Source organism: Bacillus sp. REN3, assembly GCF_017912555.1.
GTDB lineage: Bacteria > Bacillota > Bacilli > Bacillales > Cytobacillaceae > Mesobacillus.
The window spans coordinates 130,681-188,207 of the sequence record NZ_JAERSD010000006.1; the positions used below are offsets into that span (position 1 = coordinate 130,681).

A 57,527-nucleotide genomic window follows, 5' to 3' on the forward strand; every position below is an offset into this window, starting at 1 on the left:
TCAGCTCATGCGTTACCTTTTGCTGCTCATTGAGCCCCCAAAGGGAGTGCATCCCGCTTTTGCGTTACCTTTCACTGCTCACTGTGCCCCAAAAGGGAGTGCATTTCGCTCTTGCGTTACCTTTCACTGCTCCCCGCGCCTCCAAAGGGAGTGCATTTCGCTCTTGCGTTACCTTTCACTGCTCCCCGCGCCTCCAAAGGGAGTGCATCCTGCTCTAGCGTTACCTTTTGCTGCTCCCCGCGCCTCCAAAGGGAGTGCATTCCGCTCTAGCGTTACCTTTCACTGCTCACTGTGCCCCGAAAAGGGAGTGTCCTTAGGCCGTTCAAGGGAGGGAAGAACGAGGAATCGTGAAGAAAGGCTGGAATTATCAGATATATTTAAAATTTAAAAACATTGTTATAGAATGTCGAGATATATTTTGAAAACCGTGCTAATTGTTACAGTGTGACAGCGTATTTATTGTATATACTTTATTTAAACTGAGACCTAAAAATCTGGAAGACTATAATGATCCATAAAAGAAAAATAGAAAAGATTCAGCCAAAAGGAAGATGAACGGGATGAAAATGTACGAAGAGATTCTCGATATTCTGGAAGAGAAGGGCACGGCCACGATTCCTCTTATTTGCCGGGAAATCAATATGCGATCTTCAAACACGCTAAAAAATCTGCATGCAATCGAATATTCTTATATAAAGTCATTAATCACAAGTAAAAATGAAATATTCCTAATGAAAGATGGTCTAGTGTCGATCAGGCCGGAAAAAGAACCGGTAAAGCTGACTGTCGTCCTCCACGGATATCCTGGGCCTGAACTAAGGGTCTACATAGATTTTGTGAAAAAACGTTTCACATATTTTGAATGGCACCTTGATTCACCAGCTCTCCGCCCAATCTTACTCGATCACCTCCCTGGGAGTGTAGAAAACTTTAAAAAGAAGCTCTATGCTTTGAATATTTGGGACTGGAAAGAAGATTATCAGGGTGAAGGAATTATTGTTGACGGCACAAGCTGGTTTGTGAAGCTGGAGACGAAAGGGGAAATATATGAACGTGGGGGTCTGGATACCTTTCCTAAGGAATGGGGGAAGTTTTTGCGCTCAATCAGTTCTTTGATTGGAAAAAACATTTCATGATTGACTGGAGTCAATATCTTCAGTCATTTTTTATTTCTCCAATTTTATGATAGGATAGGAAGGATAAAGGTCAAGATTAGTGAATATCCATTCTTTTTTCGTTAAAATATTTAGAAAGAAGAGTCAATACACTGACCATGGAGGTCAATCAGGAAAATGAAGGACATATCAATCCAGGAACTTATTAACTCCAACAACCATTATATACCCGTTGATGTACGGGCCCCAATCGAGCATAAAGAAGCTGCTATTCCCGGGTCGGTCAATATCCCTTTGTTCACAGATGATGAACGGAAAGAAATTGGAATTATTTACAAGGAATCCGGAGAAGAAGCAGCGAAGTGGAGGGCGATGGAAATTGTCTCCCCAAAGCTTCCAAAAATGTTAAGCGAAATAAGAGATTTGAAGAAAAGCGGATCAGAACCAGTCATCCATTGCTGGAGAGGCGGGATGAGGAGCAAATCCGTTGCCTCCTTCCTGGACTACTCCGGCATCGCTGTATACAGGCTTGAAGGCGGCTATCGAGCATACAGGGAGTATATCCTTGAAAGGATTCCCAGGCTGCTTCCTGAAAAAGCAGTCGTCCTGCATGGCATGACTGGAACCGGCAAGACAGATATTTTAAAGAGATTGCAGGATAAAGGCTACCCTGTTTTGGACCTTGAAAAGATGGCCAATCATCGAGGTTCCATCTTTGGCATGATTGGGATGGGAGAGGGCCATAACCAAAAAACGTTCGATGCATTGCTATTTGATCGCCTGAAGGAAATCGAGGGTTCTCCTTATTTCCTTATGGAGGCGGAAAGTAAACGGATTGGACGGGCTGCCCAGCCTGAAGAACTCCTTGAGAAAAAAGTCAACGGTGTCCACTTTCTCATAACAAGCTCAATCCCGAAAAGAGTCGAGCGGATATTTAATGAATACGTTGCCCCTTATTCAGCTGAAAACTGGTTCAAAGAAGAAGTTCGAGATAAAGTATCCAAGCTGCTAAAAAGAATCAAGAATCAGGATGCTGCGGAGATACTAGGGAATGCACTTGATAAAGAGGATTATGAAAAGGTTATCGAGTTATTGCTGGTCCATTACTATGATCCCCGCTACAAACATTCACTGCAAGATTACCAGGGCAATTTAATACATCTCGATGGCGATCACCCTGATGTGGGAACCAATCTGGAAAAGGAATTAAAAAAGGTTTTTTCAGACCTGCCCTCGGTTTAACTCATTTGAAAAACAGGTAATGTAAAAGGGAAGGCATATTACATGCTTCCCTTTTTGCTATGAATAAAAATGTCTAAAATTAGACACAGAAAATTCCGAATATTTAACTTATAATGAGAAAAAGGATGTTATTTGAAACAGGAGGAGGAAGTATGCGCAATTCAAAAAGTTGTCATCACCGTTTCTCGGCCCATGAAGAAAATGTCGGTTTCCCAACAAACGATGGGATTGATGTTTTTGTTTCAGGCGCGAGATTCCAAAAGCATATCACATGTGACCATATTGATCTGCCTGTTGAACCGGCCGAGCTGATTGAAACGAGCCAAATTGAGAAAAGAAACAATCAGTTCGCACCTAAGAATCTGTATGAAACATTAATGAACCTTTAAAGATTTCCAAGCCGGGTCCCCCCGGCTTTTTTGCTGAATGGAAAGTTCTGCACCTAGGCATATGCTGCATTTGTTCAATGAGCCAGCGCCGTTTGAAATCCTTTCGCATTCTTCCATTCCATCGAATCAGCGGAATAATAAGGGGTTTTTTCCCTCTTTCAGGTCTTAACTTCTAAAATGGTTTATTTTTTTAAATAATGGGAATGGAAGTTGCATTAAGGTATTCTAAGTCCTCTGCAAAGCGGCCTGCCTCGTGAAAAGCGATGCATGTCAGTTTTTTTATTTTTTTGCATGTTATTGGATACTTTATTAATATAAGAAATCCTCTCGGTTAAGTTAACACTATCACGACAGTCAAAACCTTTGGTTAACAAGAAATAAAATGTTAAACTAAAGACTGAAAATGGTTTTAAACTGAAAAATATTATTATTCTTTAATCGGGTTGGAAATGTTCCTTTTCAGGAGCAGATGATCATGTAAGGAGGTTTATAAATGAACAAGCCATCAGACGGAAATTTTTCCGTATGGCCGGATTTCCATGGCCCAAACCAGGGCTATATTGAAGAACAGTATGAAAAGTATCTGGAAAATCCAGAATCGGTGGAACAAGATCTTAGGGAATATTTTGGGCAGAGGGAAAATCAGGCAGGACTTCAGACTGCTGTGTCCCAGGACAAACTGCAATCAAAAGGAGGAGGTTTAGCTCCTGAGAAACTTGCCTCTGCGTTGAAGCTCGCAGACTTCATCCGTTCTTATGGCCATCAGCATGCCAAAATCTATCCGATTAACTTTAAAACCCAGGTAGATGTCATTGGTTCTTATGATGAATGGGGACTGACAGATGAAGATTTAAAAGCCATTCCGGCCAGACTCCTCTGTCCTGATGCACCATCATCGGTCACTGACGGGAAAGAAGCAGTGGACTATTTGAAAAGTGTATATTCCGACACGATGACTTATGAATTCCATCATGTCAGCGAAGCAGCTGAGAAAGATTGGCTGATTGAACAGGTGGAATCAGGGAAGCTGATACCAAAGCTGGAAAAGAAAAAGAAAATTGCTCTTTTTGAACGCCTGTCAGAAGTAGAGGACTTTGAGAAATTCCTTCACAGGACTTTTGTGGGGCAGAAACGTTTTTCAATCGAAGGGCTTGATGCCATGGTACCTCTATTGGACAAGGTCGTTTCGGATGCGGTAAAAGTCGGGGTTGAAACCATAAATATCGGTATGGCTCACAGAGGAAGGCTTAATGTTCTTGCCCATGTTCTAGGAAAGCCATATGAAATGATCTTCGCTGAATTTCAGCATGCGCCTAATAAAGAACTTGTCCCATCGGAAGGTTCTATCGGGATCAATTTTGGGTGGACCGGAGATGTGAAGTACCATCTTGGACTGGACCGGAAGATTAAGTCTGAAAGTACAGCGAACGCAAGGCTGACGCTTGCGAATAACCCAAGTCACCTTGAATTTGCTGGGGCTGTTGTCGAGGGCTTTACCCGTGCTGCTCAGGATGACCGTAGTGAGCCAGGTTACGCGAAACAGGATGTGGTAAAGGCTCTTTCTATCCTGATCCATGGCGATGCGGCTTTCCCTGGGCAGGGAATAGTTGCTGAAACATTGAATCTTAGCAGGCTGAAAGGATACAGGACTGGCGGAACAATCCATGTAATTGCCAATAATACAATTGGCTTTACAACAGAATCTGCTGATTCCCGTTCCACCCGGTATGCGAGCGACCTGGCCAAGGGATATGAAATTCCGATTGTCCGAGTGAATGCTGATGACCCGGAAGCATGCCTGATGGCGGCGAAACTGGCGTTTGAATACCGTGAGAAATTCGACAAGGACTTTTTGATCGATTTAGTCGGGTACCGCCGATATGGGCATAATGAGATGGATGAACCGATGACGACCAACCCTAAGATGTATAAGCTCGTCAATCACCATCCTACGATTAAAACAATTTACGGAGAAAAACTTCTTAAGGAAGGATTTTTGACGGAAGAGGAAAAGAAAGAAATTGAAAAGAAAATCAATAGAAAATTGACAGAAGCATATGAAATGGTTCCGAAGGCGGAAAAGGAAGTTAGAGCGGAACCGGAAATTCCTGAAGAAGTAGAGATGGGAATTCCAGTCATTGAAACAGGAGTCCCATTACAAAGCCTGAAGAAAATCAACGAGGACTTGTTGAAGTGGCCTGAGGGGTTCAATGTATTTGGCAAGCTTGCGAAAATTTTGCAGCGCCGGAAGGAAGCTTTCAATGAAAATGGAAAAATTGATTGGGGACTTGCGGAAACACTGGCATTTGCCTCGATCATTAAGGATGGCACCCCAATCCGCCTGACCGGGCAGGATTCAGAACGCGGTACCTTCGCTCAAAGAAATCTTGTGCTTCATGACAGCGAGAATGGTGACCAATATTCGCCGCTTCATGCCTTACCGGATGCCAAGGCTTCCTTTTCCATTCACAACAGCCCTCTTTCAGAAGCTGCTGTTGTAGGATTCGAGTACGGTTATAATGTTTTTGCCCCTGAAACCCTTGTCCTTTGGGAGGCGCAATATGGAGATTTTGCAAACGCAGCCCAGGTATTATTCGACCAGTTTGTAGCGGCGGGAAGGGCCAAATGGGGCCAAAAATCTGGTCTTGTCATGTTACTGCCTCACGGATATGAAGGGCAGGGACCTGAACATTCAAGCGGCCGGGTCGAAAGATTCCTGACGCTTGCGGCCGAGAATAACTGGACAGTGGCCAATCTTTCTTCAGCGGCACAATATTTCCACATACTTAGGAGGCAGGCGGCAATCCTGCAGCAGGAGGCAGTGCGACCGCTGGTACTTATGACGCCAAAAAGCCTGTTGAGGAATCCACTTGTAGCCGCTGAGCCAGAACAGCTGGCCAAAGGCAGCTTTAAGTGTATATATGAACAGCCTGGGACAGGACAGGACCCTGAAAAGGTGAAGAGGGTTATTTTGTGTTCAGGAAAAATCGGAATTGATCTTGCAGAAAAAATCGACCCTGACTCACACCAATGGCTCCATATATTGAGAATCGAGGAGATTTATCCATTCCCATTGGAATTATTAAGGGAAAAACTAAGTCGCTATCCAAATTTATCAGAAATCGTCTGGGTTCAGGAAGAACCAAAAAATATGGGAGCATGGACATTTGTCGAACCTAGGATCAATAAAGCTGCTCCAAATGGAATGCAAGTGTCTTATATTGGAAGAAGAAGGAGATCAAGCCCTGCAGAGGGAGACCCGAATACCCATAAAATGGAGCAGGCAAGAATCGTAGCAGATGCTTTGACGAACAGGAACGGAGGAGGAGTCGAAAGTGGCAGACATTAAAGTACCAGAACTGGCTGAATCCATCACGGAGGGGACCATTGCCCAGTGGCTGAAAAAGAAGGGTGATCAAGTACAGAAGGGTGAATATATCGTTGAATTGGAAACGGACAAAGTCAATGTCGAAATCATTTCCGATTACGATGGCACCCTGACCGAGCTCATGGCAGAGGAAGGCGATACTGTTAAAGTAGGTGAAACCATTGCGGTTGTCGGAGATTCTGTAGCCCCGTCACAAGAAGAGCAGGGAGCCCAAGGTGGCCAGCCTGCAAAAACCGGGAAAAATACAGAATCCCCTGACGAAGAGCCTGAGAATAAGGAGGCTGCAGGGCAGGATAAACCAAGCCAGAATGATTCTAATGATACTCCTAGTGAAAATCAGAGTGCTGATTCTGCTGGCGAGAGGGTCATTGCTTCCCCAGCTGCAAGGAAATTGGCGAGGGAAAAAGGAATCGATTTGAGCAAGGTCCCTTCTGGAGATCCGCTGGGCAGGGTCAGGAGACAGGATGTCGAATCATTCAACCCAAACCAGGAATCCGGGAAAAAACCAAATAAAGAGACGGTGACTCCGGCTAAACAGGCGCCAGCAGTGAATGCTGACAGCAGCAAACCGACAGAGCGGATTAAGATGTCAAGAAGACGCCAAACGATCGCAAACAGGCTTGTAGAAGTACAGCAGACAGCTGCGATGCTGACAACCTTCAACGAAGTCGATATGACTGCAGTGATGGAGTTGAGGAAAAAGTGGAAAGATCGTTTTTATGAAGAGAACGATGTACGTCTTGGTTTTATGTCCTTCTTCACTAAAGCTGTTGTTGCGGCATTGAAATCATCGCCATTTCTAAATGCAGAAATCCAGGGGAATGAGATTGTTCTCAAAAAATACTATGACATTGGCATCGCTGTCGCTGCAGATGAAGGTCTGGTCGTACCTGTCATCAGGGATGCAGACAGGAAAAATTTCGCGGAAATCGAAGGCGATATAAATGAACTGGCAGAGAAAGCGCGTACGAACAAGCTGTCATTGAAGGATTTGCAAGGAGGAAGCTTTACAATCACAAACGGAGGGGTATTCGGATCACTGTTATCGACTCCAATTATAAATGGTCCGCAAGTGGGCATTCTTGGCATGCATACCATCCAGATCCGTCCTGTCGCGATCGATAAGGAAAGGATGGAAAACCGTCCAATGATGTACATTGCCCTATCATACGATCACAGGATTGTAGATGGCAAGGAAGCCGTCACTTTCCTGAAAAGAATCAAAGAATTGATCGAAGATCCAGAACAGCTTCTGTTGCAGGGATAAAAAATGAACCGCCGATTTCGGCGGTTCATTTTTTTTACCCAAGAAATAAGAGAATCAATTTTCAGCTACAGCTTCAGCGCCTAACCCTTGAGATCACTTCGGTCCACCACAGGGCCTTCACCTGGTCAGGCCTTTGAAGGGCGTGAGGTTTTCGCGCCGTGTTGCAGCAGGAGCCGGGGCGGCACTCTTGTCATCGATTGGAAGGGCAGTCATAGCGCCTTCGCTATTCTACAGCAGCCATAATCCTTCATTAACGGGTTTTAATTGCTTTCAGTCCTCTTTTGGAGATTTCCGTTTTTAAAATTTTTGCCCATTCTTTGTCTTGTTCCGACTTCAATGCATCACGATACGAGACCACCAACTGTTCATTGCTCATAATTTTCATTTGCATTCCTCCTCGGTAAGAATGGTATGAATTTTCAAACTATAAATATAGTTTAATTCATTGTAAAGGTTAATTGAAGATTTGAAAACCCATAATGACACTTTTTTATTAGAAATTTTTTCATGTCAGTTTGGAGTTGCCGGCCCTTTATCACCATTAATAACATATAAAAGAAAAAAAGCTTGCATTTATTTGATAAACGATTTATTATATACCCATGAGGGTATTCCGGTGAGATGGAATCCCAATCATTTTAATACACTTAGGGAGGAACGTACATGTCAATTCAAGCAATCACAGCAGAAAAATTAAATGAATGGGTTGTGGGTAAGAAGGAATTCTTCATTTTTGATGTAAGAAATGTAAAGGATTTCGAAGACTGGAAGGTAGAGGGAGAAAATATCAGTTATTTGAACATCCCTTATTTCGAATTGATTGATGGCGTTGAGGAAGTGATGGACCAGCTGCCAGAAGATAAAGATATTGTTGTTATCTGTGCGAAAGAAGGATCATCTATGATGGTAGCCGAGATGCTTTCAGATGCAGGACTGGATGTTTCTTATCTGTCAGGTGGAATGAAAGCATGGAGCGAATATTTGTATCCAGTTGAAGTATACAAGGATGAAGAAATAAGGGTATTGCAATTCATCCGCGTCGGCAAGGGATGCCTTTCTTATATGGTACTTTCCGAAAATGAAGCGCTCGTTGTCGACCCTTCAAGATTCGTTGATCAATACCAGAAAGTTGCGGAAAGAGAAAACGTGAAAATAACTCACATCGTGGACTCTCATTTGCATGCTGACCATCTGTCAGGCGGCAAGCAGCTTGCCGAACTTACGGGCGCAAAATATTACTTGATGAAGAGTGAAGGAGCAGTCTTTGACTTTCAAGCTTTGGAAGAGCATGATAAAATTGAATTCGAGAATGTTACTCTTGAAGTTTTGGCAGTCAAAACTCCGGGACATACCCCTGGCAGTGTTTCCTTCTTCGTGAATAATAAGCTTTTATTCTCAGGAGATACTATTTTTGTGAACGGGCTTGGACGTCCAGATCTTGGAGGGAAAGCTGCGGAGTGGGCAAAGGATTTGTATGAAACAGTGTATAGCAAAGTTTCGAAGATCGCGGATGATGTCATTGTATTGCCTGGGCATTATGCAAGCTTTGCTGACGAAGTCAACAGCGAAGGTTACATTGGCAGCCAGCTTGGTACTATCAGAAAGCAAAACGACATGATGGAAGGCAAATCCATCGAGGAATTCGTTGACCATGTTGCCCAATCTGCATCAAGCGAAACACCGCCAAACTTTGAGGACATTGTCGCAATAAACCGTGGTGTCAAGGAAGTCACAATAGAGGAAGCGCTGGAACTGGAAATTGGCCCCAACCGTTGTGCGGTCCACCACACACATTAAATGAAATAAATAGGGGAGAGCGTCGCTTTCCTCTATTTGCTTATGAGGTGAAAAAAATGAATGAGGAACCAAAAAATAAACACTGCGCAGGAGGAACCTGAGGAATCGGACCGAAGCGTACGGATGAGCAGGATAACGGAAAGTCTGCAGGTTTTCCGCCCATATGACCTGCCACGTACATTTGGCTCCTGGCAGGAGTCATTTATCTGATATCAAAGCTCTTTTAAAAGCAGGAGGCTATCGAAATGGTTGATGTTTTGGTGATTGGCGGTGGACTCTCAGGAGGATCTGCTGCAATTTACTCCGCCCAGGGTGGATTAACAACGAATGTAGTTGATGCAGGAAAATCACAAATCAAGCAGGTTTCCAAACTTTATAATTACCCTGGCATTAAGGAGATACCCGGGCCAGTACTTCTGGAAACGATCAAAGAACAGGCAATCGCTTCCGGGAGTGTTTGGATCGAAGGGACAGCAGAAAAGATTAAGCCGTCCCAAGGTGGATTCACAGTCCAGCTTGGGGACGGAAGAGATATCGAAACTAAGTATCTGATTATCGCCACGAATTTGCAGACATCCTTGCTTGAGGACTTAGGCTTCGAGCTTGTTGTGAACGAAAAAGTTCCAAGCGGAAAAATAAAGAAGGTTCTCGGGGTCAGACAAGACGGAGCAACTTCGATACCGAATCTGTATATCACAAGCCTTCTTTCAGGGGTGTCAAGCCAGTCTGTCATCGCAGCAGGACACGGTGCACAGATTGGGATTGCGATTGTTTCAAAAGAAACAGGAACTTCTTATATGTGGCATGATAAGTGATGGAAAGCAGGGAAACCTGCTTTTTTTATTTTGATATAGATGTCGCAGTCCAGCGGGTAGGACAGGAATTTTGCTGCTTGTTCCTAGCTGCGCGGTGCAATGCACGCCAGAATATTCTGTAGATAGCATTTTTTCAGAAAAAAAAGCAGGAATACATTTTAAAAATATTGAATATTCAAACATATGTATTATATCATTTAGGAAGCGCTTGCATTTTAGTAATCAAGGAGGTATTCGATGGATAGTTTGCTGCCGTATACAGTTGGTTCATTATTGGAAGAAAGGGCGAAGGAGTATCCTGAACTGGAAGCCTTGGTGTACCCTGATCGGAATTTAAGGATGAGTTATCGGGAGTTCAATGAGGTTTGCAGGATTGCTGCCAGGGGATTGATGGGACTAGGAATTCAAAAGGGAGAAAATGTCGCTATATGGTCTTCCAATACTCCCGAATGGGTAATAGCCCAATTTGCAACAGGTAAGATGGGAGCTGTACTGGTAACGGTAAATACGAATTATCGGACAACAGAATTGGAGTATTTGCTAAAGCAGTCTGACTCAACGACGATTATCTTGATGGAACAATATAAAGATTCCTCATACATTGATATGCTGTATGAAATCGTCCCTGAACTTCGTAGTGCGGAACCAGGAAAAGTTGAAAGCGACACTCTTCCTTTCCTGAAAAATGTGATTGTCCTTGGGGAAAAGAAATACCCTGGCGCTTATAACTGGCATGATGTTATGGAGATGGCCAAAAAGGTGACAGAAGAGGAATTGGATCGACGAATCTCAATGCTCGAACCAGATGAGGTCATCAATATGCAATATACTTCTGGAACGACAGGGTTTCCAAAAGGCGTTATGCTGACACATAACAATATTGTCAACAATGCTTATAACGTTGCGCTTGCGATGAAATTGAGGAAAGGAGACCGTCTGTGTATTCCTGTGCCATTTTTCCATTGCTTTGGCTGTGTTATGGGTACGCTGGCATGCGCCACAGTCGGCGCGACGATGGTTCCTGTACAGGAATTCAGCCCAAAAGCAGTATTGAAGGCTGTTGAAAAAGAGAAATGCACTGCACTTCACGGTGTCCCGACCATGTTCATCGCTGAGCTTAATGACCCTGACTTCTCCAGCTATGACCTCTCTTCCTTGCGGACCGGCATCATGGCTGGATCGAATTGCCCCATTGAAGTCATGAAGGCAGTAAATGAAAAAATGGGAGCAAAGGAAATCACGATTGCATATGGACAAACTGAATCTTCACCAGTCATAACACAAACAAGGACTGACGACCCTCTCGAACTAAGAGTCGAAACAGTCGGAAAAGCCTTGCCACTTGTTGAGGTGAAAATCGTCGAACCAGGGACAATGGAGGAGGTTCCCCGTGGGGTCCAGGGTGAATTATGCACACGTGGTTATCATGTAATGGAAGGATACTATAAAAATCCCGATGCAACCATGGAAGCGATTGATGAACAAGGCTGGCTCCACACAGGAGACCTGGCTGTTATGGATGAAAATGGTTATTGCAGGGTTACCGGCAGATTGAAGGATATGATCATCCGGGGAGGGGAAAACATTTATCCAAGGGAAATAGAAGAATTCCTTTATACCCACCCAAAGGTGCTTGATGTACAGGTAATCGGCATTCCTGACAAGGTGTACGGCGAAGAAGTCATGGCCTGGATCATATTGAAGGATGGGGAATCCGCTTCTTCAGATGAAATAAGGGAATATTGCAAAGGGAAAATATCCAGGCATAAAATCCCGAAATATATTGAATTCACGGACAGCTATCCCATGACTGCATCAGGGAAAATCCAAAAGTTCAAGCTGAGGGAAAAGGCATTGGAAGCGATCGAAGAGGTTAACAAAACTTGATTATTCTTTTGAAGTATGCATACTTTTGAGTGCATATCCAGCCACAAGCAACAAAAACAAACATAATTTTCTCGCATTTTGAACATTTTGTTACAACTCTCTGGTTACTATATTAATTAACAAGGTATCTCCCTATAATATAGTGTATATATCTGCTTATTCCAAATTAGCAGGATTTCTGGGGGAATGTTCGAATGCGGTGGGTATGGATCTTACTGCTGCTATTTATGGGTATGATGTTCCTTGGAAAAGGAATCGAGCTTTGGTCTGCACTCCAGGATGTGTCCGGAAGCGGAGTGTCCATTCGATTCATTGGAATTCACGTAAGTGACCATGTGTTAAAGGAAAGCCTCCCAGGTTATGTACTGGGATTCATCATGGCATCCTTCATACCGTTCATGGTGGCAATCAATCTGGTGTTGAAGAAAAATACAAGAAAGAATATTGAATAGTGATAAGAGCCGGTTTCGAAAGAGAGACCAGGCTTATTTTTTTCGTTCCAGTTTTGTTATAGCTCTTTATTAATGGGGAAAATAGTATAAATGAAAAGGGAGGGATTTCCAATGTGTGGTCGATTTTCGCTTTTTGAATCGATTGGGACTTTGCGGGCGGAATTCAACTTTGAATATAATAGGGATTACGAACCAAGATATAATATAGCTCCCGGCCAGGATATTTTGGCTGTAGTCAGTAAAGGGAAAAATCGGGAAGGATTCCAAATGAGATGGGGGTTGGTCCCTTTTTGGGCAGATGATGAAAAAATAGGATTCCGAATGATTAACGCTCGCGCAGAAACCATCGATAGGAAATCAAGCTTCAGTAACGCCTTCAGGAAGCGCCACTGTCTCATCCTCGCAGATGGTTTTTATGAGTGGCAAAAAGAAGAGAATCATAAGCGGCCATATCGATTTGAAATGAAAGACAAACAACCATTTGCATTTGCCGGCCTGTGGGAGAATTGGCAGAAGGAAGGGAAGAGGATTACATCATGTACGATTATCACAACTGAAGCAAATAGGCTTATTGAAAGAGTACATGAAAGGATGCCTGTCATTCTCCCTGCAGACAAGCATGATTTCTGGCTGGACGGCACAGTCGATGACGTTGTCGAGTTGAAACGATTACTTCAGCCTATAGAAGCTGAGGAAATGGAAGGATATGAAATATCGACTGCGATCAATTTGGCGACCAACGAAGGAAAAGGATTGATCACACCAATCGACAGTATATAGGCAAACATTCAGGCAAGCATGTTTTTTTCAGGATGTTTAATACAAACCATGTTGGTGGTATAGAATGGAACAGCCAACACCAAGATGAAAACATCCTGGAAAGAAGGAATACAGATGAATGGATTTACAGATGAGCGATTTTATGATTTGGTCTATAAAGGTGAACGCTATTCATATTTGCAGTTTGTACGCAAGGATTTCATTTGTGATGTTTGTTATGTTACTTTTAAAAATGTCATTACTGGTGAAATGCTGACTTTTGATCAAACAGAAGTACTTGGTTTCCGGGCGTCAGGGGATGAACTTAACGCAAGCTAGTGGTTGCGAAGGTGGCTTCCTTTTCTTTATACTATATAGTATCAATTTGATATAAAGGAAGTGCAGAAGATGATCCACACCAAATGGCAGCAGCTTAAAACGATCAAGAAGCTCAAATGCGTGCATACAAATGCCAAAAAATATATTGTGAACAACAAACTGACCGAAGGCAAGATATACGATGTAAAAAATGAAACCGATGAATTTTATTTTATTGTTGATAATTCCGGGAAAATCGGAGGATATTACAAAGAATATTTTGAAGAGATCAACTAAGAGAAAGGCTGCCAGGAAAAATTGGCAGCTTTTTAAAATGAGAGGCACTTTTCTCAAAGGATTGTGTGGTGGTAAGATAGGAGAAGAAAGAGAGAGGGGAAGGGATGGGGAAATTGATACTGGAAGGTTCCGTCGTGTCACTTGTACCAATGGAAATGAATCAGCTGGCGCAGTTATGGGAGGCTGCCGATTCTGCAGATATTTGGGAGTTTACATCTTCTGTCATTGATAAGAAGGACACAATGCAGCTTACAATGGAAAAAGCATTGGAGGAAAGGGAAAAAGGAACCCAGGTCCCATTTTCAGTCCTGGATAAAAGAACAGGCAAATTCATTGGCAGTACAAGATACATGGATATTTCTCCAATACATAGAACGCTTGAGATCGGCTGGACATGGTACCATCCCGATTACTGGCGGACCGCAGTGAATACCGAAGCGAAATATCTTTTGCTTCAGCATGCTTTTGAAAAAATGGGCATGAATCGTGTCCAGTTCTGTACTGATTCGAGGAATATCCGCTCCCAGAAGGCGATTATTCGAATTGGCGCAAAAAAAGAGGGAGTTTTGCGAAAACACCGAGTCATTTCAAATGGGTTTGTCAGGGATACAATGATTTTCAGCATTATAAAAGAGGAATGGCCATCAGTGAAGTCAATGCTGCAGGGAAAGATGAATCGATTTCAGCAAACATAAAGGATGTTTTATTATTGATTTACTTGGGCGTAGGGCTTGGAGGAATGCTTGGCAGTTTGCTCCGCTTTTATCTGGGATATTATACTTTCCATTTACTGAATACCAGTTTTCCATTAGGAACATTTCTAGCCAATCTGACTGGCTCGTTGATTCTTGGATGGTTCACTAGCAGGGTGATCGAGCAGAAAAAGATGAACGAGACCATTGCATCGGGAATTGGAAAGGGCCTGCTCGGTTCTTTTACGACCTTTTCCGCATTCAGCCTTGAAAGCTTTGAATTACTCGAAGCAGGAAGATATGAAACTGCCTTCCTTTATATTCTGCTGAGTTCCGGCGGGGGGCTCTTGCTGGCTGCTGCCGGATACAGCTTTGGAATGAAGAGTTCAAAAGCTGGGGAGGAAGCGGTATGAACACTATATGGATCATCGCTATAGGCGGACTGGCAGGAGCGATTTCGAGATTTTGGGTTTCAAATATGCTGAAAACAAAGCTTGTTCCTGTTTCGACGATTGCAGTGAATCTGTTAGGTGCCTTCCTGCTAGGCTTCCTGACAGGGAAGGGAATTGAAGGGAATGCTTACCTGTTGGCTGGTACGGGCTTTTTGGGAGCCTTTACGACCTTTTCTACATTGAATGTTGATTTGCTCATGCTTTTGAAAAGCAAGGAAGTGAAAGCTGCCTTCTTTTATTTTTTCGTTACATATGGAGGCGGAGGAGTTTGCGCAGTTGCAGGAGTCGCCGCGGGAAGAGCGGTTTAATGCAGAAAAACACCGGAAACGGTGTTTTTCTGATGTGATTGTCATTTTCCAATCAGGGTGTTTTTCCTGATCATCAGCAGGGATAGTTCCTGGTCAACAGCTGTGTATTCAGGGTCATTCCTATCCAGATAGGAAAGTTTTCCGATGAGCGCATTTATTTCATTCTGTACAATCATTAATTCTTTTTCCTTGTCCTGAAAGCTGGCCGTTTCAGTTTTATGGTCATAATATTGGGCTGCGCCGAATTCTTTCCTCGCAATCCTGCGTCCTTCAATAACCAGCAGCTTTTCCGTTACTTTGTTCATGAAATAGACATCATGAGAAACGACAATGATGGAGCCCTGGTAGTCCATCAAAATCGATTCCAGGCTTTCCCTGCTCGCCAGGTCAAGGTGGTTTGTAGGTTCGTCAAGGATAAGCAAATCAATTTCCTGCAGCAGAACGGCAACCAGCTTAAACCTTGTCCGTTCACCAAGGCTTAAATGGGAAATAGGGGCGGTCAGTTTTTCTTCGGTGAAGCCAGCATTCGCAAGAATAGTTCGTGCTCTTCTGATTTCTTCCTGGCTATGAAAGTCAATATAGTCAAGGATTGTCTTCTCAGCGGGAAGGTCTGTTACATCTTGACTGAGATAGCCTATTTCCAGAGATTCGCTCTTCCACAGGAATCCTTCGGTTACTGATTCTAACCCAAGAAGCATCCTTATTAAGGTGGTTTTGCCGCTGCCATTTCCTCCAATCATCCCCATTCTTTCTCCATGGTTCATGAAAAAATGGCTATTCGAGAACAAACAATGATCACCGAACGATTTCCCTAAATTTTTCGCTTCCATGATTTGTTTTCCGCGTTTCTTCCCGCCGGAAAACTGAAAAGAGACTTTATCTTCCTCTTTTGGCTCCGTTACTTCGCTTTTGGCCAGCTCATTCTTCAGCCGCTTTAATTTTGATTTAACCTGGGTGTCCATTTTCTTTGCTTTTACCCGGTAATATTCCTTGTAACCTTCCTGCTTTGTTGATTGTGAATGTGCTTTTTCAGACCAATTTTTCATGGTTGATATTTGTTGTTCGATTTTTGCTTTATATTTTTCCTGTGTTTCATACTTATGTTGCTGTGCCTTAAGAAGTTTTTCCTTCTCCTGACGGAAGTCTGAATAGTTGCCTTTGAATGATCTAGTTTTTCCATCTTCGATTTCAATGATCTCACTTACCGTTTGATCCAGAAAATGCCGGTCGTGGGAAATAATCAGGGCGGCTCCATGGAATTTATCCAGTTCGGTTATCAGCCATTCAAGCCCTTGAACGTCCAGATGGTTGGTAGGCTCATCCAAAATCAATATGTCCGGTCTGCCCGACCATATTTCCGCGAGGGCAAGCTTCAGCCTTTCTCCGCCGCTCAAATGTTGGAATCGATCTGCTTCCCATGCCGTAACTTTTGCCAATCCAAGCCTGCTGGCATGGAGGAAAATACCATCCTGGCCTGCCGGATACTCATCGAGGGATTGGCGAAAGATGAAATCAGTGGATTGCTTCAGGTACCCAATCGTGAGGTCCTTGTTGAATGTTTCGATCGTTCCGGCATCAGGAGTTATGGTTCCATGCAGTAAATTGGCAAGCGTAGTTTTGCCTGCTCCGTTGCTGCCGACCAGTCCGATCCGGCAGTTTTTCTTTATATCCATATCCGCGTGTTTGATCACATTCTTTTCGTTGAAGCTTTTCTGGATGCCTTTTATTTTCATAATGGTCATAATCATTCCCCCTTGAATTTAGTCATAACATTTCAGGTGAATTTTTTGTCCATTAAAAAAACCTCCCTGGGCGTATCCCCGGAGAGGTGCTGTAATTGCTTCCAATGCTATATTTTTTTGATCTAGACAAAATCAGGGAACACAAAAGAGTATACCTGCCTCTTGATCAAAAAAACGATGGTATGGAATGGCAAATGGACAGACTAATCCTATTTTCCGGTTACGCATTTTTCGTATTTGAAAAATCGGGCAGAAAATAAGATTAGTATTTCATTGGCTCTTTACCATTCCTTTCGGATTTATTTATTGAAAGTATATCTTTTCCATCTATCTCCTGTCAACGTGATTTCCATCGACTATGACTTCTTGAAATTGGTCAGTTGGCTGCCTTGTTGCTGTTTGCCGCCCTTTTCAGCTTTTTCTGGCATGAATAGTTTCTTCGCCAGCAATGACTGGAGGATGAGGAAGCTTCCTCCTGCGGCCCAGTAAAGCGGAAGGGCTGCAGGCGCATTCAGCGAAAAAAGAACGATCATGATGGGTGACAAAAGTCCCATCATCCGCATTTGCTTTCGCTGCTCCTCAGGCAAGTTCGCCTGCGTGACCTTAAATTGCAAGTAGTAAACCATACCTGCAACGCCAGTGATCCAAATATCGGAAGCACCAAGGTTGAACCATAAAAATGAATGGCTGGCAATTTCAGTAGAACCACGGATGGCATAATATAACCCCATCAATATTGGCATTTGCACAAGCAGAGGGAGGCAGCCTGCTGATAGAGGATTAACCCCATGCTTTTGGTAAAGGCCAAACATTTCCTGCTGGAGTTTTTTCTGTTCAGCGAGGTCCATTGTCTCTTTAAGCTTTTTTTGCATCGCATCCATTTCCGGTTTAAGGAATTCCATCTTTTCCTTCATTTCCTGCTGGTTCTTATACTGCTTAAGCATTAACGGCATCAAAGCAAAGCGGATTAACAGGGTGATCAGGATGATAGCCATCCCGAAACTTCCGCCGGTAAGATTCGCAAAAGCATGGATCAGCCAGGTGAATGGATTGATGAATGCAGACTGGAAAAAGGAGTCTTCACCAATCAGCGGCTGGCATCCAGCCAGCAATGTTGGAGTGAGCAGCATGACCATCACAAAAAATATTCTTTTCATTTTTCTCCTCCTGTTTCATGAAAATTCTATTACTTGGAGAAAAATGAAAAGGCATCCTCACCTGGATCGATTTTTATTTTAATACGCTTGAGAATCAGGAGCTGAAGCTTCATGCCAAGCTCGCAGTCATTTTTGAATGCATTTTTGACATTCGTTGGCATTGAATTTATTCTCAAACATCTTGAATTGGCAATTGAAGGGACCGGTTTGAGAGCAAGGAGAGCCGAAAAGGCTATACCAAGCAGCAGTGTCGCGTATACTGTATAAACAGCAGTCAGGTCAAATGATTGCAGGAGAAGCTCAAGCAGCATGAGGGCACCCCTTTTTACTAGAATTCACCGAGGGATTCATTATACCAGATACTCGATAAATTATATACGAACGACTGCTAGCAAAGTTCCCTCTTTTTTGATTCCACTATTTGGCGTGGTTTCAGTTTTGAAAAATATGGTTAAGTATAAACAAACAAAGGTTAGCTATTTTTAGATATTCTGAAAGGGGATGCAACCATGAAAACAGTATATGGACTGATGATCAATTCAGGTGATGCCAACGAGATGCTTTGGGATCATGGTGTGTGGGAAACAGAGGAAGCAGCTGCATTATATATCAAAAATGAACTGTCGAATATCAGTGGAATCTGGGTAGGAGATCTTAAGGTCAATGACTCCATACCTGAAGCCGCAGAGGATTATGGGGAAGAAATGGTGGAATGTTCCCTTTGCGGGATTGAATACAATGGGGAAGATGTGAATACCACAGATTATGAAGAGAATGTGTGCATCAACTGTGAACCAGGTTATAAAGAGACGATGGATATTGCCTGAAAAAGAGCCATGGAGCATGCTCCATGGCTCCTATTATGGATTTGTTTTCTGCTCTGCTATGGCTAATTGATTTTTCGGAGGAAGTTATCCATACAGGGCTCCTTGGGACAATGTCTTGCCATGATTGCTCTGGTTTCAATGGATTGGAAAATAATCTCTAAAAAGCCAACGTATGCTTCATGGGGACACATTTCCCTGGCATGTGACCGGAAAGCAAACGTCTGGCCTGGAATCCAGCCTATAAATAAGTGATGGTATCGAGAATGCCAAGAAGTATAAGCACAAAACCCGCAGTTCTTTGTACGGCCAGCCCAAACTTGCGGCCTTTTTTCATCAGAGAGCCGTTAAGGCCCAGATAAGATATCGCAAAGGCAAAACCAAGGACTGGTATAGATGTACCAATAGCGAAAATGGTAGGAAGGATGGCACCATAAGAAGTTCCAAGTACAATCGGCATCAATGTGAAAAAGAACAAAGTGAACATTGTTGGGCAAAAGGCGATCGAAAAGCTGACTCCCATCAAATAAGAACCAAGCTTACCGGTACCTTGCCATAATGGAAGGCGAGAGGTGATCTTGTCGAGCCAGTCCATTGCGATGAATCCAGCCAGTGTCAGACCAATCAGGATAAATAGCGGCCCCATCAGCTTCCTGAACCAGGCAAAGGCGTATGGCAGGGATTCCTGAAAACTTTGTCCGAGAATCCAAACACTCATTCCAAGCAATGAAAATATAGTGATTTTCCCAAGGAGAAAAAAGAAAATTTCTGTCCACTGGCTTGTTTTTTGCAAGCTTCGATTGCCATAGTACGTAATGGCACCAAGGTTACCTGTCAGCTGGCATGGAGCCAAAGCACCGACTAAACCGAGTAAAAAACTTGCTGCTATTGGGACGTGCTCAAGCTGGTTTACCAGCGTAAAAAAGGGGGTGCTTAAAAACCGGCTGATCTCGTTGAATATGTGATACATAAAATTTCCTCCACTCGATCAATTACCCCCATCATACAAGGAAAATATCGAAAATATATGCAGAAAAAACAGCAAAAGAAAGGTTCTTTTGCTGCCATCCGGTTTATTTTGCTGTCGTTTTCGAAGTGAGAATGTTCAGGGCTTTTTCAACTTCTTCATCACTTGGAGGCTCTACTCCATCGAGCGGGTATTCAAGGCCGAGAGCTTCCCATTTATACACGCCAAGCTTATGGTAGGGAAGAACTTCGATTTTTTCTACGTTGTCAAGAGTGCTGATGAATTCTCCGAGTTGTCCAAGGTCAGCAGCCTCGTTTGTCACACCCGGTACAAGGACATGGCGGATCCAAACGGGAACTTCCTGGTCCGAGAGAAATTTTGCAAACTCAAGAATGTGATCATTTGCCATTCCGGTAAGATTGATATGCTTTTTTCGGTCGATGTGCTTCAAATCTAGAAGCACCAAATCCGTATATTCGAGAACCTGTTTCAACTGCTCCTGAAACAAAGGGGCGCTTGAATAGCATCCTCCAGATGAATCAATGGCTGTGTGGACACCAAGCTTTTTGCACTCCTTGAATAATTCAAGAAGAAAAGGGAGCTGCAGTAGAGGCTCACCGCCACTGACCGTGATCCCGCCGCCTGATGCCTGGATGAAAGGGAGATAGGATTTCAAATCATCAATGATTTCAGAAACAGCCATTGATTTTCCTTTTCCGATTTCCCAGGTGTCTGCATTGTGGCAAAACTGGCAGCGCAAGAGGCAGCCTTGAGTGAAAATGACATAGCGGATTCCCGGTCCGTCAACAGTTCCAAAGGTTTCAATAGAATGAATGTTTCCGTTCATGATGATTACCCCTTTCTATTAAAAAGGAGTTCCCTTGATAGGGAAGGGAACTCCATCATCTTTATTATTCCTACAGAGATTCATGGAAGGTCCGGTTGATGACATCCATTTGCTGCTCGCGAGTCAATTTGATGAAGTTGACTGCATATCCGGATACGCGGATTGTCAGCTGTGGATACTCTTCAGGATGCTCCATCGCATGCAGGAGGGTCTCTCTGTTAAATACGTTTACATTCAGATGGTGGCCTGATTTTACTGCATAACCATCAAGGATGGAAACGAGGTTTTGAATTCGGATGTCTTCATCTTTTCCTAGTGCTTTCGGCACAATGGAGAAGGTGTTTGAAATTCCGTCCATTGCATAGCTGTACGGTAGCTTGGCTACGGATGAAAGGGAAGCAAGCGTTCCTTTTGTATCGCGGACATGCATAGGATTTGCGCCTGGTGCAAATGGCTCTCCTGCGCGGCGTCCGTCTGGTGTATTGCCGGTTTTCTTCCCGTATACGACGTTGGAAGTTATAGTCAAGATCGACATCGTATGCAATGAATTACGGTAAGTCGGATGCTTGCGAAGTTTTTTCATAAATGTTTTTACAATCTCGACTGCAATGCTGTCAACACGGTCGTCATTGTTTCCGTACTTAGGGAAATCACCTTCGGTTTCAAAATCGATTGCGATTCCATCTTCATCACGGATGACTCTCACTTTGCCGTATTTGATTGCACTCAAGGAGTCTGCTACGACACTTAATCCAGCGATTCCAGTCGCCATTGTGCGAAGGACTTCGGTATCATGAAGTGCCATTTCAATCCTTTCGTAGCTATATTTATCATGCATGTAGTGAATAACGTTCAATGTGTTGATATAGAGGCCAGCAAGCCATTCCATCATCTGATCGAACTTGGGCATTACCTCTTTGTAATCAAGGAATTCTGATGTGATTGGCTTGAAACCAGGTGCAACCTGAACCTTCAGCTTTTCATCAACTCCGCCATTGATGGCATAGAGCAGTGCTTTCGCAAGGTTGGCCCGTGCTCCAAAGAATTGCATCTGCTTGCCGATTTCCATTGCTGAAACACAGCAGGCGATGCCATAGTCATCTCCGTATTCAGGACGCATAATGTCATCATTTTCATACTGGATTGAGCTGGTTTTTATCGACATTTCAGCACAATACTTCTTGAAATTTTCCGGCAGTGCAGGCGACCATAATACTGTCAGGTTCGGTTCCGGTGCAGGTCCGAGATTGTCAAGAGTGTGCAGGAAGCGGAAGGAGTTCTTTGTTACAAGAGACTTTCCGTTATGGGCCATCCCGCCGAGTGATTCTGTCACCCATGTAGGGTCTCCGCTGAATAGCTCATTATAGTCAGGTGTGCGCGCGAATTTTACGAGGCGCAGCTTCATGACAAAGTGGTCGACCAGCTCTTGTGCTTCCTGTTCTGTAAGTGTTCCGTTTTGCAGGTCACGTTCAATGTAGATGTCCAGGAATGTTGCGACCCGGCCAAGGCTCATCGCGGCTCCATTTTGCTCCTTAATGGCCGCAAGGTAGGCGAAGTACACCCATTGGAATGCTTCCGTTGCATTCATTGCAGGCTTGGAGATGTCATATCCATAGCTCTCTGCCAGCTTCTTCAGTTCGTTCAAAGCACGGTATTGTTCTGAAATCTCCTCCCTGAGCCTGATATTATCTTCTGTCATGACGCTGCTTGTCATTTCATGGTCTTTCTTTTTTTGCTCCATAAGGAAATCAACGCCATATAGTGCCACCCGACGATAGTCGCCGATGATCCGGCCGCGACCATATGCATCAGGCAGGCCAGTGATGATCCCTGCTTTACGGGCCATTAGCATTTCTTTTGTGTAAACGTCGAAAACACCTTGGTTATGGGTCTTCCTGAAGTCAGTAAAAATCTTTTCGATTTCCTTGTCCAGTTGGTAGCCATAAGATTCGCACGCTGCTTTTGCCATCCTGATTCCGCCGAAAGGCTGCATGGAGCGTTTGAAAGGCTTATCAGTCTGGAAGCCAACAACCTTCTCTTTGTTTTTATCCAGGTAGCCGGGACCGTGGGAAGTGATTGTAGACACAACTTTAGTATCCATATCAAGGACACCGCCATGGTCCCGTTCCTGCTTTGTTAACTCCATGACTTGTTCCCATAAAATATTTGTTTCCTCTGTAGCACCAGTAAGAAAGCTGGAATCGCCAATATATTCAGTGTAGTTTTTCAATATGAAATCCCGAACATCGATTCCATCCTGCCATACACCAGATTTAAAACCCCGCCATTGTTCCATTTCATTTCACCTCAAAGTTAAAATAATATAACAGTTATTACACTTACATCATACTACGAATATAACAGATTTGCTGTGACATATTTGTGAAACGTTGAACTTGTGGTTTTTATGGTTAAAACATTGAGGTCTGTTCTATAGTTGTAGGATAGGATTCACTATCTGTTATATAAAAGTATATCTCTATCATACCAAAACAGTTTATCACTGTCTCTATAATGTTTTGGATTTTCTGTGTCTAATTTAAATACAAAGGATAACAAAATTTAAAAGAGGTTCGGAATGGTCTCATACCATTTTGAACCTCTTTTTTCGCCAAAAAATCTGCATTTATATCCTGAGTTCAATCGACGACAATATAAGCAATCATTGGACCACTTTTTTCCGCTGTCGGATGGGTAAGACAAATAAGTCTGTAAACGCCCTCTTCCTTGAATTGAAGCGGAACGGTTGTTTCTTCGCCTTTTTTTATCGTACCCTTAATATCAGTACCTTCAATCATGAAAGGATGTTCTTTTCCGTTCACTCCAAAGATTTTAAGCTGTACTTTCTCATTCTTTTCCACAAATATTGTTCCAGGATCCCACCGATAAGCTTCGATTTCTTTCCCATTTTCAGTCAAGGACTTGAATTCCCCTGTGACCATATGGATTTCGCGCACTTTTTCTCCGTTCTGGCCAATAACTGGGATGGAATCGGGTTTAAAAATCATCCACAGGGCAAGCATGAGGCCGAACAGACTGAGGAAGGCAAAAAGGTATAGCCCTCTTTTTTTTACTACCATGAAATGCATCCAGACACTCCCTTCGATTCATATACTTATTTTTATGCCAGTCCGGTATGGAAACTTGTCTATTATTTTATTTTTCCTTCAATTTTTTTGGATCGATTCAATCATTTTCATGAAGGAAATGGCTTTGCATCTATGCAAGGACCGAACACTCACTGGGGAGGAAAGACAGGTCTTTCAGGAAGCAGCCTGTATTACTGCAGTCCACTGGGAAGGAATTCTTTCAACGCCTTCTCCTTTTAAACGGATCCAGGATGTGGGTTAATGTTTACAACATCTTTTATCTGGAAATAGGAAAGAAGTTCAGATTGTGCCATTGATGATACGGAATTCGCGAAAGGAAGCTTTTTAGGATGAGTCAGTTAAAAGTAGCAGGGCGAACGCGCCTGAAGTAATGCACTCCCATTCAGGCGGTGGTAAGGGAGAGGACCCTTTCCATTCAAGTTTTTTCACTTGCGTCTCCTAAAAAATGGGATCGTTTTGACGATTTGTTTACAAAAAAGTATGACTATTCCACAATTATTAAATTTAATTAACAATACAGAATGTCGGAGATCATTTTGCTAAAATAAAAAGATAGATTAGAATATTGGATGTGTTACAAATGAATAAGATCATAATGGGATTGATCATGTCATTGATTATTGGATTCCATTCATTTGCCGAGCCTGTCAAGGCGGATGAAACGCCTATACAGATTGCTTCGGAAGCAGCCGTATTGATGGATAGTCAGTCAGGGGCAATCCTTTACGGTAAAAATGAAGATGCTAAGATGTATCCGGCAAGCCTCACTAAAATCGCCACTGCGATTTATGCGATTGAAAAAGGGAACCTTGATGAGCAGGTCAACATCAGTGAATATGCAACTAAGATTGACGGCACCAAGGTTTATCTTAATCAAGGGGAGCAGGTTACTTTAAAAAAGCTCATACTGGGGATGATGGTTAATTCGGGGAATGACGCTGCCCTGGCAATCGCGATCCACCTGGATGGCTCCCTCGAGAGCTATTCCAAGCATGTTAACGAATTCCTAAAAAAAGAAGTAGGGGTAAAAAACACTCATTTCACCAATCCTCATGGTTTATTTAATGAAAATCATTACACTACAGCAGAAGATCTAGGACGTATCTTGAACTACGCAATGAAAAATAAGGAGTTCCGTGAAATTTTCGGGACGAAGAAAATCGATTGGCAAGGAGAATCCTGGAGCACTACATTACTGTCGCACCACCGGATACTGAAAGGTGAAATTCCTTATGAAGGAGTTACCGGCGGGAAAACGGGTTTCGTTGATGAGTCTAAACAGACCCTTGCTACAACTGCTGATAATGGCAAAGTAAAGCTGTCCGCTATTTTGCTTAAATCAGAATCCAAAAGAAAGATCTATGATGATACAATCCAATTGTTTGATTTCGGATTTGCGAATTTCAAAACATCCATTATAAAGAAAGGAGAAGAATTCAAAACTGCCAATAAGAAATTTAGAGCAAATCAAGCTGTTTTTGTTACAGAGCCAATTGTGCAAGCTGAAAGGAAGGTCAGCCCCGAAGGTATGCTGACGATTAAGGGTAAAAACGGGAAAGCCATACAAAAACTTCAACTTGACGAAGTCGCCAACAAGCGATCTGAAGTCAAAAAGACTTCCCGGAAGCCGGAACAAAATGGCATTTTGCCAATGAACCCAGTCATCGGAGGCGGAGTTTTCCTGATGGCAGCAGGTTTTTGGGTCCTGAACAGGAAACAAAAGAAAGGGAGAAGATACCGGAGCAGGTGATGATCGCACAGTAAAGCCATGGCTGGATGCCATGGCTTTACTGTTTGATCAGTGTAGTTGAATAAAGCATTAAGAAGGATATGGCTGCCAGGGACAAGGCCCACAACCAGGCGATTTCCATATTTCCGGCTTCAAGTGCAACATAAATTGCCATCGGCGCCGTCTGTGTCCGGCCGGGCAAATTCCCTGCGAACATCAATGTCGCACCGAATTCTCCCAAAGCTCTTGCGAAACTAAGAATCAACCCTGTTATCAAGGATTTCATTGAAAGGGGAAGCGTTACATAAAAAAACACTTTCCATTCATTCGCCCCATCAACCCTTGCAGCTTCTTCGACACCGCCATCCACAGACAGGAAGCCTGTCTTGGCTGACTGGTACATCAGCGGAAAAGCTACCACTGCAGCAGCCAATACAGCGGCCCACCAAGTGAACATGATCGGACTCCCAAAAAATGCTTCTATTGCTTTCCCAATGGGGCTATTGGTGCCAAACAAAACGATTAGCAAAAACCCGACGACCGTGGGCGGCAGGACAAGCGGCAAAGTTAATATAGTCTCTACTGCAGTTTTTCCGAAAAAACGCCGTCTTGAAAAAATCCTTGCTGCCAGTACCCCGAATACCAATACGAAGATCACGGAAACAGTGGCAATTTCAAGTGAAAGCTTTAAAGGTGTCCAAAAATCGTTACACATCAATCATCAATCCAATGCTGCTTCAAAGCCGTATTTTTTGAAAGTTCCCTATTGCCTATTCGCCATTAAGAAAACAAAAATCTTCTTCATTTCAATTCATTTCTGATTCATGCTCGTATCAATTTTGCAAGTTTCTTTAAGTTCCCTTTTCAGGCTTGCTTTTGCAGATAACAATTTCTGTTTCCTTCAACGGTACTGCTCTCAGCCGGACCAGAGATGTCAACAGGAGCACAAATAACATACAATCAAATCGGGGATTTCCGAAAAAGCTCCCCTTTTTTAACATAATCAAATGATATAAATGATTATATAAGATTATCGGGCATGCTACCTTCAAAAATATCACAAGTTGGTGAATATCGCATGGATGGAGGAGTGTATCAAGGGGAAAATAAAAAAATTAGGCTGTTTTCGTAAACTTTGTTGATCTTTAATGAGTGATTGATTTCCGTCCCAGGTTTCTCGCTTTCCGCAGGGAGTGAGTTGAGCATACCTCGGCGAAAAAGCGCCTGTGGAGTCTCAATCCTGCTGATCCCGCTGGACCTCGTTTCAATCAATCTTCTTGAAATATTTGTTTCTCTTAAAATTGTATGGAAAACAACAATCTTTTAGCAAACAGCCAAAAATAAAAACTGCCAGCTGGCAGTTTTCAGTTTATCTATTGGCCCTGGCCTGTTTTCTGGTCGATTTGCCTGCAGACTTCTTCAGCAGACAGGCCGCTTGCTTCAATTACTGAGCCTGCAATCGCTACATCATGCATTCCCATAACATTCGAATCAATCCCACTGACAACACAATAATCGCAGCCTTGTGCATCGGATTCCTGACGGAGTTCCACTACTTCATGTCCTTGTTCCCTCAAAGCTTCTGATACATTTGTCAAAGATTGTTCAACACCAATTCTTGCCATCAAGCACACCTCCTTACTCCCATTAAGTTATCCAGGGAATGAATAAATTATTCGTCTGGCTGGTAATGATAAAAACATCAGCTTAAGGGGGTGCAGACATGACGAAAAGAAAAGAAGACCCTTCAAAAATTGGATTGAACTCTTCAAGTACAGAAGGGCAGGGGACGACAATAAACGAGACTGGAAACAGGGAAGCTTCTTCGTCCCGTAAAAAACAAAAGAAACATTAACGTATTTGGGGATAAGTCGCTATATACTTGGATCTAGAAAAACATGTGATTTAGGCTCCTGGATTGATGGCATTTTCAACTTTCCCTTGTTTACGAAAGGACAAGGACTTGCTTTAGTGTGACCAGAAAAAAACTATGCCCCATTCGCATGCATAAATCATAATCATTATCCATTAAGTCAGCTAAACACTATAGGCGGGGAATAGGGAAGGAAGAATTTCAAGAAGAAATCCTGAAGCGATCAACACACTGGCATGGATGATATGCACTCAAAGATCTAATCAGCCATGTGAAAGGAAAAGGGAACTGTGAACAAAGAAAAAGCCGGACACACTCCAAAAGGTGGAGTAAGTCCGGCTTTTTTCATTCATGTATCCTCCTCAAACCAGAAGATTTTAGGAGGATACAGAGTTGGTTGCTTTTATAATGAATCAAGCGTACATTTCTGCAATTTGTTGTTGAAGTTCCTGGTCTTCGAGATATTCATCATAAGACATCTGTTTGTCTACGATCCCAGCAGGAGTGATTTCGATGATTCTGTTTGCAACAGTCTGTACGAATTGATGGTCATGTGATGCAAAAATCAGTGATCCCTTGAAGTTGATCATTCCATTATTCAGCGCGGTGATCGATTCGAGGTCAAGGTGGTTCGTCGGTTCGTCAAGGAGCAGCACATTTGCTCCTGAAAGCATCATTATTGAAAGCATACAGCGCACCTTTTCCCCTCCGGATAGGACGTTTGCTTTCTTAAGAACCTCTTCGCCTGAAAACAGCATTCTTCCGAGAAAGCCGCGGAGGAAGCTTTCGCTGTCATCTTCTGGCGAGAATTGACGCAGCCAGTCTACCAGTGATAAGTCACATCCTTCGAAAAATGAGGAGTTGTCCTTCGGGAAATATGCCTGGGATGTCGTGACTCCCCATTTGAAAGTTCCGCTGTCCGGCTCGATTTCACTCATCAATATTTTGAACAAAGTAGTGATGGCAAGTTCATTTTTCCCTATAAGGGCGATTTTGTCACCTTTATTCATGATGAAGCTTACTTGATCAAGAATTTTTTCGCCTTCGATAGTTTTCGAGATACCATCGACCGTCAATAGATCATTCCCAATCTCACGGGAAGGGGTGAAGCCGACATAAGGGTATTTCCGCGATGATGGCTTGATGTCCTCTAACTGGATTTTCTCAAGCAGCTTTTTCCGTGAAGTAGCCTGCTTTGACTTGGAAGCATTGGCACTGAACCGAGCAATGAAGTTCTGCAGTTCTTTAATTTTTTCCTCTTTCTTTCGGTTCGTGTCTTGCTGCATCTTTAATGCAAGCTGGCTTGATTCATACCAAAAATCGTAATTTCCGACATAAAGCTGGATTTTGCCAAAATCAAGGTCGGCAATATGAGTGCAGACCTTATTCAGGAAGTGGCGGTCGTGAGATACTACGATAACGGTATTTTCAAAATTGATCAGGAATTCTTCAAGCCATCGGATGGCCTTAATATCAAGATGGTTGGTCGGTTCATCTAGTAAGAGGACATCAGGCTTTCCAAAAAGTGCCTGCGCCAAAAGGACTTTTACTTTTTCTGCGCCGCTGATGTCTGCCATCTTTTTAAGATGAAGCTCTTCCCCGATTCCCAGGCCTTTCAGAAGGATGGCTGCTTCGGATTCTGCTTCCCATCCATTCAGCTCGGCAAATTCAGCTTCCAGCTCTGCTGCCTTCATCCCATCTTCATCCGTGAAGTCTGCCTTCATGTATATGGCATCCTTTTCCTCCATCACTTCGTATAAGCGGGAATGGCCCATAATCACAACTTTTAGAACTTCTACATCTTCATATTCAAAGTGGTTTTGTTTCAATACAGCCAGACGTTCTCCTGGTGTCAATGAAACGCTGCCAGCTTGGGGCTCTATTTCTCCTGAAAGGATTTTTAGGAACGTTGACTTTCCAGCTCCGTTTGCTCCAATCAGGCCATAGCAATTCCCATGTGTGAATTTAATATTGACATCTTCAAAAAGCTTTCGGTCACCATATCTCAAGCCTACGTTTTGAACTGTAATCATTCTATTTAGCAGCCTCCATTTATATAATCCAAAAGATTATATCATGTTTAGCAGAAGGTAGCGAATTGTTTTCATCCTTTCTGATAGAACACTCCCTTATAAGACATAGTTAGGGTGGAAGAATGAATGGCTTTTGCCAATCGCCTAAACTGTCCTCCTATGTTATAATAAGAACGCGTGTTCGCAAATAGGTGATGAAGAACCTTGAGTATCTGTAGTGGAAGCAGGCTGCGGAAAAACTTTCAATAAAGACTGATCAATAATACAACATGATGTTCAAGATTCGACTTTAACTTCTAAGTTGCTATTGGTCCATTGGTGTTTTTGATAAACTGTTGAATGAGTTGGTGGAAAGTTGATACCTCGAAAATACTAACGCATTTTCCTATGTGCGCAGGTAATTTCGCGGATGTCCATTCGATGTCCAGATGGAATGCGCGGCAGGGAAATCAGGAGATGGGCAGGTATCAGACATACCAGCGGAAAAGCGAAGTGGCCGGAGCGGAAATAGACATTCAACATTCATATAGCGAATCTAGATAAGAAAGAAAGTGAGAAAATAGTTTTTTTAGGAAGAAGATAGGGAAAAGTTGAGAGTCGGACCAATATGAGAAGTTTCTACTTTCAATTATAATCATAAAATCTTTGTCAATTTTTTTGCTCGTTTTCACACTTTTTTCATAATTTTCATGTAAAATGAAAGAAGACAAAGAAGGATTAAAGGAGTTTTTGAAATGGCTAAAAAGCAGATGGTTGATTTTGTTAACCGCCTAAAGGAATCAGGGATTAAAGTCAGCTTCACTAAGCCAAAATCAGAATTTTTCTCCCTGCAAAAAACAGAGAAACATCCCACCACAGTAAATTCACACTAAAATAGCAAAAGCGGTGAGTCTCACCGCTTTTTTCGTTTGCCCAATGGCAGTTCACAATTCATCCATGATAGAGTTGAATACTTTTTCTTTATCGAATTCTTCGCCCATAGGAAACTTCTTGATGAATTTATTGTTTTCATCCACAAGGTAGGTGAAGGTACTGTGAACATAGAAACCATTCCCGGGATCTCTATATTGGAACTTGAATGTATCTGCAACTTTTTTGATTTTTTTCTGTTCTTCCATAATATTTGCAGGATCCCCTGTCAGCAGGATCCAGTTTCCGTCGTTTTCAATCCCGAACGTATCCATATAACCCCTTAAAATTTCCGGAGTATCACGGTAGGGATCGATCGTCACGGTGACAAACTGAACCTTATCTCCGAATACACCCTGTTCCACCAAGTCTTTTCTAAGCAAATTCATTTTTTGTGTCGTGGTCGGACAGATATCAGGACAATGAGTATAGATGAATTCTACAAGCTTGATTGACTTGTTTTCTTTGCCAAAGGTATAATTTTTTTCGTCCATTGTCATCAAGGTAATATCATCCGGTATTTTAGCAGTTGCGTCACGTACCAGGAAATAGGAGATACCAGAAGCAATCCCTACCAATACTATGATTGCACTAATCAAATAGATTTTTCTCATACATAAACCTCCCCCTTTATAAGATATTAAATTTATGATAAAAATCATATGGACATTGTGTGAACGATAATAATGTTCTTGCCTATACTGAAAGGGGCGGATTTGGATAGCGGAATTGAGTGAACATTCTTGCAATAGCTTGCAGGATGATTATAATTAAAAGATAAACTCTTTAAAAAGAAGGGAATCTTAATTGTCATTTTTAAGAATTATTAAAATCATATTTCAAATAGCCGGGTTAATTGCAATTAATAAATTCGGGTTTTTTATTGTTGAATACCTTGGTCTTCCCGTTCCGGGGAATGTCGTCGGCCTGCTCATTCTTTTCTTGTTGCTATGGACCAAAGTGATCAAGTTGGAATGGATTGAGGATGCGTCGGATTTCCTCGTTAAACATTTATCTTTCTTTTTTGTGTCGATTTCAGTCGGTTTGATGACGATTGGAAGCTTGCTTGCAAAGAATGGAATCCAGCTGGCAGCAATCCTGATCATTAGTGCCGTCATTGGGATGGCGATTTCCGGGTTTGCTGCACAGGGTCTTGCCAAACGAAAGGAGACTGGTGCTGGAAATGCTTATAACGATTTTTAGTATCCTGCTAACGGTAGCAGCGTATCTTCTATCCAGGAAGGCTTCTACGAAGTACCCTTCGCCATTGACTTCACCAGTCTTTTTAAGTACTGTCATTGTCATTTCCATCCTTTTGCTTCTGGAAATTCCGTATAAGCAATATGAGCCTGCAAGGGCTTTCATGACCTACTTCCTTGGACCGGCGACAGTTGCACTGGCAGTCCCGCTTTACCGGCAAAGAAAAATAATCGCTAACAATTTCTTTCCCGCACTTGCCGGGCTGTTGGCAGGGACAATGTCCACTATCATATCAGCGGTTGTACTTGCAAAAATCATGCATTTATCCAATACAATCCTTGTGTCCCTGACAGTCAAATCAATTACGATACCGGTAGCTTCTGAAGTGTCTTCGATAATAGGGGCGGACTCTCTGCTAGTTGCAGCATTCGTCATGATCACAGGTATGTGCGGCGCAATGCTTGGCCCATGGTTGATGGATTTGTTGAACATCTCGAACCCTTTTCCGCGGGGGCTTGCAATAGGGACGATAGCCCATGGAATCGGGACAGCAGAAGCGGCGAGGGAAGGGGAGCTGCAGGGAGCAGTCTCAGGGGCGGCGATGGGGCTAGCTGCAGTGATAACATCACTAGTCATCCCTGTTGTCCTTCCTTTTCTGTTGAAATGGTAATGAACATCTGCAAATAAGGAAGCCGTGAATTTTTCACGGCTTCCTTTTTAATCAAGGCATTTTAAATGATGTATGTTTTCAGAATCAATTTAAGAGAAACAATTGATTCGAAAAATTTGATTGGAACGGAGTGTACTCCAGCGAAATAAGCGGGAAAGTTGAAATCCCACAGGAGCTTTTGCTCTGAGGGGCCTTAACTCACACCTTGGGGAAGCGAGCACCAAGAGTGGAATTAATCCCAATATAGTATACGAAAATAGCACTAATCAATGTTACAGAATTCAACTGGACAATTTTCGCAGGCGATTTCTCTCTTTAAATAGTCAAGGTCATGGATAATGATCCTCTTCCTGTCGATTGAAATGATTCCTCTATCACGCAATTCACCGATCATCCTGCTGACACTTTCCCGAGCCGTCCCGCAATAATTGGCAAGCTCTTGATTCGTGAGGGTAACATTGATATGCGTTCCATCTTCCTTTAAAACTCCGTAGCTGTTGCTCAGCCGTATCAGTGTAGAATACAGGGCTCCCTTTTTTCCATGGAGCACGAGATCCCGGAATTTTGTTATTGTTCTCCGGATATGATTGTTCATCCATTTCAAAAACTGATAGGCAAGCTCGCTATTATTGAACAACGTCTGTTCCAGATTCTCAATATTTATGGCGGCCACTTCCCCGCCCTCGACAACTTTTGCGTTAAAAAGGTAACGCGGGCCAACAGTGAAAAGTGTCAATTCTCCAACTATGTCGTATTCTTTACACAACCGCAAATTTAGTTCTTTGCCTTCAGCGTTCATTTTTGAAATTTGGACTTTTCCTGAAAGGATGATGTACATCTCCTTCGCTTCCTGTCCTTCCCGGAACAGGTAAGTCCCTTTCTTGGACTTGATGATTTTATCGGAAGCTTTCATGAGCTCACTGATCTCGTGTGTCAGACTCTGTTGATTGGCCATGTCATCCCGCCTTTTGACTTCCTGTGTTACCCTTATTTAAAGGAAATATTTTCAACAGGTCAATAGAGAAAATGTGAACATTTTAGGATTCATTATAAGAATCCTTGGATAAAAGGAAGAGGGTGGTATTTCCAAATAACGGTATTGATTGGTGGATATCGGAGAATCGCAAAACCTGAAAGAAACATTGTAATAGCTAATAAATATGAAAAATCCCGCGGATTCCCGCGGGATTTTTCATTAATACTATGGTAAAGAGCAGGATTGATTTGTGATGGCTTGCTGGTTTGGAGCCGAAGTGGGAGACTCCCGGCGGAGAGTGAGGGGGAGAGGATAGTCCCTAGGCACAGAGCACCAAGGAGGTTCCCAAGCAGGCCAGAGGAAAACGAAGTACCTGGAGCGGGAGGGGACAATCAACAATCAACTTTCAACATCGTTTTCATTTAAAATAATTCATGATCCAATCTCCGGCAAGACCGCCTAAATAGACTCCAACAATGCCGAGGACTCCAGCAAGTACAGGTGGCGCCGGCAGAGGAAGCTTCATGAATTTAAAGACGACGCCTACTATGATTCCAGCCAGTAAACTTAGAGCCAACTCTTTCAATGAAAATCACCGCCTCTTATCGTGCACTTGAGTTATTATACAGGGGAAAAAACTCTCATTGGTAAACCATGAACATTTTAACACGGGCGCGAAAGAAAAGAAAACCCCTTTACAAATATTGAATAATTGGTTATCGGTTCCAAAATGTGTATCGGGATTAGGGCAGGCTGCCACAGTATCGACTTTACGCTGCGCCGGCACAAATCCGGTGACTATTTAGCAAGGAAAAAAGAAAAAGTTCATCCCTATTCAAAAATAGTGTTAAAATGTAACTCTACTACTTATTAAGCCGGAGGATGGTATGGAAAAACGTATCAAAAGAGATATTTACACGATGCAAGGCTTTTATCTGTTTGTTTTTTTCGGGATAGGGAGCCTTTTTCCGTTATTGAGCGTCTATTTAAGTGAAGTAGAAAAGCTGAATGGCTATGAAATCGGGATTATCCTTTCAGCGGGACCAGTTGTCATGATTTTCTTCCAGCCAATCTGGGGCATGATTGCTGATATGAAGAACATGCACAACCGGCTCCTGACTTTGACTACATTAATAACCGGGATAACAGCTCTTGGCTATTTATTTTTTGAAGGATTTCTTGCCTTTGCCTTCATCGCTACTATTCTTGCTGTTTTTCAGAGCGCAATCATTCCTTTATCAGACAGCATTTCTTTAAAATACACATCTATCGCTGGTGTCAATTATGGGAATGTCCGTTTATTTGGTTCACTTGGTTTTGGACTTGCAGTTTTTCTGATGGGGAAATTGTCGGAATATAATACTCAAGTGATTTTCTATGCATTCTTTATCACGCTTGTCATTGCAGCGTTTTTTTCATCCAAGATGCCTCGGGAACATGCAGGGGAGCCTGGAAAGTTATTGGGCGGATTGAGAGAATTGTTCGGTATGAAAAGGTTTCTTGTTTTTCTTGCGGTTACATTCTTGATATTTGGTCCCAACCTTGCGAATAATTTCTACTTCAGTTTATTTATTGAGGACCGGGGAGGCACTTATACAGGAATCGGCATTGCTTTTCTGATTGCTGTCTTGTCTGAAATCCCATTTATGAGGTTAGCGGGAGCATGGATTTCTAAGATTGGCCTGTTGCAAGTCGCAATCCTGGCTTCGGCCATTTCCCTTGTCAGGTGGATCTTTTACTTCACTGAGCCTCCTCTCGCGCTGGTCTATGGATCAGCAGTCATCCAGGGATTTTCCCTCGGTTTATTTATACCCGCGGGTCTTCAATATATAAGGGAGATCACGCCGGCTCAGCTGACGGCAACAGCTGTAACCATCTATTCGGCTATTGGGAATGGTCTTGGAAACTGGTTTTTCACATTTTTAGGCGGAATCCTCTTTGAAGAACGAAGCATTTATTTTGTTTATTTGTTCTTTGGAATTATGTCACTTATTGGAGTATTCCTGACATTATGGCTGTTGAAGGACCATAAAAAACAGACCTTCAATGAGGTATGATAATTACCCCCTATCCATTGGAAAAGGGGGTGTTTTTTTTGGAAAGAATTCAGTCATGTCACTGTTAGTTCTGGGTTCATGCAATATACACTCACATATCTTCCAAACTGTATGTTTCGCTGCTTCTGGCCAATTGCTTTTTGGGATAAGCGGTACAAGTGAGACACCAGCCGGATCAGTTATCAAAATGGTACCCGCGGACAGAAAGATGGAGAGGATATATATGCTGATGTTGCGAAATTCTAGAGAAGCCAAATTCATGTATGTATCATTGGTATGCTACCAAAAAATAAAGATATGAAAGGGTCAATATGGGATGAAGCGAAGGAGCAGGAAAGAAAACACGGAATTGGCCGGAATCACCCAACAATTTTCGGATTACAATCGGGAGTCACAGCATTCAAAAGGCTTGGCCGAAACACATGAACAAGTCAGTGGCAGTTATACCTCAGGAATAATTGAGCAGGATGCGGGTACTGAGAAAAAGGGATCGAATTCATAAGAAAAAGGCATACTGATCAGTATGCCTTTTTCAGTTAAAAATAAAAGAGGATTTGCCGATTTAAAGCTTTCTGTGTTTTTTTACTTTGCTGGGGGTAAGGGTGCCTTTCTTTAGATAGACAAATCCTCCTTCTAACGCATAGCCAATGACAAGCTTTGAAGACGCTGATAAGACTTTCATCCACAAAACCTCCTCAATGGTATTGGCTTGCGGTACTCTTTTACCCCATAACTATTAATCCAAACAATATGGGATTCTTTAACATAAGAACCTTTGCATAAGAAGTGGCATAAGCTGTGAAAAACAATCAGGGAGGTAGAACAATGCAGGTTCCCTACGTCCATCAATACTATCCTTCACAGCAGCATTCCATGTTTACAAGAAATAGAAGGGCTGCATACGCCAAAGTGAAAGGAGGTCCGCTTGCTCCGCAAATAACGGGGATGGTGGTATTCCTCGAAGTACCAAATGGAACGGAGGTTTTTGCCGAGATATACGGGTTGCCGCAATTTAAACAAGGAAGGGAAGGTATGAAACCAATTGGTCCACATGCCTTCCATATACATGAAAAAGGCAGCTGTGATGTTGGAAAGATCACCGATCCTTTCAAAGGAGCAGGAGGCCATTGGAATCCTGATCAGCAGCCACATGGAAACCATGCCGGGGATTTCCCTGTTCTTTTTTCCAATTCCGGTTATGCAAGAATGAGCTTTTTTACAAACAGGTTCACAGCAGAAGACGTAATAGGAAAGACGGTTATCATTCATCAAAATCCCGATGATTACCAATCCCAGCCAGCAGGTGATGCTGGTTTAAGACTAGCATGCGGGAAAATTAAAGGGTACACTCAAACACCTTGAGAATCTTTTCAAAAGGTATACGGACAAAAGACTCTTTATTGGCTTTTGTGTCATTCCTATCTTAGAACAGTTTTCTATCTCTCAATTACAGGTAGTTTATCATTTAAACACTACAGTCAACTGTCCGTAGGCTCCTGGAAAATTTCCTTTCTATAATGAGATAGCGGGTCCAGGCCATTCTACAGATCATTTACGATGAGCTATCCAGCTATCCCAAACATCAATTTCAAGTCGTATTGTTATAAGTTCTCGTTTTGCTGTTTTATTTCTTTACCTGTCAATAGAATATTCCCGTTTTCCATCTTTCTGTGTTCATCAACCGAACCGCCGGGAATATTGCTTTGATTTGGTCGGCGGTTCAAGCCTTTCTCATCAAAGGTTGTATTCCTATCTTTTTGGGTCAATGGTAGTCACCTCCTGATAATACTAATTTCTCTTTTTGTTACACGAATTATGCAAATAAAAGGATCACCGAAGAATTTAATGAATCTTAAAAAGACACTATTTTGTAACATAGTATTGGTTTTATAAAAAGAGACTGGTGGTATAATAAAAGTGTAAAAAGAATAAATTGACATCTTAGGAGGCTCAACCAATTGTGTTCGTTCCGTAGAGAACGAAGAAAGGGTTTATTCCTTTACAGCTAAATGTAAGCGCTTTACCTTAAGGGCATGGGAAATATTCCCTGGTCACTTGATTGAACACAGTTTTGTTCAATCTACTTCAAGCTTTGTAAGATGTTTGCAGGTCAAGTTCAACTGAACTTTCCACTTCTTCTCAGAAGGAAGAAAACAGAAATTCAGCCTATGAACTTATACGCTGAAAAGAAGTTTTCAACCAAAAGGATATGCCATCGAACAGCTTGATTTTTTGGATGGGATGTTTGGAGAAGATGGTTGGACAATTTTTAAAAATATGTCCGGAAATTCAGTAAAACATATGATCCTGTCAAACTATCTGTATAGCGTCTGAAGGATGGTATAAAGTGATCAATGGTCAAAGATCATGAAAGGGAAATGGAAAGTGCCAGAGAAAAGTGATTTGCAATAGCGAGAGGGAATAATGAGTCTCTCGGTGATTATACCGAAAAATGTGTTTGTCAAGGATTTTCATGAAATCAGTGCAACCACTTATGAACTTCCTTATGCGGAACAAACACACATCGGCTATAGTAAAAGGGAAGATGACAACTCAATAGTATCATTGTTTTGAGCTGATGCTGGTTGGGTCTCCTAAGATGTTAATAAAAAGCTTCATTTGAAGCTTTTTATTTTTTTGGGCTATGTTAAAGACCAGTATTGATTTTTAATACCTTTGTTTGGAGCGGAAGGCACGCAGACTCCTCGAAAATGCGTACGCATTTCCTTCGTGGGCAAACTCGAGGAAGCCCATTCAGTGTCCAGCGAGAGCCCGGAGGCGCAAAACGCCGAGGAGGATCCCGGGCACGCCCGCGGAAAGCGGCCGACTAAAACCACCGCACCCTGCGGCAAAGTCTGCATTAGGTCAACCTTTCCGTCGAAGTGACTGGAGTGGAAAGCATCAATCAAATTTAGCATTGCCACTTTTTAAAAATGAATTGCTGACAAAAACTCAAAATTGTTGCCTGAAATCAGCATGATGAAACAGGAAAAGGCGCCGACTGTGGCGCCTTTTCCTGTTTACCTTTATTCTTCCTTTTTTGATAAGCAGCGATCGCATTCCATCATGTATGACTCTGCTTGTTCATGTATTCTCTCCCCGCATTCTGGGCACACCTTCTTGGGCAGATTACGAAAAAACTCAACCGGACTCTTAATCATTACTAGTTCCTCCTTTTATAATACAATTTATATTTTATATATTCTGTTATAGTACAGTATAAACCGTAAATCATCATTTGTGTAGACTTTTTTGAAAAAAAACAAAAATCAGACTAATTTCCTATATTTAAAGCCCGTTCAGGAAGTGAGCAAAATAATAGTATCAATTTTAAAAGGGTAATCCAGGGTTTGGAAAACGGAAAGAAAGTTCCCAAACGGGCTACGGGAAAGTCAAAACTGGAACGATCGGGGCTAGAGCGTGCCTAAAAGGAGCTTAGTAATTAAGTAAATCGGATTTCAAATTAATTATTTGAATTGTCAATATATAAAAGTGACAAAATTATTACAAATTTAACAGTAAAAGCTTTAATTCTAAGTTAGTTTCCCTTACAATCATAATGAATATATTATTTTAGGGAATGATGAACTTTGGAACCTGAATTAGCGTACAATCCCATCTTATTGCTTGTCGCTATATTATTAACAATTATGTCATCCTATACAGCGCTGGATTTATTCACATTGATTAAATCATCGGACAGGAACAAACGGTTTCTTTTCCTTGGAGGAGCTTTTTCTCTAGGGCTTGGAATCTGGGTCATGAATTTCTTCGGAATGCTTGCGATGACAATCAGCCGGTCAGCTTCTTATCAAATTCCAGTGACATTGTTATCCATCCTGTTGGGAATTTCTTTTACAGCATTAGCGTTTTATTCTCTGACAGGGAAGATGGTAAACAAGGCGAATTTATTTGCTGGCAGTATGTTCATGACGCTGGCCGTTTTGTTTGTCCATATTCTTGGCTTATATTCTATGAACTTTGAATTCAGATATCAGCCGATTATCTTGATCATTGCTCTTGCGCTAGTGTATGGGTCTTTTTTCTTTTCCTTCTGGATGCTATTTCTTTCTAGAATCTATTCTCAAGGTAATCACGGATGGATTAAGCCAATCAGCTCTTTTATCATTGCTGCGGCAATCATTGAAGGTCATTTTTTGCTCACTAAAGCCGCGGTCATGGACTTCAGTACAGGAGGGTTGGGAAATACCGGGATACCCGAATCGTTAATCAGTTATCTGATTGTCTTCATGTCTGTGCTTATTCTTGCCGGATTGATTGGTTCAAGTGCCTTGATAAGCAAGCGGCTGGCTGTTTCAGATACAAACCTGAAAGATATAACAGAAGCTCTCAATGTATCAACAATCGTTGCCATCACTGATCCAAAAGGGAACATCACCTTTGTAAATGATAAATTTGTCGAGATCTCAAAGTATAGTGAAGCCGAGCTGTTAGGCGAAAATCACTCCATCCTGAATTCTGGCTATCATTCCAAGGAATTTTTTAAAGATATGTGGAGAAAGATAGGGTCAGGAAAAGTATGGAAGGGAGAGATTCGAAATAAAGCAAAGGATGGATCCTATTATTGGGTCGATACGACCATTGTTCCTTTCCTGAATAGCAAGGGCAGACCATACCAATATGTATCCATTCGTTTCGATATCACGCAGAGGAAACAGGCTGAAGCCAGCTTGAAGGATTCTCTTAAAGAAGTGAGTGATATCAATTTTGCTTTGGACCAGTCCTCGATTGTTGCTTTTACAGATGAAAAGGGAATTATTAAACAGGTCAATGACAAGTTCTGTGAAATTTCAAAATTTAGCAGGGAGGAATTGATTGGCCAGGATCATCGGATTCTGAATTCCGGCCTGCATTCAAAGGAGTTTTTTAAAAACCTTTGGAAAACGATTGGCTCAGGTAATGTGTGGAAGGGTGAAATCCGCAATAGAGCGAAGGACGGAGCGTTTTATTGGGTGGACACCACTATCGTACCTTTCGTGGATGAAGACGGAAGACCTTATCAATATTTAGCAATCCGCAATGATATCACTGAAAAGAAAAGATCCGAAGAGATGCTGCACCGCCAGGATAAGCTTGCGGCAGTTGGCCAGCTTGCTGCAGGTGTTGCACATGAAATAAGGAACCCGTTGACATCGATGAAGGGATATGCCGAATTCTTGCAACTAGATGAAGCGGATCCACAACGCAAAGAGTTTATTGACATCATCCTTGATGAAATCGACCGTGTCAACAATATCGTTGAAGAATTCATGGTCTTAGCAAAGCCGAAGGCAGTCGAACTCGAGGAGAAAAATATCATTCCAATTGTCAAAAATGTTGTTTCAATGCTGAAGTTCGAGGCTAGAAAACGAAATGTAAGCCTTAATTTCGACTCCAGGAATGAGATCATCCAGATTGAGTGTGACGAAAATCGCCTCAAGCAGGTTTTTCTCAACTTTATAAAGAATGGGATTGAAGCAATGCCTGATGGCGGCGATTTAACCGTTAAAATTGATATCCAGGATGAAAGTGTGATGATATCAATCCAGGATACCGGCGTCGGGATTCCTCCGGAAACGTTGAAGAAAATCGGTGAACCATTTTACACAACGAAGAAAAATGGCAATGGCCTTGGCCTTATGGTCAGCTTCAAGATTATCGAAAGTCATAATGGCAAGGTTTATATTGAAAGTGAACAAAATAAAGGCACCACTTTTAAAATCATGTTCCCTGCAAAAATTGCATAAGGATAAAAACAAGGCGGAAGATACCGCCTTGTTTTTTGTCGAAAAAAAAGTTGGTAATATGACAAAGAAATCCTCATTCCAACCAACAATAGAGTGCATTTTTAGATTAATATGGATAGTAAGAAAGTTTTTAATAAGGGAAAATGCGAGGAGGGGTTGGAATGGCAACAACCAGCCAGGTAAAGACAGTCTGTGGGTATTGCGGGACAGGGTGCGGCTTGGTTTTAGAGGTGGAGAACAACAAAATCGTCAAAATCCGTGGAGACAAGGAGGCGCCAGTCAATAAAGGGCAGACATGCGTGAAGGGAGCTTTTGCATACGAATATGTTCATGCACCCGAACGGCTGACATCTCCAATGATAAGAAAAGCTGGGGAGCTCGTGAAAGTTTCATGGGATGAGGCCCTGAATTTTATTGCAAACAGACTTTCATCTATTAAAAAGGATTTTGGCGCAGAGTCGATTTCGATGTTCGCATGTGCCAGGACTACAAATGAATCTAACTACATTACACAAAAGTTCATGAGAGCCGCCATTGGAAACAACAATATTGATGGCTGTAACCGAACGTGACACGCTCCAAGCGTCGCCGGTCTGGCGACTGTATTTGGCAGTGGATTCCCTACAAACCGGCTGGATGATATCGATGAGGCCGAAGTGTTATTACTGATGGGGTCCAATACAACGGAAGCCCATCCAATCATTGGGAACAGAATCAAAAAGGCAGTAAAAGCAGGATTGAGAGTCATCGTGGTCGACCCAAGGAAAATCGATATGGTCAAGTCGGCCGAAAAGCATTTGCAAATCAACGTCGGATCTGATATCGCACTGATCAATGCGATGATCAGGATTATCATAACGGAAGGCTGGTACGACCGTAGTTTCATAGAGAGGAATACGATAGAGTTCGACACGTTACTCGAAAAGGTAGATTTATATACTCCTGAGTATTCTGCGGCCATTACAGGTGTCCCAGCAGAAGAAATTGTAGAGACAGCAAGGCTGTATGCAAATTCAAAGCGTTCAATGATTGCCTATACGCTGGGAATTACAGAACATCATTGCGGAGTAAATAATGTGTTTGATATTGCCAATCTAGCATTGCTGACCGGTCACATCGGGAAGCCAGGGTCAGGAATCATGCCGCTCAGAGGACAAAATAACGTACAGGGAGCCGGTGATATGGGATGTCTCCCGAATCAGCTTACTGGCGCTGTCAGCGTGTTGGATGACAATTATCGAAGGCGTTATGAAGAGGAATGGAAAGTGAAAATCAGCTCCAAAGTCGGAGACACCCAAACAAGGACCTTCGATAAAATTGAGTTGGGTGAAATAAAAGCCTTGTATGTGATTGGTGAGAATCCGCTGTTAGCGGATGTCCATATGAACCACACGAAAAGGATACTGGAACAGCTTGACCTCTTGATTGTGCAGGATATCTTCATGACAGATACAGCGGAATTGGCAGATGTTGTGCTGCCAGCAAAATCCTGGGGGGAAGTCGACGGCACCTATACCAATACTGATAGGAGAATTCAACGTGTACGTAAAGCTGTTGCTTCCCATCCGGATGTCAGAGAGGACTGGGAAATCCTCTGTGAATTATCTGGAAGGCTCGGCTATCCAATGTCGTACACATCGAGTGAAGAGATATGGAATGAGGTTAGGAAGCTTGCCTGGGAAATGTATGGCGGCATCTCATATAAACGTCTGGATCAGGAATATGGAATTCATTATCCTTGTCCGGATGAATCACACCCCGGAACGATGGTCCTTCACGAACGTTTCCATCAGTCACAGGCTGATGGAGAACGCTCAGCTTTTGTTCCGGTTGGCTATACTCCGCCATTGGAAATGCCTGATGAAGAATTTCCTTTCACATTGACAACCGGCAGGAGATACGAGTCATACAATACACATACCCAGACGCGGCATTATGCACCGGGTGTGAAAATTAAGCAAACGGAAGAGACTTTGGATATCCATCCTGAAGATGCTGGAAAACTCGGCATAGAAAACGGGGAAATGGTGAGAGTGAGTTCAAGAAGAGGGGAATTGACAGTCAGAGCAAAGGTGACGAGTCAAGTTGTTCCTGGTCTGGTGTTCATGAGCTTTCATTGGTCCGAAGTGCCGACAAATGTACTGACATTGAACGAATATGATCCGATTTCCGGCACAGCAGAATTTAAAGCCTGTGCGGTCAAAGTTCAATCTGTAAGTAATTGAATTTACGGAAAGCCCATGTTTCCAAATAAGGAAACATGGGCTTTTTTGTCCAAGAAGGAGTTTATTTATTATTCTTAGGCACTTACTTTTGGTCCTTTTATATCTCAGATTTATATTTTTTTAAATTTCTTGGCAGGTAAGGATGGCTGGATTCGGTTGACTATTATGGCTTAAAAAGTATTTTTATGAAAGAAAATTGAAATAAAACCTCGATTTAAGAAATTTATGGAAAATTATATTGATATAATTAGAATATTCAGTCTATTAGACATCTTCCCGTTATAATTCTGTTATTCTCGTAACTGAATTTAAATGTCGTTGTTCTTTTTCTGAGAGAAATATATGTTACGATTATCACCGTGAGAAAAAATAGCCGATGGGAGGCAAACAAATGAAAAAATCATTATTATCATTGGTTGCTGCTGCGGCAATTTCTGGAGCTGTCGGTACGCAAGCACAGGCAGAGGAAATCGTCGTACATAAAGGAGATACACTTTGGAATCTCTCCGAAAAATACGACGTATCCGTAGAATCACTGAAAAAATGGAATAACCTTTCAAGCGATGTCATCCGTGTGAATGACCGCCTTGAAGTATCCCCTGTTAAATATGTTCATGTAAGAGAAGGGGACACACTCTGGAATATTGCTCAAATCTACGGAGTTTCTGTAGATGCATTAAAAGATTGGAATAAGCTGTCTTCTGACTTAATCCATCCTGGATTAAGGCTGGCAATTTATACAGATATGCCTGCTGAAATGAAGGCTAAGCCTGCTGCTGCAGCTCAGCCGGCGGCTAAAACTGTTTCCGCACCACAACAGCCTGCACCTGTTTCTCAAACAGAAGCGCCAAAACAAGAAGCAACTTCAAAACAAATAACTGTTGAAGCGACTGCGTATACAGCGGATTGTGAGGGTTGCTCAGGAGTCACAAGCACTGGTGTTGATTTGAATGCGAATCCGGATGCAAAGGTGATTGCTGTGGATCCTTCAGTGATCCCACTAGGATCCAAGGTTTATGTTGAAGGTTATGGCTACGCAACAGCTGAAGATACTGGCGGCGCTATCAAAGGCAACCGAATCGATGTTTTCATCCCTGACCAGCAAGATGCAGTGAATTGGGGAAGAAAACAAGTAAATGTAACCATTATCGAATAACCCGCTGAAATAGTATCCAAAAGCATTGGCATTTTTGCCAATGCTTTTTTAATTTTTCCTTTCAGGTGAGGTTTCAAACTCCTTGTGCATTATTTTCTTTGGTTTACTAAAATTTGGAATAAGGAAGAACGACAGAAATTGCGAAAGACTCGCTTGCAAATCTTGAAACTTTTCGAAAATCAATTTTCCCTTTTGCGAAATAAACGATTTGATGTCACAAAGCTCGACGATTAATTTTTCATTCACCTTTTCAAGATTCGATAGCCTTTCCATGGTGGTCTTGTGAAAAATACCTTGGAGATCGAATTGCTCCAGGAGTAATGCATGGACTTCCTCTTGTTTTTTTGTTTGCTGGTCCAATGCCTGGGTGACATCCTCATATTCAAGCAGCTTGCGATTCAAATCCGTGATCATTGTCTGTTGGAAGGCAAGCTGATCAAGGATTGCCTGACTGGTCAAATCCCCAGCCAACATCGATTGAGATAAATCCACTTGCTTTTCTTCAAGTTTAAGCAATTTATGTTCAATCCTTAATGCAGAATCACTAAATTCCGAAAACCTTCTGTTCAGCCGCTCTGTTGAATCGCCCTGTTTTGCCAGAGAGCCAGCGATAGATGAATAGTTATTCAAATGCTGGTTTTTGCTTTCTGCCAGCGATTGTCCAAAGGCAAAAAGATTTTGTCTTAATTTATCAGCGTTTTCCTGCTGTTGCGCAAGGATTTCCTTCAGGTAATTCAGTTGAAAATTCGCCTGATTGTTTCCTGCATCCAGCTTGGTGTCATTACTGAATACTTTTGGTGAAACTTGATTATTTACAAACAAAGGCATAAACCTAACCCCTTTCTAAGATGTCCGCCTCTTACAGCTTATGAAAAGCAAGAAAAAATGGGTACATTCTAAGTCAACGTGCTAACACTAATTTCCTATTATGAAAAAGAAACATTTGTGGAAGGATAAGTGAAACTTCATTTTAGAAAGGAGAAGCTGAAATGCTTACAGATAAACAGCTTTCCTCTATTAAGAATCAGCTTATTGCTGCTGAAAGAGAGTTGCAGGGCCAGCTCGGCCGAAATGACCATTTTAATCTTGACCGTGGCCATTTACATGAATCAGTTGGAGAACTTTCAAGCTATGATAATCATCCAGGTGATGAGGGAACCGAGCTTTACGAAAGGGAAAAGGATATTGCACTGAGTGACCATTTAGAATATCAAATCCTTAATATACACAGGGCCCTTAGGGCGATCCAAAATGGAACCTACGGAAAATGCGAAATTTGCGGAAAGGAGATCCCTTTTGAAAGATTGGTGGCCTTGCCGGAAACAGTCTATTGCATCGACCATACACCGGACAGGACGGTTTCCCATAATCGTCCGATTGAGGAAGGGGTGCTCATGCCTCCGTTCGGCAAGTTCGATCTAGATGGTAAGGATGAAAATGTAGCCTATGATGCTGAAGATTCCTGGCAGGAAGTCGCTCGGTGGGGGACTTCGGAAACACCATCCGATTTAGCGTTCCCAGATGATCAATACCAGGACATCTATGCTGAATCTGATGAAAATGTTGGTTACGTAGAGGACTTTGAGAATTACGTAGGGACAGATATAACAGGAAAAGAAATCACAGTATATCCCACAAAACAGCATGAGCAGTATGAGGAAAGTCTTGACGAAGAGGGAATCATGACAGCTTTTGGAGACTTGTCACCGTATGAAAAAGAACCTTATACTGATATGGAAAAAAGGGACCAGTGAATAATTGCTTTTAAGGAATGAATAGGAAAGGGTATCCGTTAGGTTTGTAGGAATGCTCAATGCCCGAAAGTCCTTTGTTGGCGTTTTACATGGAGAGAAATAGTAACTGTTTAATCAAAGCCATTTTTCATAAGAAGAGATTAAAACTTCACCTTTCCGGGAAAAGACAACCATATTCGAAGTCAACGAGAGGTGAAGCATTAGTGAAGGAAAAAATGATGCATTATGGAAAAAGGCTTATCAGCGAGATTAAAAAAGATAGTGCAACAGGCCTTGCTGCCCAACAGGCATATTATTACATGCTTGCCTTGTTCCCGCTTCTGATACTGATTATCGCCATTGTACCCTACTTGAATATCGATCCCGAAAAGGCCATTAATGTCGTCAATACATTGCTGCCCTCGGAATCAGCCGAATTGTTAAAGGATAATGTTGTCAAACTAGTAAGTGAACGGAATGGAGGATTATTGACTTTTGGAATTATTGGCACTTTATGGTCTGCCTCCAATGGAATCAATGCTTTCATGAAAGCAATGAATATTGCGTTCGACGTCAGAGAGACTAGGTCTTTCATCAAGGCTAGGCTGATATCGATCCTCCTTACAATCGGCCTGATCTTTGCATTTGCTGTGGCTCTTCTACTTCCCGTATTTGGAAAAGTTCTTTTGGAAATGGTCAACACAATCGTTCCAATTCCTGCTCCATATGATATCATATTCCGGGTAGTGCGCTGGATCGTTGCCTTTGTCGTCATGACAGCGGTTCTCGCTGCTTTATACCGTTTGGCTCCCAACAAGCATTATCCTTTTAAGCATGTCATTCCAGGAGCGATTTTCGCGACAATTGTCTGGCAGCTGATTTCACTCGGGTTTTCTTTTTATGTCAGCAATTTCGGCAATTATTCAGCCACATACGGCAGTCTGGGAGGAGTGATTATCCTTATGCTATGGCTATTCCTGACAGGACTGGCCTTAGTGCTCGGCGGCGAAATCAACGCTATTTATCATAATGAAAAATCGGGCAGAGAGGCCATTGTGAATGATCGTTCGGTTTCAGCTCGATAAGGATCCAAAAAAAACAGCAGTCACTATTGAACTGCTGTTTTTTTTGCTTGTCAACCGCCTAGTTTTTTACTGTTTGCGTCCTTATGGCCAAAAAACCACCAGTTCCAATCCCCCAGCAGTTTCATCAAGGATGGAACAAGTACCATCCTGATGATGGTTGCATCAATGAAAATGGCAAGAGCGATGCCGACTCCCATCTGCTTGACAGGTGTCACGCCAGTGAAGGCAAAGGCTCCTGTGACGACAATCATAATCGCTGCAGCAGAAGAAATGATTTTGCTTGTCGAAATCAGGCCGGTCAATGTGGCAAGATGATTGTTCTTTGTCCGTAAATATTCTTCGTGGATCCGGGAAATGAGGAACACTTCATAATCCATCGAGAGTCCAAAAACCAGGCTGAAAACAAAGACTGGAAGAATAAGAGCGATGCTTGACGGCTCCATTCCAAGATGCCCTTCCTGGAAAATCCATACAACCACTCCAAAAGTGGCACTCAAGCTGAGGATATTCATGATGATCGCTTTTAAAGGTATAAGCAAGGACCTGAATGCGAGCATCAGGATCAAGAAAGTGGAGATAAGGATAAGAGCCAGCCCCATTGGGGCTTTCTTTGATATTTCATCAAAAATTTCCTGTTCGAATTTAGGTGTTCCCCCGTACAGGACTTTTAACCCTAAATCTTTATCCGACCATTCCCTTACCCAATCCTGCATGCTGGATGAAGACAAACTTTCCTTAAGATAAATACTTGCCATCATTTTATTATCAGAAAAATACCGCTTGATGGCAGGCTTTATTGGACTGTTTTCCATAGTGGCAGCCTGGATCAATTGGCGGGAATCATCAATCCCAGTAACAGTGAAGATTGAGTCGATTGCTTCTGTATCCTTGTCTTCCTCAAATTCCTTTAAGGCAGCATGCAGGCTTTCTAAATTTTTCTCAGTAAATGCTTCGCCTTCTACCTCTAAAACAACTTTGACTTCGTGGTCGCTGCTTTTGTTCCCGGGAATAAATTCATCTTGGAATTTGTCATAGGCTATACGTGATTCGTAGGCCGCAGGAAGCGCATCGACTCCCGGCACTGTCAATTCCATGTCCTTCGCTGGAATCAAACCGGTGACCAGCAATCCTAGAGCCAGCAGTGCCATTATGACCGGCCGCTTCATTACGAAGTGGGCAAAAGCGCTCCAGACCCCCGGTTTTTCGGTCTTAACCCGGAAGATACTCCATGAATGGATTTTTTTTCCTAACAATCCAAGGATTGCTGGAAGGAGTGTCACTGCAGATAATGCGGCGACCAGGACGACTGTCATCCCCCCAAGTGCGACGTTCTGGAAAATCTCAATTTGGATGAACATCAAGCCAAGGAGGCCGATAAACACGCACATGGCAGAAAAAATAATTGATCTTCCTGCTGTGGAAACCGTGATTACAAGTGCGTCCTTTACTGAATGTTTCTCGAATTCTTCCTTAAATCTATTAATGATCAAGAGGGCAAAATCAATGCTTAACGCAAGGCCAATCATCGGCACGATGTTCAGGATGAATATCGTCAGATCAAACCAGTGGCTGAAAAAGTATACTGCCCCCATTGTCGTCAAAATCGAAAAAACACCGACTAGAAGTGGTAAGCCAGCAGCAACAAGACTACCGAATGCAAGGATCAGGACAATCAGGGCAATAGGCAAACCAATCATTTCTGCCTTTGCAAGGTCTTCCTGGCTAGCTTGGTTCAAGTCTTTGACAATCACCGGTTCTCCCGTGATCGCCACCTTCAGTCCTTCTGCATCATGAAGGGTATCACGCAGATCACGGATTATCCCCCCCATTTCTGATGGTTCCCGATCAAAGAATAATAGAGCATATGCTTTATCTTCCTTGAGCATATTTTTCTGGTCGAATGGAGAAACGCTGTCATCGACTGCCGGAATTGAAGCAGCTTCATTAAAGGTATTTTTGATGAAGGCAATCCATTCCTCATTGGATACTTCTCGATCTTTTTCAAACAAAACAATAACGGACGACTCATACTCACCAAAGTCATTTTCAAGCAGTTTTTTCGTCTCCTTGTATTCACCATCGTATTCGAAACCGTTTCCGCTCAGCACGGAAGGCAGTTTCAAGGCGAAAAATCCAAAGAACAAAATGATTCCAATCCAGAGAAAAATGACAGTCTTTCTGTATTTGAATATAAAGCTCCCAAGCTTGTCCATAGTATCCCCCAAAATTAAAATAACGAACACCATAATTATATAATAATCCTTTCTGGATTGTTATGGATATTGTTTGAAGAATCAGGGGAAAGAAAAGGGTCTCTTACAAATGTTTCAGTGGGTAAATTGCAGCCAGGAAGGGGGCAACCCCTTCCTAAACTGTTCAATAGAGCAATTCATACACTTCATTGAGCTGGCGGGCCCGTTTATAGTCCAGTTCAGCATTGGCATACTGAATCGCCTCTGGGAGAATCTTGTTCAAAAATTCGATTTCTTCCTGGGAAAGGTCCTTGACGAAATCCCCTTCTGACCAATAATCTCCTTTTTCAATGATCTCATAGATTCTTTTGCTTAACGGATAGAGATCAGTATAATTCGATAATATCTCTTGCAAATAATTAAGTGTTGGATCCTTCAATGCTCTTTCTCCTCGAAGAAACTTTTGAAATTCTCTTTATCCGCCAACTTTTCATTCTGATAATACGGATTGTCTTTTGTTGAATCATCAGGGTCTAAATTTGTTTTAATGACCACTTGCGGAGTTGAGGGGGTTTCCGCTATGATTCTGTCGTTCAATTCCTTGAAGTCAGGGATTTCATTACTTCCTGGTTTATTCGGCTGCATTTTTACACCTCCTGTATATAATTTGCTGATCCGCAGGGATGATTATGCATGGTGATATTCCTTGAAATGCCCTGAATATGTTTCTTCCTGGAAGACACAGGGAACTTAAAGGGGACATTATATAGAAATGAGGTGGTTTGAAATGAAGGCAGTAACGTACCAAGGGACAAAGGAGGTCCAGGTAAAAGAGGTTGAAGTTCCCAAAATAACACACCCTCAGGATATGATTATCAAGGCTACCTCTACGGCAATCTGTGGTTCTGATTTGCATTTGTACCAAGGGAACATGCCGCTCAGGCCAGGTTACATTATAGGACATGAACCAATGGGGGATGTCGAAGAAACTGGACCAGAGGTAACAAAGGTCAAGAAGGGAGACAAGGTTGTCATCTCGTTCAATGTATCATGCGGCGAATGCTTCTTTTGTCAGAATCATATGGAAAGCCAATGTGATAACTCAAATAATTACAAAGATACCGGCGGTTTGTTTGGTTATACAGAACAATACGGAAACCATCCGGGCGGACAGGCGGAGCTATTGAAAGGTCCATTTGCCGATTCGATTTCCTTTGTGATACTAGAATCCTGCGAGCTTGAGGGTGATTCATTATTATTCCTCTCGGACGTTATCCCGACTGCATACTGGAGCGTTGAACATGCAGTTGTGAAACAAGGAGATACGGTTATCGTGCTCGGGTGCGGGCCTGATGACACAAAAGTTCGCTTGGAAGAAAGGGGCAAAACGGGTTATTGCCGTCGACCATCTGGATTATAGGCTCTTGCATGCGAAAAAAAACGAACAACGTGGAAATCCTGGGTTTCACCCAGGATGATGATGCCGGGGAATATTTGCAGGAGCTGACCAAAGGCGGGGCGGATGTTGTCATTGATTGTGTTGGTATGGATGGCAGGAAGTCGGCGATTGTAAAAGTAGAGCAAAAGCTGAAGATCTAAGGTGGCACCTTGTCTGCTCTGGAAATTGCCCACACAGCAGCAAGGAAGTTCGGGACCGTCCAAATTACCGGAGTATACGGGATGAGATATAACATGTTCCCACTCGGACGCTTTTTTGAGCGAAATATCACGTTGAAAATGGGACAGGCGCCAGTTGTCCATTATATGCCGAAATTGTTCGATATGATCGCCAACGGTCAATTCGATCCAACCGATATGATATTATCACCCATCGATTGCCACTTAGGGAAGCAGCAAATGGTTACGATCTCTTTACCGATCGAAAAAATAACTGCATCAAGGTTGTATTAAAGCCATAATATTTATGGAGAAGGCAGGTTTGGTACTCTTAATCCTGTCTTTTTGTATGCGGATAACCTGTCAGGAAGGAAAAAAGCCAAAAAGAAAAGGGCAGGAGATGGTGTTTAAACTTTGGAAGACCACATTTTTCATGAAGACAGATTCCCATGTTGAATAGTCCTTCCGTATAAATAAACAAAATAATTTGAGAGTAACAGGAAGCCATTGGGATGACTCAATAAAACCCTGCTTAAGTTGTAAGACTGATTCCGGCTGGTAAATATCTCCCTTCCTTTATTCAAAAGGCATCTATCATGTTCTGCCATGACGTGAATAAACTGAAAGAAGAGAATGATTTCATCCGTACTTCCTAAAACCTATCTTTAGGGGGCAAGTAACTATGCCGAGCATTCAATCAATCATCAGCAGGTTAACTGTCACTTTTTCGGAAATCGAGTATTTGATCGGGTTTATTCAGGCAACGCAACATAGAGGTGAACGAAACCGCGCGCTCAACCAGCTTTGGACCCGCACGGCTGAACTTAAGTTCCTCGTAAAGTTGTTAAAGGAAAAGTGCAGTCCGCCTTCAGGGACGGAGCAAGTGACCAGTTTCTCTGCATCAAGTATTTCAGCCACGACAAATGGGAGTATTCAACTGGCTGGGATCATGCAAGCTGGACCGATGCAGACTCCAGAAGCTTCCCACACGGCCCAGACAATAAATCCGGATAGCACCATTTTTACACGGGAAGATTTGGCCAAGTTCAACGGTAAGGATGGCAAGCCGGCTTATGTATCTGTCAATGGGATCGTCTATGATGTTACGAATAATGCAGCTTGGTCACTCGCGACCCATTTCGGACTCACGGCGGGAAGAGACCTTACTGCGGAGTTTTCCAGCTGTCATCAGGGCCAGCAATGGATCCTGGCTCAATTGAAACCTGTAGGGAGGCTAGTTTAATGAACGAACCAGATGTCATTCTTCCCCCGGAATCCGTGACGGCTGAATCGGTCGCCAAACGATTATATCGTGCTTCTCATGATGGTCTTCAATCCGGACGGATTGCCAGGAAGAAGCTTGTTTGGCTTGAGTTAAATGGTTGTTCAGGAAACATCATTTCCCTCCTTAATGGGTTCCAGCCTGATTTTGAATATGCGCTGTCAAAAATGGTCGATTTAATCTATAGCAATAGTTTGATGGTTGCTGATGGACCCCAGGCAATGGAGAGGCTTTTCAAGCTTGCGGAGGGAAATGAGGAATTCATCCTTGCGATTGAAGGAGCTGTTGCCCTAAAGAATGACGGGATGTACCAGCTGGTCGGGAAAAAGGATGGCCAGCCTGTAACCGGCCTGCAGGCAGCAAAAATGCTTGGAGAAAAGGCAAGCGAAATCATAGCAGTTGGAGCCTGTGCAGTGGATGGCGGTCCCTCAGCTGCAAGTCCGAATTTGTCCCAATCTGTTGGATTACATTCGGTTTTAAACAGGAAGATCATCAAGCTTCCAGGATGTCCGGTGAATCCCGACTGGTTCCTCGGCACTCTTGCCCATCTGCTCTTATATGGTAAGCCCGAACTGGATGAATTGAGCAGGCCGAAATTATTTTACAGCACCTTGATCCATGATCGATGTCCCAGAAGGCCATTTTTTGACCGGGGGATATTTTCAGAGAACCTCGGAGAGCCATATTGTCTCTTCAAGCTTGGCTGCCGCGGTCCTGTTACGAGAGTGGACTGTCCGACCCGACAATGGAATGGTCATGTCAGCTGGCCGATCGCGGCCAGCACCTGCATCGGCTGTGCGCAGCCAGGATTTCCTGACCGGATGGCGCCATTCATCTCATACAACTCAACAAGGGAGCCGGAAAAATGACTGACAGGAAGCGAATTGTCATCAACCCTGTAACAAGGCTGAGCGGTTTCATGGAATTGGATGTATCGGTCGAGAACAATAAAGTCGTCGAGGCAAAGACAAAGGGTGTGATGTTCAGGGGATTTGAACAAATGATGCTTGGCCGAAGTCCGTTTGATGCCATTTACTTGACACAGCGGATTTGCGGCATCTGCTCGACTGCCCATTCTGTCGCTTCCTCGACTGCACTTGAGGAAGCCCTTGGGGTAGAAGTGACAGAGCAAGGAAGATACATACGGGACATCATTCATTGCTGTGAGTTCCTGCAGAACCACATGCGGCATTTTTACCAGTATTCATTGCCTGACTTCGTAAAACTGCCTCCGGAATACCCGCTTTTCAAGCCGGATCACAAAGATTACAGGATTCCAAAAGAAATCAACGACAGGCTAGCAGCCCATTACTTCGAATCTTTGACGTACAGCAGACTCTCCCATCAAATGCTTGCAGTTCTTGGCGGGAAGGCTCCACATAACCACGGGATTTTTGTTGGCGGGTTCTCGACTCCTCCCGACGTGGAACAAATCGTCCATATAAAGTCGATACTCGATAAAGTAAGTTATTTCATTGAGTATAAAATGATCCCCGATACCTATACAATAGCGAAGTATTACCCGGAGCTTTTCAAACTTGGTCGAGGACCGGGAAACTTCATGTCCTATGGCTCATTTGAGGGATATAAGGAACTTGGCACATTATACGCCAAACCGCTCGTCTACCATAATGGCCATTATATGCCATTTGAATCCCGGTATATTGAGGAAAAAATCCGTTACTCCTGGTATCGAGGCAAAGAATCCGCGAAGCCGTTCGAGGAGATGCCCGAGCCAGATATGGACAAAGAAGACGCGTATTCCTGGGTAAAGGCTCCACGGTACAACGGATCCCCAATGGAGGTCGGCCCGCTTGCGAGACTTTGGCTGAGTGGGGAATACCGGAATGGAATCTCGGCGATGGACAGGACGATAGCAAGGTCGTTGGAGGCCAGGAAAATCACCGATGTCATGAACATATTAATCGAGAATGTCACCCCGGGTACGCATGTCCAGAAACAATGGCAAATTCCTGATCGGGCCCAGGGGTCTGGCCTTATCGAGACTACCCGCGGTTCCCTTGGCCATTGGCTTAAAATCGAAAAAAAGGCGATTTCCTTTTATCAAATCATAACCCCATCGGCGTGGGATTTCTCAGCGAGTGATGAAAACTCAAATGGAACAGCCGAACTTGCTCTATTCGACACTACCCTGGCAAATCCGGAATATCCCGTAGAACTTGGCCGTATTCTCCGTTCATTTGATCCTTGTATGTCTTGTGCCACTCATGTCTATCGCCCAGGGCAAAAAACAAAAACATGGAAGGTGTTTGGATGATTGTATTGGGTATTGGCAATGTGTTGATGCAGGACGATGGAATTGGTGTCTATCTTGCAGGGGAGCTGAAGAAGGAAAAGCAGGTTAAGGGTATCCAGTATATCATCGGTGAAACTGATATTGACTTTTGTCTGGATGCCATCGATGATGCGGATTTTCTCGTTGTCCTTGATGCTGTCCAATTTGGAGGAGAAAAAGGAAGCTTGCATGAATTCGAATTCGCTGAGTTAACGGCTTTGGAACCAGGGATTGCTGCCCATCATTACCACCTCTTAAATGCAATCAGCAGCAGAAAGGGAATGCTGATTGGAATCGAGCCCTTTGAGATTGGTTTCCATTATGGGTTGTCGCCGCAGTTGGAAAAAGTTTTCCCATTTCTTCTCTTGAGCGTCAGGAAGCGAATCAGGAGGTTAGCCAGCTACAATGACTTTTCGGCCCACTCAGGCTAAAGCGTTCGCATAGCCGGACCTTTTTAACTATAATGGAGGAAAAACGCTAGGAGATTTCACATGGCAAAATTATTTGCTAACCTCTACGATACAGTCATGGGCCCGCTTGAAAAACGATGGATTGCCAGCGTGAGGAAAAAAATAATCTTTAAGACACAGGGGCAAGTTCTTGAAATCGGAGCAGGCACCGGAATAAACTTTCCTTTTTATTCCAAACAAAAAGTAGATAGACTTACCGTAATCGAACCTAATCAATATATGATCGAACAAGCCAGGAGAAAGGCACAGAGCTTCCACGGACCGATTGACTTCCATCAGGGTGTTGCCGAATCGCTTCCGTTTGCGGATGAACAATTTGATACTGTCGTTGCCACCCTCGTATTATGTTCGGTTAATGACCCGCGAAAAGTATTCCAGGAGATAAGGAGAGTTTGCAAAAAAGGCGGGCGGATTTTATTGTTTGAACATGTCCGGGTGGCATCCTCCTCACTAGCTGCTTTACAGGATTTTCTTACTCCAGTATGGAGAAGAATCTGTGATGGCTGCAGCTTGAACCGCGATACCAGCCGGTACATGAGAGAGTCAGGCATTCACGTAATACGGGAGAAAAAGTATCTCAAGGGAATATTCGTCGAACTGGAAGGAATCAATCAGTGAAACAGTGACCATTTATACAGGCACAGCAATTTACCTCCTTCATACAATGATACAAATTGCTTGGGGAGGTTTAGGTATGTATCCATACTATGATTATTACAGACAGAACCAGAAGCTCATCAACGATATCGCTGCGGCGATCAATGGCGAGTACAGCGCAATACAATGTTATTCGAAGCTTGCGGGAATGGCACCTACTGCCGAACAAAGAGATCAAATCAATGAAATTCGAGAAGATGAGCGAAGGCATTTTCGTCAATTCTCACAGATCTATACTAATCTTACAGGCAGGCAGCCCCAGCCACAGATAGTGGAGGAATGCGCCGATACTTATTTGGCAGGATTGGAAGCTTCTTTTAAAGATGAACAAAAGACTTCCGATTTTTATCGGGATATTGCTGATGAAGCATCTGACCCAATCGTTAAGGATATATTTAAGCGTGCTTCTGGGGATGAACAAAACCATGCTGTCTGGTTTTTGTATTTTTTTGGAAAGCAATAAAATTGAAAGAAAAAGAGCTAGGCAATCCCTAAATGTTAGAGTAAAACTCAACTTTTAGGATTCCCTGGCTCTTTTTTTTGCGAAGTTTTCACTATATCTACAAATTTAATAGGTAAATTGCTGGTTAATCCATACTAGAATGGGTATAGAGAAAAGAATTGCTATTGCAAGATATTACATAAGGGGGAATTTTTGTGAGAAGTAGTGTTGCCATCATTATAGGATTCTTAATTTTTGGTTCGCTGTTCGTTGGCTGGAAAATCAGCCAGGATCTTGGACCAGCCGAAACAGCAAACACTCAAGAAGCCCAGACTGAAGTTGCGAGCGGTGAAATTGAATTCAATCCGCCAAGTATGGAGGACGTTCCCGACGGACCTCTTGGTGAAAGTATTAAGTACGGAGAAAAATTGGTAATGGAAACAAACACAGTTGCTGATGAATATGTCGGTAACAATCTATCATGCGCAAGCTGTCACGCAAATGGCGGGACTGTAAAGGAAGAGGCTCCTCTTGTCGGTTTAACGTCCGTATATCCAGATTACAGGCCACGTGAGGGAGTCGTTTTTACACTGGAGGATAGAATCAATGGCTGCATGATCCGAAGCATGAATGGCAAGGAATTCGCTTATGACAGCAAAGAAATGCGTGCGATGATGGCTTACTTCCAATACTTGTCCAAGGGAATCCCTGGAGGGGCTGAAATGCCTTGGAGAGCAGCGAAGGAACCTAAACAATATCCGGTTCCAAGTGTACAGGATGGAGAGAAATTGTATGCCCAATCCTGTGCAAGCTGCCATGCACAGGATGGTTCCGGTACAGGCACGAACACAGGGCCAGCCGTTTGGGGGGAAAATTCCTTCAATGATGGGGCAGGGATGTCACGCTTCACGAAAATGGCAGGTTATGTCCAGAAAAACATGCCAAAAGGTCAAGGCGGCACATTATCTGACCAAGATGCCTCCAATCTCGCGGCATATATCCTTTCTCATGACAGGCCAGAATGGAAAGGGCATGACGGCGACTGGCCAAAAGGCGGCAGACCAAAAGATATCATAAATAAAGAGAAACGGGAACAAATCAAAAATGGAACAATCAATTGGGAAGAGATGCTTTCGGTAAAATAACCATCTTAACCCCCGCATCATTTAAATATGGTGCGGGGGTTCTTTTGCTTTAAACTGGCTTCTGTGCCGATAACCATCTTCAGTTCCAAGCTCCCTGTTAAGCAGCAACTCCATTTTTTCAAGGTCCTTTTTCGTTACGACCGAATCCATCGTCGACCATTTCACAGAGTAAACGAAATAGTAATTTTTAATCTGCCTGAAGAGCACA

The 57,527-nt window shown here is 42.8% G+C and carries 57 protein-coding genes and 2 pseudogenes (1 of these 59 running past the window's edge); 38 read left to right on the forward strand and 21 right to left on the reverse strand.

The genetic code is table 11. The features are described from left to right. Positions 1-560 precede the first annotated feature (560 nt). The 5 genes from JJQ88_RS07650 (at position 561) to odhB (ending at position 7,401) form a co-directional block, all read left to right on the forward strand. Entirely contained in the window at positions 561-1,136 is a 576-nt protein-coding gene (locus JJQ88_RS07650; RefSeq protein WP_210365145.1) for a hypothetical protein, read from the forward strand. Between the two features lie 156 nt (positions 1,137-1,292). Further along, entirely contained in the window at positions 1,293-2,357 is a 1,065-nt protein-coding gene (mnmH, locus tag JJQ88_RS07655) for a tRNA 2-selenouridine(34) synthase MnmH (protein WP_210365146.1), read from the forward strand. Positions 2,358-2,509: 152 nt separating this feature from the next. Beyond that, positions 2,510-2,746, forward strand: a complete 237-nt coding sequence (locus tag JJQ88_RS07660; RefSeq protein ID WP_210365147.1) for a hypothetical protein — start codon at positions 2,510-2,512, stop codon at positions 2,744-2,746. Positions 2,747-3,239: 493 nt separating this feature from the next. Next, a complete protein-coding gene (gene sucA, locus JJQ88_RS07665) occupies positions 3,240-6,095 on the forward strand; it encodes a 2-oxoglutarate dehydrogenase E1 component (RefSeq protein WP_210365148.1) in 2,856 nt (951 codons plus the stop codon). Continuing rightward, a complete protein-coding gene (gene odhB / locus JJQ88_RS07670; RefSeq protein ID WP_210365149.1) occupies positions 6,082-7,401 on the forward strand; it encodes a 2-oxoglutarate dehydrogenase complex dihydrolipoyllysine-residue succinyltransferase in 1,320 nt (439 codons plus the stop codon). The genes sucA and odhB overlap by 14 nt, the downstream gene beginning before the upstream one ends. Positions 7,402-7,651: 250 nt before the next feature. Here odhB and sda read toward each other — a convergent pair whose 3' ends face one another. Continuing rightward, complete coding sequence (sda, locus tag JJQ88_RS07675; protein WP_210365150.1) at positions 7,652-7,786, reverse strand: sporulation histidine kinase inhibitor Sda; 135 nt, start codon at positions 7,784-7,786, stop codon at positions 7,652-7,654. Between the two features lie 278 nt (positions 7,787-8,064). Here sda and JJQ88_RS07680 point away from each other — a divergent pair, with 278 nt between their 5' ends. The 10 genes from JJQ88_RS07680 to JJQ88_RS07725 all read left to right on the forward strand — a co-directional run bounded on the left by JJQ88_RS07680 (position 8,065) and on the right by JJQ88_RS07725 (position 15,178). Continuing rightward, positions 8,065-9,198, forward strand: coding sequence for an MBL fold metallo-hydrolase (locus JJQ88_RS07680; RefSeq protein WP_210365151.1), 1,134 nt, complete (start codon positions 8,065-8,067; stop codon positions 9,196-9,198). Positions 9,199-9,443: 245 nt separating this feature from the next. Beyond that, positions 9,444-10,013 (forward strand): FAD-dependent oxidoreductase, encoded by a 570-nt coding sequence (locus tag JJQ88_RS07685; RefSeq protein WP_210365152.1) that lies wholly within the window; start codon positions 9,444-9,446, stop codon positions 10,011-10,013. A gap of 246 nt (positions 10,014-10,259) precedes the next feature. After that, a complete protein-coding gene (locus tag JJQ88_RS07690; protein ID WP_210365213.1) occupies positions 10,260-11,900 on the forward strand; it encodes an AMP-binding protein in 1,641 nt (546 codons plus the stop codon). 194 nt (positions 11,901-12,094) lie between these two features. After that, positions 12,095-12,352, forward strand: coding sequence for a hypothetical protein (locus JJQ88_RS07695; protein WP_210365153.1), 258 nt, complete (start codon positions 12,095-12,097; stop codon positions 12,350-12,352). 111 nt (positions 12,353-12,463) lie between these two features. Next, positions 12,464-13,132 (forward strand): SOS response-associated peptidase, encoded by a 669-nt coding sequence (locus JJQ88_RS07700; RefSeq protein ID WP_210365154.1) that lies wholly within the window; start codon positions 12,464-12,466, stop codon positions 13,130-13,132. Positions 13,133-13,246: 114 nt separating this feature from the next. Further along, entirely contained in the window at positions 13,247-13,450 is a 204-nt protein-coding gene (locus JJQ88_RS07705) for a hypothetical protein (protein ID WP_210365155.1), read from the forward strand. A gap of 69 nt (positions 13,451-13,519) precedes the next feature. Further along, a complete protein-coding gene (locus JJQ88_RS07710; protein WP_210365156.1) occupies positions 13,520-13,726 on the forward strand; it encodes a DUF6501 family protein in 207 nt (68 codons plus the stop codon). 104 nt (positions 13,727-13,830) lie between these two features. Next, positions 13,831-14,421, forward strand: coding sequence for a GNAT family N-acetyltransferase (locus JJQ88_RS07715; RefSeq protein WP_210365157.1), 591 nt, complete (start codon positions 13,831-13,833; stop codon positions 14,419-14,421). A gap of 14 nt (positions 14,422-14,435) precedes the next feature. Continuing rightward, positions 14,436-14,831 (forward strand): fluoride efflux transporter CrcB, encoded by a 396-nt coding sequence (crcB, locus tag JJQ88_RS07720; RefSeq protein ID WP_210365158.1) that lies wholly within the window; start codon positions 14,436-14,438, stop codon positions 14,829-14,831. Beyond that, on the forward strand, positions 14,828-15,178 hold the full coding sequence (locus JJQ88_RS07725; protein WP_210365159.1) for a fluoride efflux transporter FluC: 351 nt from the start codon (positions 14,828-14,830) through the stop codon (positions 15,176-15,178). The genes crcB and JJQ88_RS07725 overlap by 4 nt, the downstream gene beginning before the upstream one ends. Before the next feature lie 41 nt (positions 15,179-15,219). Here the strand turns inward: JJQ88_RS07725 and abc-f are convergent, their stop codons facing one another. The 3 genes from abc-f to JJQ88_RS07740 all read right to left on the reverse strand — a co-directional run bounded on the left by abc-f (position 15,220) and on the right by JJQ88_RS07740 (position 18,388). Continuing rightward, positions 15,220-16,920 (reverse strand): ribosomal protection-like ABC-F family protein, encoded by a 1,701-nt coding sequence (abc-f, locus tag JJQ88_RS07730; protein ID WP_210365160.1) that lies wholly within the window; start codon positions 16,918-16,920, stop codon positions 15,220-15,222. A 356-nt stretch (positions 16,921-17,276) separates the two neighbouring features. Continuing rightward, complete coding sequence (gene yidC / locus JJQ88_RS07735; RefSeq protein WP_210365161.1) at positions 17,277-18,077, reverse strand: membrane protein insertase YidC; 801 nt, start codon at positions 18,075-18,077, stop codon at positions 17,277-17,279. A gap of 29 nt (positions 18,078-18,106) precedes the next feature. Continuing rightward, positions 18,107-18,388 (reverse strand): hypothetical protein, encoded by a 282-nt coding sequence (locus JJQ88_RS07740; protein ID WP_210365162.1) that lies wholly within the window; start codon positions 18,386-18,388, stop codon positions 18,107-18,109. A 198-nt stretch (positions 18,389-18,586) separates the two neighbouring features. On the opposite strand from JJQ88_RS07740, the gene JJQ88_RS07745 reads away from it, so the two are divergent. Beyond that, entirely contained in the window at positions 18,587-18,904 is a 318-nt protein-coding gene (locus JJQ88_RS07745) for a hypothetical protein (protein WP_210365163.1), read from the forward strand. Between the two features lie 238 nt (positions 18,905-19,142). Here the strand turns inward: JJQ88_RS07745 and JJQ88_RS07750 are convergent, their stop codons facing one another. The 4 genes from JJQ88_RS07750 to JJQ88_RS07765 all read right to left on the reverse strand — a co-directional run bounded on the left by JJQ88_RS07750 (position 19,143) and on the right by JJQ88_RS07765 (position 23,804). Further along, positions 19,143-19,871 (reverse strand): urease accessory protein UreH domain-containing protein, encoded by a 729-nt coding sequence (locus tag JJQ88_RS07750; RefSeq protein WP_210365164.1) that lies wholly within the window; start codon positions 19,869-19,871, stop codon positions 19,143-19,145. A gap of 103 nt (positions 19,872-19,974) precedes the next feature. Beyond that, on the reverse strand, positions 19,975-20,715 hold the full coding sequence (pflA, locus tag JJQ88_RS07755) for a pyruvate formate-lyase-activating protein (protein ID WP_210365165.1): 741 nt from the start codon (positions 20,713-20,715) through the stop codon (positions 19,975-19,977). Positions 20,716-20,785: 70 nt separating this feature from the next. Then, positions 20,786-23,011, reverse strand: a complete 2,226-nt coding sequence (gene pflB, locus JJQ88_RS07760; RefSeq protein ID WP_210365166.1) for a formate C-acetyltransferase — start codon at positions 23,009-23,011, stop codon at positions 20,786-20,788. A gap of 343 nt (positions 23,012-23,354) precedes the next feature. Then, the gene (locus JJQ88_RS07765) at positions 23,355-23,804 is read right to left on the reverse strand and encodes a cupredoxin domain-containing protein (protein WP_210365167.1); all 450 of its coding nucleotides are present in this window, start codon (positions 23,802-23,804) and stop codon (positions 23,355-23,357) included. Positions 23,805-24,405: 601 nt separating this feature from the next. Here JJQ88_RS07765 and JJQ88_RS07770 point away from each other — a divergent pair. Beyond that, on the forward strand, positions 24,406-25,575 hold the full coding sequence (locus JJQ88_RS07770; RefSeq protein ID WP_210365168.1) for a D-alanyl-D-alanine carboxypeptidase family protein: 1,170 nt from the start codon (positions 24,406-24,408) through the stop codon (positions 25,573-25,575). Positions 25,576-25,612: 37 nt separating this feature from the next. On the opposite strand, the gene modB is transcribed toward JJQ88_RS07770, so the two are convergent. Together modB and JJQ88_RS07780 are read right to left on the reverse strand one after the other, a co-directional pair. Then, the gene (modB, locus tag JJQ88_RS07775) at positions 25,613-26,269 is read right to left on the reverse strand and encodes a molybdate ABC transporter permease subunit (protein WP_210365169.1); all 657 of its coding nucleotides are present in this window, start codon (positions 26,267-26,269) and stop codon (positions 25,613-25,615) included. A 658-nt stretch (positions 26,270-26,927) separates the two neighbouring features. Beyond that, positions 26,928-27,188 carry a YkuS family protein gene (locus tag JJQ88_RS07780; RefSeq protein WP_210365170.1) on the reverse strand — a complete coding sequence of 87 codons (261 nt, stop codon included), beginning with the start codon at positions 27,186-27,188 and terminating at the stop codon, positions 26,928-26,930. A gap of 89 nt (positions 27,189-27,277) precedes the next feature. Here JJQ88_RS07780 and JJQ88_RS07785 point away from each other — a divergent pair, with 89 nt between their 5' ends. After that, positions 27,278-27,409, forward strand: coding sequence for a YuzL family protein (locus JJQ88_RS07785; protein ID WP_210365171.1), 132 nt, complete (start codon positions 27,278-27,280; stop codon positions 27,407-27,409). 431 nt (positions 27,410-27,840) lie between these two features. On the opposite strand, the gene JJQ88_RS07790 is transcribed toward JJQ88_RS07785, so the two are convergent. After that, positions 27,841-29,460, reverse strand: a complete 1,620-nt coding sequence (locus JJQ88_RS07790; RefSeq protein WP_210365172.1) for an ABC-F family ATP-binding cassette domain-containing protein — start codon at positions 29,458-29,460, stop codon at positions 27,841-27,843. Between the two features lie 734 nt (positions 29,461-30,194). Between JJQ88_RS07790 and JJQ88_RS07795 the strand changes: the two genes are divergently transcribed. Further along, a complete protein-coding gene (locus JJQ88_RS07795; protein ID WP_210365173.1) occupies positions 30,195-30,332 on the forward strand; it encodes a hypothetical protein in 138 nt (45 codons plus the stop codon). A 51-nt stretch (positions 30,333-30,383) separates the two neighbouring features. Here JJQ88_RS07795 and JJQ88_RS07800 read toward each other — a convergent pair whose 3' ends face one another. After that, positions 30,384-30,983, reverse strand: coding sequence for an SCO family protein (locus JJQ88_RS07800; protein WP_210365174.1), 600 nt, complete (start codon positions 30,981-30,983; stop codon positions 30,384-30,386). Positions 30,984-31,176: 193 nt separating this feature from the next. Here JJQ88_RS07800 and JJQ88_RS07805 point away from each other — a divergent pair, with 193 nt between their 5' ends. Beyond that, positions 31,177-31,572, forward strand: a complete 396-nt coding sequence (locus JJQ88_RS07805; protein WP_210365175.1) for a CidA/LrgA family protein — start codon at positions 31,177-31,179, stop codon at positions 31,570-31,572. Beyond that, a complete protein-coding gene (locus JJQ88_RS07810) occupies positions 31,553-32,239 on the forward strand; it encodes an LrgB family protein (protein ID WP_210365176.1) in 687 nt (228 codons plus the stop codon). The genes JJQ88_RS07805 and JJQ88_RS07810 overlap by 20 nt, the downstream gene beginning before the upstream one ends. A gap of 262 nt (positions 32,240-32,501) precedes the next feature. Here JJQ88_RS07810 and JJQ88_RS07815 read toward each other — a convergent pair whose 3' ends face one another. Both JJQ88_RS07815 and JJQ88_RS07820 read right to left on the reverse strand, forming a co-directional pair. After that, the gene (locus tag JJQ88_RS07815; protein ID WP_210365177.1) at positions 32,502-33,194 is read right to left on the reverse strand and encodes a Crp/Fnr family transcriptional regulator; all 693 of its coding nucleotides are present in this window, start codon (positions 33,192-33,194) and stop codon (positions 32,502-32,504) included. Between the two features lie 439 nt (positions 33,195-33,633). Further along, the gene (locus tag JJQ88_RS07820; RefSeq protein ID WP_210365178.1) at positions 33,634-33,801 is read right to left on the reverse strand and encodes a XapX domain-containing protein; all 168 of its coding nucleotides are present in this window, start codon (positions 33,799-33,801) and stop codon (positions 33,634-33,636) included. Between the two features lie 301 nt (positions 33,802-34,102). Between JJQ88_RS07820 and JJQ88_RS07825 the strand changes: the two genes are divergently transcribed. The 3 genes from JJQ88_RS07825 (at position 34,103) to JJQ88_RS07835 (ending at position 36,634) form a co-directional block, all read left to right on the forward strand. Next, positions 34,103-35,272, forward strand: a complete 1,170-nt coding sequence (locus JJQ88_RS07825) for an MFS transporter (protein WP_210365179.1) — start codon at positions 34,103-34,105, stop codon at positions 35,270-35,272. 316 nt (positions 35,273-35,588) lie between these two features. After that, positions 35,589-35,774 carry a YozQ family protein gene (locus tag JJQ88_RS07830; RefSeq protein WP_210365180.1) on the forward strand — a complete coding sequence of 62 codons (186 nt, stop codon included), beginning with the start codon at positions 35,589-35,591 and terminating at the stop codon, positions 35,772-35,774. 323 nt (positions 35,775-36,097) lie between these two features. Then, positions 36,098-36,634, forward strand: a complete 537-nt coding sequence (locus JJQ88_RS07835) for a superoxide dismutase family protein (protein WP_210365181.1) — start codon at positions 36,098-36,100, stop codon at positions 36,632-36,634. Between the two features lie 239 nt (positions 36,635-36,873). On the opposite strand, the gene JJQ88_RS07840 is transcribed toward JJQ88_RS07835, so the two are convergent. Together JJQ88_RS07840 and yhfH are read right to left on the reverse strand one after the other, a co-directional pair. Then, positions 36,874-37,038, reverse strand: coding sequence for a hypothetical protein (locus tag JJQ88_RS07840; RefSeq protein WP_210365219.1), 165 nt, complete (start codon positions 37,036-37,038; stop codon positions 36,874-36,876). Between the two features lie 1,260 nt (positions 37,039-38,298). Beyond that, positions 38,299-38,433 carry a protein YhfH gene (yhfH, locus tag JJQ88_RS07845; protein WP_210365182.1) on the reverse strand — a complete coding sequence of 45 codons (135 nt, stop codon included), beginning with the start codon at positions 38,431-38,433 and terminating at the stop codon, positions 38,299-38,301. A 489-nt stretch (positions 38,434-38,922) separates the two neighbouring features. On the opposite strand from yhfH, the gene JJQ88_RS07850 reads away from it, so the two are divergent. The 4 genes and pseudogenes from JJQ88_RS07850 to JJQ88_RS07865 all read left to right on the forward strand — a co-directional run bounded on the left by JJQ88_RS07850 (position 38,923) and on the right by JJQ88_RS07865 (position 44,400). Further along, entirely contained in the window at positions 38,923-41,019 is a 2,097-nt protein-coding gene (locus tag JJQ88_RS07850; RefSeq protein WP_210365214.1) for a PAS domain S-box protein, read from the forward strand. A 161-nt stretch (positions 41,020-41,180) separates the two neighbouring features. Next, positions 41,181-41,339, forward strand: a pseudogene (locus JJQ88_RS21655) (hypothetical protein); the annotation flags it as partial. Continuing rightward, entirely contained in the window at positions 41,319-43,244 is a 1,926-nt protein-coding gene (gene fdhF, locus JJQ88_RS21660) for a formate dehydrogenase subunit alpha (RefSeq protein ID WP_349237110.1), read from the forward strand. The pseudogene JJQ88_RS21655 and the gene fdhF, both read left to right, overlap by 21 nt. A 391-nt stretch (positions 43,245-43,635) precedes the next feature. Beyond that, entirely contained in the window at positions 43,636-44,400 is a 765-nt protein-coding gene (locus tag JJQ88_RS07865; protein WP_210365185.1) for a 3D domain-containing protein, read from the forward strand. A gap of 48 nt (positions 44,401-44,448) precedes the next feature. Here JJQ88_RS07865 and JJQ88_RS07870 read toward each other — a convergent pair whose 3' ends face one another. Beyond that, positions 44,449-45,228: a hypothetical protein gene (locus JJQ88_RS07870; protein WP_210365186.1), complete on the reverse strand. Its 780-nt coding sequence runs from the start codon at positions 45,226-45,228 to the stop codon at positions 44,449-44,451. Between the two features lie 161 nt (positions 45,229-45,389). Between JJQ88_RS07870 and JJQ88_RS07875 the strand changes: the two genes are divergently transcribed. Next, positions 45,390-46,154 (forward strand): TraR/DksA C4-type zinc finger protein, encoded by a 765-nt coding sequence (locus JJQ88_RS07875; RefSeq protein WP_210365187.1) that lies wholly within the window; start codon positions 45,390-45,392, stop codon positions 46,152-46,154. 215 nt (positions 46,155-46,369) lie between these two features. After that, positions 46,370-47,218 (forward strand): YihY/virulence factor BrkB family protein, encoded by an 849-nt coding sequence (locus tag JJQ88_RS07880; RefSeq protein WP_210365215.1) that lies wholly within the window; start codon positions 46,370-46,372, stop codon positions 47,216-47,218. A 50-nt stretch (positions 47,219-47,268) separates the two neighbouring features. Here the strand turns inward: JJQ88_RS07880 and JJQ88_RS07885 are convergent, their stop codons facing one another. The 3 genes from JJQ88_RS07885 to JJQ88_RS07895 all read right to left on the reverse strand — a co-directional run bounded on the left by JJQ88_RS07885 (position 47,269) and on the right by JJQ88_RS07895 (position 50,055). Next, positions 47,269-49,431, reverse strand: a complete 2,163-nt coding sequence (locus JJQ88_RS07885; protein ID WP_210365188.1) for an MMPL family transporter — start codon at positions 49,429-49,431, stop codon at positions 47,269-47,271. Positions 49,432-49,594: 163 nt separating this feature from the next. After that, complete coding sequence (locus tag JJQ88_RS07890) at positions 49,595-49,849, reverse strand: sigma-G-dependent sporulation-specific acid-soluble spore protein CsgA (RefSeq protein WP_210365189.1); 255 nt, start codon at positions 49,847-49,849, stop codon at positions 49,595-49,597. Next, on the reverse strand, positions 49,846-50,055 hold the full coding sequence (locus tag JJQ88_RS07895) for a hypothetical protein (RefSeq protein WP_210365190.1): 210 nt from the start codon (positions 50,053-50,055) through the stop codon (positions 49,846-49,848). Before JJQ88_RS07895 ends, JJQ88_RS07890 begins: the two co-directional genes overlap by 4 nt. Positions 50,056-50,197: 142 nt before the next feature. Between JJQ88_RS07895 and JJQ88_RS07900 the strand changes: the two are divergent. The 8 genes and pseudogenes from JJQ88_RS07900 (at position 50,198) to JJQ88_RS07935 (ending at position 57,319) form a co-directional block, all read left to right on the forward strand. After that, positions 50,198-51,329: pseudogene (locus JJQ88_RS07900) on the forward strand (alcohol dehydrogenase catalytic domain-containing protein). Positions 51,330-51,709: 380 nt separating this feature from the next. Further along, positions 51,710-52,270 (forward strand): cytochrome b5 domain-containing protein, encoded by a 561-nt coding sequence (locus JJQ88_RS21225; protein WP_246860977.1) that lies wholly within the window; start codon positions 51,710-51,712, stop codon positions 52,268-52,270. Then, positions 52,270-53,178: a hydrogenase small subunit gene (locus tag JJQ88_RS07910; protein ID WP_210365191.1), complete on the forward strand. Its 909-nt coding sequence runs from the start codon at positions 52,270-52,272 to the stop codon at positions 53,176-53,178. Before JJQ88_RS21225 ends, JJQ88_RS07910 begins: the two co-directional genes overlap by 1 nt. Next, positions 53,175-54,587: a nickel-dependent hydrogenase large subunit gene (locus JJQ88_RS07915; RefSeq protein ID WP_210365192.1), complete on the forward strand. Its 1,413-nt coding sequence runs from the start codon at positions 53,175-53,177 to the stop codon at positions 54,585-54,587. Before JJQ88_RS07910 ends, JJQ88_RS07915 begins: the two co-directional genes overlap by 4 nt. Further along, the gene (locus JJQ88_RS07920; protein ID WP_210365193.1) at positions 54,584-55,036 is read left to right on the forward strand and encodes a hydrogenase maturation protease; all 453 of its coding nucleotides are present in this window, start codon (positions 54,584-54,586) and stop codon (positions 55,034-55,036) included. Before JJQ88_RS07915 ends, JJQ88_RS07920 begins: the two co-directional genes overlap by 4 nt. A gap of 60 nt (positions 55,037-55,096) precedes the next feature. Beyond that, positions 55,097-55,693, forward strand: a complete 597-nt coding sequence (locus JJQ88_RS07925) for a class I SAM-dependent methyltransferase (protein ID WP_210365194.1) — start codon at positions 55,097-55,099, stop codon at positions 55,691-55,693. Positions 55,694-55,769: 76 nt separating this feature from the next. After that, on the forward strand, positions 55,770-56,195 hold the full coding sequence (locus tag JJQ88_RS07930; protein ID WP_210365195.1) for a ferritin-like domain-containing protein: 426 nt from the start codon (positions 55,770-55,772) through the stop codon (positions 56,193-56,195). Positions 56,196-56,389: 194 nt separating this feature from the next. Beyond that, entirely contained in the window at positions 56,390-57,319 is a 930-nt protein-coding gene (locus tag JJQ88_RS07935) for a c-type cytochrome (protein WP_210365196.1), read from the forward strand. Positions 57,320-57,340: 21 nt separating this feature from the next. Here JJQ88_RS07935 and JJQ88_RS07940 read toward each other — a convergent pair whose 3' ends face one another. Beyond that, positions 57,341-57,527, reverse strand: the 3' portion of a protein-coding gene (locus JJQ88_RS07940) for a hypothetical protein (RefSeq protein ID WP_210365197.1). Its footprint extends 74 nt past the window's final position; the window shows 187 of its 261 coding nt (coding positions 75-261); the start codon falls outside the window, past its right edge; the stop codon is at positions 57,341-57,343.

Bases quoted from the DNA above. Each gene is read 5' to 3' on its own strand.
- JJQ88_RS07650 (WP_210365145.1), top strand. From the start codon at position 561: ATGAAAATGTACGAAGAGATTCTCGATATTCTGGAAGAGAAGGGCACG.
- mnmH (WP_210365146.1), top strand. From the start codon at position 1,293: ATGAAGGACATATCAATCCAGGAACTTATTAACTCCAACAACCATTAT.
- JJQ88_RS07660 (WP_210365147.1), top strand. From the start codon at position 2,510: ATGCGCAATTCAAAAAGTTGTCATCACCGTTTCTCGGCCCATGAAGAA.
- sucA (WP_210365148.1), top strand. From the start codon at position 3,240: ATGAACAAGCCATCAGACGGAAATTTTTCCGTATGGCCGGATTTCCAT.
- sda (WP_210365150.1), bottom strand. From the start codon at position 7,786: ATGAAAATTATGAGCAATGAACAGTTGGTGGTCTCGTATCGTGATGCA.
- JJQ88_RS07680 (WP_210365151.1), top strand. From the start codon at position 8,065: ATGTCAATTCAAGCAATCACAGCAGAAAAATTAAATGAATGGGTTGTG.
- JJQ88_RS07685 (WP_210365152.1), top strand. From the start codon at position 9,444: ATGGTTGATGTTTTGGTGATTGGCGGTGGACTCTCAGGAGGATCTGCT.
- JJQ88_RS07695 (WP_210365153.1), top strand. From the start codon at position 12,095: ATGCGGTGGGTATGGATCTTACTGCTGCTATTTATGGGTATGATGTTC.
- JJQ88_RS07700 (WP_210365154.1), top strand. From the start codon at position 12,464: ATGTGTGGTCGATTTTCGCTTTTTGAATCGATTGGGACTTTGCGGGCG.
- JJQ88_RS07705 (WP_210365155.1), top strand. From the start codon at position 13,247: ATGAATGGATTTACAGATGAGCGATTTTATGATTTGGTCTATAAAGGT.
- JJQ88_RS07710 (WP_210365156.1), top strand. From the start codon at position 13,520: ATGATCCACACCAAATGGCAGCAGCTTAAAACGATCAAGAAGCTCAAA.
- JJQ88_RS07715 (WP_210365157.1), top strand. From the start codon at position 13,831: ATGGGGAAATTGATACTGGAAGGTTCCGTCGTGTCACTTGTACCAATG.
- JJQ88_RS07725 (WP_210365159.1), top strand. From the start codon at position 14,828: ATGAACACTATATGGATCATCGCTATAGGCGGACTGGCAGGAGCGATT.
- abc-f (WP_210365160.1), bottom strand. From the start codon at position 16,920: ATGACCATTATGAAAATAAAAGGCATCCAGAAAAGCTTCAACGAAAAG.
- yidC (WP_210365161.1), bottom strand. From the start codon at position 18,077: ATGAAAAGAATATTTTTTGTGATGGTCATGCTGCTCACTCCAACATTG.
- JJQ88_RS07740 (WP_210365162.1), bottom strand. From the start codon at position 18,388: ATGCTGCTTGAGCTTCTCCTGCAATCATTTGACCTGACTGCTGTTTAT.
- JJQ88_RS07745 (WP_210365163.1), top strand. From the start codon at position 18,587: ATGAAAACAGTATATGGACTGATGATCAATTCAGGTGATGCCAACGAG.
- JJQ88_RS07750 (WP_210365164.1), bottom strand. From the start codon at position 19,871: ATGTATCACATATTCAACGAGATCAGCCGGTTTTTAAGCACCCCCTTT.
- pflA (WP_210365165.1), bottom strand. From the start codon at position 20,715: ATGAACGGAAACATTCATTCTATTGAAACCTTTGGAACTGTTGACGGA.
- pflB (WP_210365166.1), bottom strand. From the start codon at position 23,011: ATGGAACAATGGCGGGGTTTTAAATCTGGTGTATGGCAGGATGGAATC.
- JJQ88_RS07765 (WP_210365167.1), bottom strand. From the start codon at position 23,804: ATGCATTTCATGGTAGTAAAAAAAAGAGGGCTATACCTTTTTGCCTTC.
- JJQ88_RS07770 (WP_210365168.1), top strand. From the start codon at position 24,406: ATGAATAAGATCATAATGGGATTGATCATGTCATTGATTATTGGATTC.
- modB (WP_210365169.1), bottom strand. From the start codon at position 26,269: ATGTGTAACGATTTTTGGACACCTTTAAAGCTTTCACTTGAAATTGCC.
- JJQ88_RS07785 (WP_210365171.1), top strand. From the start codon at position 27,278: ATGACGAAAAGAAAAGAAGACCCTTCAAAAATTGGATTGAACTCTTCA.
- JJQ88_RS07790 (WP_210365172.1), bottom strand. From the start codon at position 29,460: ATGATTACAGTTCAAAACGTAGGCTTGAGATATGGTGACCGAAAGCTT.
- JJQ88_RS07795 (WP_210365173.1), top strand. From the start codon at position 30,195: ATGGCTAAAAAGCAGATGGTTGATTTTGTTAACCGCCTAAAGGAATCA.
- JJQ88_RS07800 (WP_210365174.1), bottom strand. From the start codon at position 30,983: ATGAGAAAAATCTATTTGATTAGTGCAATCATAGTATTGGTAGGGATT.
- JJQ88_RS07810 (WP_210365176.1), top strand. From the start codon at position 31,553: ATGCTTATAACGATTTTTAGTATCCTGCTAACGGTAGCAGCGTATCTT.
- JJQ88_RS07815 (WP_210365177.1), bottom strand. From the start codon at position 33,194: ATGGCCAATCAACAGAGTCTGACACACGAGATCAGTGAGCTCATGAAA.
- JJQ88_RS07825 (WP_210365179.1), top strand. From the start codon at position 34,103: ATGGAAAAACGTATCAAAAGAGATATTTACACGATGCAAGGCTTTTAT.
- JJQ88_RS07830 (WP_210365180.1), top strand. From the start codon at position 35,589: ATGAAGCGAAGGAGCAGGAAAGAAAACACGGAATTGGCCGGAATCACC.
- JJQ88_RS07835 (WP_210365181.1), top strand. From the start codon at position 36,098: ATGCAGGTTCCCTACGTCCATCAATACTATCCTTCACAGCAGCATTCC.
- yhfH (WP_210365182.1), bottom strand. From the start codon at position 38,433: ATGATTAAGAGTCCGGTTGAGTTTTTTCGTAATCTGCCCAAGAAGGTG.
- JJQ88_RS07850 (WP_210365214.1), top strand. From the start codon at position 38,923: ATGTCATCCTATACAGCGCTGGATTTATTCACATTGATTAAATCATCG.
- JJQ88_RS07865 (WP_210365185.1), top strand. From the start codon at position 43,636: ATGAAAAAATCATTATTATCATTGGTTGCTGCTGCGGCAATTTCTGGA.
- JJQ88_RS07870 (WP_210365186.1), bottom strand. From the start codon at position 45,228: ATGCCTTTGTTTGTAAATAATCAAGTTTCACCAAAAGTATTCAGTAAT.
- JJQ88_RS07875 (WP_210365187.1), top strand. From the start codon at position 45,390: ATGCTTACAGATAAACAGCTTTCCTCTATTAAGAATCAGCTTATTGCT.
- JJQ88_RS07880 (WP_210365215.1), top strand. From the start codon at position 46,370: ATGATGCATTATGGAAAAAGGCTTATCAGCGAGATTAAAAAAGATAGT.
- JJQ88_RS07885 (WP_210365188.1), bottom strand. From the start codon at position 49,431: ATGGACAAGCTTGGGAGCTTTATATTCAAATACAGAAAGACTGTCATT.
- JJQ88_RS07895 (WP_210365190.1), bottom strand. From the start codon at position 50,055: ATGCAGCCGAATAAACCAGGAAGTAATGAAATCCCTGACTTCAAGGAA.
- JJQ88_RS21225 (WP_246860977.1), top strand. From the start codon at position 51,710: ATGCCGAGCATTCAATCAATCATCAGCAGGTTAACTGTCACTTTTTCG.
- JJQ88_RS07910 (WP_210365191.1), top strand. From the start codon at position 52,270: ATGAACGAACCAGATGTCATTCTTCCCCCGGAATCCGTGACGGCTGAA.
- JJQ88_RS07915 (WP_210365192.1), top strand. From the start codon at position 53,175: ATGACTGACAGGAAGCGAATTGTCATCAACCCTGTAACAAGGCTGAGC.
- JJQ88_RS07920 (WP_210365193.1), top strand. From the start codon at position 54,584: ATGATTGTATTGGGTATTGGCAATGTGTTGATGCAGGACGATGGAATT.
- JJQ88_RS07925 (WP_210365194.1), top strand. From the start codon at position 55,097: ATGGCAAAATTATTTGCTAACCTCTACGATACAGTCATGGGCCCGCTT.
- JJQ88_RS07930 (WP_210365195.1), top strand. From the start codon at position 55,770: ATGTATCCATACTATGATTATTACAGACAGAACCAGAAGCTCATCAAC.